Below are 55,619 nucleotides of genomic sequence, written 5' to 3' on the forward strand. Positions count from 1 at the left end.
GCCTGTTCGTCGCCGACGTGCTGGCCGAGGCCGGGCTGCCCGGCGGCGTGCTCAACGTCGTCACCAACGACCCCGCCGACGCCGCGCAGATCGCCGAGACGCTCATCGCCGACCCCCGCGTACGCGCCGTCAACTTCACCGGCTCCACCGAGGTCGGCCGCATCATCGGCACCCACGCCGCCCGGCACCTCAAGCCCGCCATGCTGGAACTCGGCGGCAAGAACGCCATCATCGTGCTCGACGACGCCGACCTCGACTACGCGGTGGACGCGGCGACGTTCGGCGTGTTCATGAACGCCGGGCAGATCTGCATGTCCGGCGACCGGATCCTGGTGCACGAGTCGCTGGCCGAGGAGTTCACGGCCAGGTTCGCCGCCAAGGTCGCCGCGCTGCCCGCCGGCGACCCGGCCGAGCCGACCACGGTCATCGGGCCGCTGGTCTCCGCGGCCGCGGCGCGGCGCGTGGCCGCCCTCGTCAGCGACGCCGTCGCCAAGGGCGCCACCGTCGTGACCGGCGGCGGCGAGCCTTCCGGGGCGGTGCACCCGGCGACCGTCCTGACCGGCGTGCCCGCCGACGCCGACCTGTACTACGGCGAGGGCTTCGGCCCGATCTGCGTCATCGACACCTTCGCCACCGACGAGGAGGCCGTCGCCAAGGCCAACGACACCGACCACGGCCTGACCGCGGGCATCATCACCGAGAACGGCACGCACGGCCTGCGCGTGGCCCGCCGGCTGCAGACCGGCATCGTCCACATCAACGACCAGTCGGTCGCCGACGAGCCGCAGGCCCCGTTCGGCGGCTTCAAGTCCTCCGGCTACGGACGCTTCGGCGGCCGGTGGGGCATCGAGGCGTTCACCAACACCCGCTGGATCACCCTGGCGACCCAGCACGCCCACTACCCCTTCTAGGGTGCGCCCTACTGATTCGCGGCCACGACGTCGGCGAGCGGGGTGGCGGCGTGACCCGTCAGGTGCGTGATGTCGTCGCTCACCCCGTCGAGCTGCCCCGCCGCGATGGCGGTGTAGGTGGACACCCACGCGTCGACCTGCCAGTCCGGGGCGCCGTAGGAGGCGCGCGAGCGATAGGCCTCCTCCACCGTCTCGGGCTGGTAGGTGATCGTACGGCCGCTCGTCCGCGACAGGATCTCGGCGACCTCCGTCAGGGTGAGCGCGTGCGGGCCGGTCAGGTCGTAGGTGCGGCCCGCATGCTCGTCCGGCCGCAGCAGCACGGCGGTGACGGCGTCGGCGATGTCGTCCTGGGCCACGACCGCGGCCCGGCCCTCCCCCGCCGGGCCGCGGATGACGCCGTCCTCGCCCACCAGGGCGGGCATGAAGTCGGCGTACAGGTTGTCGCGCAGGAAGGTGAACGACAGCCCGCTGCCGCGCAGGTGCTGCTCGGTGGCCCAGTGGTCGCGGGCCAGGGTGAAGACGGCGTCCGGCGCCGCGCCGAAGAACGACAGGTAGACCACGTGCCGGACGTTCGCTCGCGCGGCGGCGTCCACGAACGCCCGCTGCCGGTCCAGGCGGTCGGGCGACTCGGAGGCCGAGACCATGAACAGCACCTCGACGCCTTCCAGCGCGGCGACCGCGCCGGGCTCGCCGTAACCGCAGCGCACCGCGGTCGCGCCGGGCAGGTCCGGGGCGCGGCCGGGGTCGCGCACCGCCAGCCGCTGCGGCACCCCGGCCGCGGCGAGCCTGCGGGCGACCCGGCCGCCGACGCGGCCGGTCGCCCCCGTCACGGCGATCGTCGCCTGGCCGGAGCTGGTCACAGTGGACCTCCTTCGATGTGTCGAACCTGGCGCCGATCTCCGGCACGAGCGGTTCGACGGAGTGCTTCAGTCAGTCTCGCAGCCGGGCAGCGGCAGCGGGAAGCCGGCCGACCGGATCACTGGCGGTCCACGCCGCCGAACTCGGCAGGTACGAGTTCGCAGGGTGCGACCGGCCCGCGGATCACCCCGACGCCGCCTCCGTTGCTCTTGGCCGGGTCACCGGCGGCGGAGTGCATGACGACGACGAGCGTCTCGTCCGGCCCGAAGTCCTTCGGGTCGATCCAGAACCCGGGGCCGTCCAGCCGTCTGAGCGGCATCCGCTGCGGCTGGGGCACGGTCTCCCCTCGCGGCTCGCGGCAGGTCTGCCCGTAGGGGACGTAATCGATCACGGCTCGCACGCCCTCTTCCCGCAGCCTCTGCTCCAGCTCCTTGGGCCTGACGAACTCGTTGATCTGCACGGTGACGGTCCCGTCGGGGTTCTTGACGACGGCGAACGCCGGCGTCTCCGACGCCAGCGGCACGGCGACCGCCACCACCGCGGCCACCGCCGCGACCAGCCCCGCCGCAGCCACCAGCCGGCGTGCGGGCCGGCGCGCCGGCCGGGGCTCCCAGGAGACCGCAGCGGCCTCCGCGCGCAGTTCCTGGAGCAGCTTGTCCCTGAACGACACCCTGAACGACACCGCCATCACAGTCCTTCCGTCACGAGGGCCGCCGCCACCCCTGGCACCTTCCGCAGAGCCCGGCGGGCGCGATGCAGCCGCACTCTGGCCGTTCCCACCCTGATGTCCAGGGCCTGGGCCGCCTCCGCCACCGTCAGCTGGTCGATGACCACGAGTTCCAGCAACGCCCGCTCCCCCTCCGGCAGGTCGGCCATGGCCGACAGCGCCCGGCGGGCGGGCTCCTCGGCGTCGATGCGGTCCGTCAGATCGGCGATGTCGTCGCCGTCCAGCAACCGGCGCGCGACGATCCGCTCGACGGCGCGCGCCTCGCGCTCGCTGCGGCGTCGTTGGGCCAGCAGCACGTTGCGCGCCACCCCGTACAGCCATCCGGTCTCGCTTCCTCGTCCTGGCCGGTAGGTGTGCCGGGAGTGCAGCGCCGCGAGGAATATCTCCGCCGTGAGGTCGGCCACCGTATGCGGATCGGCTGTCCGCCGTGCGACGAACCGTGTCATCAGGTCGAAGTGCCGCAGGTAGAAGTCTTCGAAAGCCTGCGTCCGTGTTGACGGATCCGCCGGTTCCTCCTGGTCGGGCCGCACGCGCCGGGCTCCCTTCGGTCAACAGTGTTCACACCTTGTACTTGACCGAAGCCGACAATGCATTACGAGGCGGGCGCACCGCTCGCGGTGCCAGGGCCGCCCAGGTGCCGGGCGAAGAACCAGACCGAACTGTCGATTTCCCGAGGGCATCGTGCGCGCCGCTTCACGCATCTTGGGGAAGGTGCGCAGCTGCTCGGCCTTGCCCGCCCGCTCTGCCCGGGGCGGCCCTCAGCCGAACGCATCCGCCCAGTTCGGCCTCCTCCGCCGCACGGCCGACTCGGCTCCACGCAGACGGCCACCACGACGACGCCCAACAGCTCGGGCCCTGCGGCCAAGGCCACCACCCCCGACAGGCCACGTCGCGACGATGCCGCCGCTCTCGGACCGGTAGTGGACAAGCTGCGCTGGCTGTAAGCCGACTCCTCCGTGCGGATGCCTCCCGGCAACCGGCTGGAACAGGAGGACACTCATCGGCGAGTTGGGCGGCGACCGGGCCGAACAGGCCGCCCCTCGTAGCCATGGTGGTGCCAGGCTTGGCCCGCCTTTCAGCTCATCCACGCATGATCACACAGCCGCCCGTCCTGCGAGTCATCGGATCTCAAGTCGTCTTTGACCAGGTTGACGAGGCTATATCCCCTCAAAACCCGACGATACATCCGATGTCAACTCTTGTTAATTGGGTGTTTCGCTGCTATCTCCTTGGATCAACTGCCGTGTGATCGGAGGAATCCGTGCCCCACCCCCCACGACGACGACGGATCGGCCCCGCCTTGATAGCCGCTTTACTGCTCGCCAGCGGACTGTCCGCGCCCGCTGCGGCAGCCGCCGCAGTGGATCAGACACCCGATGACTTGACCCTCTGGTACGACAAGCCCGCCACCGACTGGGAGAGCCAGGCCCTCCCCATCGGCAACGGCCCCCTGGGCGCCACGGTGTTCGGCGGCGTCGCGACCGAGCAACTCCAGTTCAACGAGAAGACCTTGTGGACCGGCGGCCCCGGCGTCTCCGGCTACGACTTCGGCAACTGGAGAACGCCCCGGCCGGGCGCCATCGCCGAGGTCCAGCAGCAGATCGACCGCGACGGCAAGATGGCACCCAATGCCGTGGCGGCCAAGCTGGGCCAGTCCAAGACCGGCTTCGGCGCGTACCAGACGTTCGGCGACCTGTTCCTCGACTTCGCCGGCGCCCCTGCGAACCCCGCGGAGTACCGCCGCGAGCTGAGCCTGCGCGAGGCCGTGGCCCGTGTCGGCTACACCGCCGACGGCGTACGTCACCAGCGCGAGTACTTCGCCAGCAACCCCGGCAACGTCATCGTCGGCCGGATCTCGGCCGACCAGGGCGGCAAGGTGTCCTTCACGTTACGGCACACCTCGCCGCGCAACGACAAGACCGTCGCGGCCTCCGGCGGCAGGCTCACCATCCGGGGCCGGCTCGCCGACAACAAGATGACGTTCGAGGCCCAGATCCAGGTGATCGCGCAGGGCGGCACCCGTACGGACGCGGGGGACAAGATCACCGTCACCGGTGCCGACAGCGCCGTCTTCGTGCTGTCGGCCGGCACCGACTACGCCGACACCTACCCGGCCTACCGGGGCGAGGACCCGCACACCAAGGTCACCGCCGCGGTGGACGCCGCCGCCGCCAAGAGCTACGACCAGCTCAAAGCCGCGCACGTCGCCGACTACCGCAAGCTGTTCGACCGGGTGAAACTGGACCTCGGCGGCTCGACCCCCGCCATCCCCACCGACCGGCTGCGCAGGAACTACACCGGCGGCGCCTCGGCCGACGACCGGGCGCTGGAGACGCTGTTCTTCGCCTACGGCCGCTACCTGCTGATCTCCTCCTCCCGGGAGAACGACGTGCTCCCCGCCAACCTGCAGGGCGTGTGGAACAACTCCACCAGCCCGCCCTGGTCGGCCGACTACCACGTCAACATCAACCTCCAGATGAACTACTGGCTCGCCGAGCAGACCAACCTCCACGAGACGACCAAGCCGTACGACCGCTACATCTCGGCCATGGTGGCGCCCGGCCGGGTGACCGCGCGGGACATGTACGGCGCGCGCGGCTGGGTGGTCAACAACGAGACCAACCCGTTCGGTTTCACCGGCGTGCACGACTACGCCAGTTCCTTCTGGTTCCCCGAGGCCGCGGCCTGGACCACCCAGCACCTGTACGACAGCTACCGCTTCACCGGCGACACGGCGTACCTGCGCGACACCGCCTACCCCGTGATCAAGGGCGCCGCCGAGTTCTGGCTGGACTTCCTGCACACCGACCCGCGCGACGGCAAGCTCGTGGTCTCACCGAGCTACTCGCCCGAGCACGGCGACTTCTCGGCCGGCGCGTCGATGTCGCAGCAGATCGTCCGGGAAGTGTTCACCAACGCCCTCGCCGCGGCCAGGAAACTGGGGGTGGACGAGGACTTCCAGGCCGAGGTGAGCGGCGCACTGGCCAAGCTGGACCCGGGCCTGCGCGTCGGCTCCTGGGGCCAGCTCCAGGAGTGGAAGAGCGACTGGGACGATCGGAGCGACACCCACCGGCACGTCTCCCACCTGTACGCCCTGCACCCCGGCAACCAGATCACCCCCGGCAGCCCCGAGGCCGAGGCGGCGAAGGTCTCGCTGAGCGCGCGCGGCGACGGCGGGACCGGCTGGTCCAAGGCCTGGAAGATCAACTTCTGGGCTCGGCTGCTGGACGGCGACCACGCCCACAAGATGCTCGGCGAGCAGTTGAAGGCGTCCACGCTGGACAACCTGTGGGACACCCACCCGCCGTTCCAGATCGACGGCAACTTCGGCGCCACCTCCGGCATGGCCGAGATGCTGGTGCAGAGCCAGCATGACGTGGTGCACGTGCTGCCCGCCCTGCCTTCGGCCTGGAAGAACGGCTCGGTGAGCGGTCTGCGCGCCCGCGGCGACGTCACCGTGGACGCCGCCTGGAAGGACGGCGCGCCCGACACCGTCACCCTCCACCCGGGCAGCTCCGGCCCGATCAAGGTCAAGTCGCCGTTCATCTCGGGGCGCTACCGCGTCTATGACGAGCGGGGTCACGAGATCGGCGCCCACCGCGACGGCGACACCCTGAGCTGGAACGCCGGCGCGGGCAGGACGTACACGATCCAGAACGAGGCCGCCGTCGTCCTGCGCGCGCCCGGCACCGCCACGCCGGGCACGCCGTTCGAGGCCGAGGTCACGGTCACCGCGACCCGCCGCCGTGCGGTGCCGGCCGCCGACGTGGCGCTGACCGTTCCGCGGGGCTGGACCGTCGTACCGGCCACCCGCCACCTGCCCGGCACGGCGCCAGGAAAGACCCGCACCGCCACCTTCACCCTCACCCCGGGACCGGCCGACGGCGCCCGGCAGGCCGTGCTGGCCGCCACCGTCACCGGCGACTCCTGGTCGGGCGCGGCCAGTGCCGTGCTCGCCCTGGACCCCTGCGCCCCGGCCGCGGCCGGCTCGGTCCTGGTCGCCTGGGATCCGAAGGAGGGCGGCACGGTCACCGACTCCTCCGGCAACGGCCGCGACGCCGCCGTCACCGGCGGCGCCCCGGCCTACGACCCGACAGCGCCCAGCGGCAGCGGGCTGGTGCTGGACGGGAACACGTACCTGACGACCGGCGCGACCTCGCTCGGGCTGGTCCGGGAGGCGACGTTCGCGGCGGAGGTGAAGATCGGCGGCAGCGGTTACCGCCGGCTGTTCGACTCCCAGCGGTCCGGCGACCCCGGCACCGACGGCGTGCTCATCGACGTCACCCCGGGCAACACGCTGCGCTTCATCGGCGCGGGCGCGAACGTCGGCCTCAACACCACCCTGCCGACCGGCCGCTGGATCGACCTGGTGGTCACCCTGGAGCGCACCGGCGCCATCACCGTGTACGTGGACGGCGAGCGCAAGGCGACCGGCCAGGCCACCTCCGACGGCATCACCGGCTGCACCGCCCGTCCGCTCCGCTTCGGCGCCGACCAGGGCGGCGGGCAGCGGCTGACCGGCGGCGTCGACCGGGCCGCCGTACTCGCCCGCGCGCTGACCCCCGAGGAGGTGAAGACCTGGCGGGACGTGGCCGCCAAGTAGGCTGTGCGATCTGTTGCGGGCGTGTCCTACGGCTTTGCCGCACGCGCCCGCAGCGTTCGTGCCCAGGACGCGACAACTCCGGCACCTCGGCCCGGACCTTGCGGGCAGCCGCGACAGCGCGGGGCCCAGCCACCGCCACCCCTCCGCCGACCTCGACTGCGACCGCGGCTACGAGTGGTGGCTGATGAGCAGCAAGGCCCGCAACCCTGGCATCAAGCTGGTGGGCCTTGCCCGGGGAGCGCCCGGCTGGCTCGGCGACGGCACTTCTGGTCCCAGGACACCATCAACGCGAGCCTCCGTCCGCCGCCAGGCGGGTGAGCCACTCGCGCAGCAGGTGCTGCTCGGCCTCGCTCAGGACGTCGGCCTCGTCGGGCAGAGCGGCGCGCAGCGCGCGGGCCGCCGCGGCGGGGCCGGTCTCCTCGGCGGAAACCATCGGTTCGGCGCGACGGCTGCCTCGACGATGCGGCGACGGGGGCTGTCGGTGGTGTCGGTGGTGTCGCGCGTAACCATGAACCAACGCCCAGGACCTCGCCGACCGCGGCGTCCGCGTCCGGCAGGGCAGCTTCGACGACCCCGCCTCCTCGTGCACGCCTTCGAAGGCGCCGAGCAGGTGCTCCTCGTCTCCCTCGACCGCGTCGGCGAGGAGTGCGTCACCGGCCACCGCAACGCCATCGACGCCGCCGTCAAGGCCGGCGTCGGCCGCATCCTCTACACCAGCCAGATGGGCGCCGCCCACGACTCCCGCTTCCAGGCGTGCCGCGACCACGCCCTCACCGAGGACCTGCTGCACGCCACCGGCCTGCCCTGGACCGCGCTGCGCAACGGCTTCTACGCGGCCAGCGCCCTGCACTTCCTGGAGCCCGCCCGCCACACCGGCGACATCGCCCTCCCCGCCGACGGCCCCGTCACCTGGACCGGCCACGACGACCTCGCCGAAGCCACCGCCGCGATCCTCGCCGAGGAGGGCCGTTTCGAGGGGCCCACCCCGCCGCTCACCGGCCCGGCGGCGCTCGACTTCGCCACCGTCGCCGCGATCGCGTCCCAGGCGACCGGACGGCCCTTCACCCGTACCGTCGTCTCCGACGACGCCTTCCACGAGCAGTTCCTGGCGCACGGCGCCCCGGCCCCGATCGCCGACCTGATGCTGAGCATCTTCGCGGCGGCACGGAACGGCGAGTTCACCGCCGTCGACCCGACACTCGCCGAGCTGATCGGACGGGAGCCCGCCACGTTCGGCACCTTGCTGGAGCGTGCCTGGGCCGAATAGACCCAGCGCCACCGCCGATGAACGGATGCCGAATGATCCACCGGCTTCTTCCCCGGACGTTCTAGTACGGCACTCGTGGGGCAGCTTCAGAAGCGCCAGCGGGTCGCGGTCAGACCGTCGGAGCCGTAGCCATAGGCCCGAAGCGGCGTCATCCTGTAGAAACCGTACTCCGGGGAGCCGGGCAGGCCGTCGTCGTGGACGCGGCCGCCGCGCAGCGACAAGGGCCACCCGTACTTGGTCAGGAAGGCGTCGGCCACCTCCTGCTGCCGCGCAGGGTCCAGGACGGGGACGGCCGTGCCTTCGAGGACGAGGTCGAGATCCGGGCCGGCGACGGTGAGGACGCAGTGGCCGCTGTGGGCGAGGTTCCTGCCTTTGCGAGAGCCGGGCCGGGTGGTGAAGCACACGCTCTCATCGGCCCAGACGGGCATCAGCGGCATGGCGTGCGGGCGTCCGTCGGGCCGTACGGTGGACAGCCAGGCTTTCGGTGCCCCCTGCAGACAGGCCCGGGCCTGCGCCCAGGGTTTCACGGTCGTCGCGTCGGTGCTCATCGGGGTCGCGTCGGCGTCGCTGAACAACAGTTCGGCGACGGGCGTCGGTGCGGGCATGGCGGAGGTCTCCCCCTTTGGGTCGGTTGTGGGACGGGTTCAGGAGCCGTACTCGTCGTGCAGGCGCCACCACTGGTAGGGGGCGCTCTGCGGCCGGCCTTCAGGGGAGTCCTCCCAGTGCTCCTGACGCCCGTACGGGGTCAGGTCGAGGAGGGTCCAGTTGCTGCCGAGCCGTTCCACGCCCCGGCCGGTGGTGGTGTAGGTGCGGTAGACGTCCTCGCCGTCGCGCAGGAAGACGTTCAGGGCGAAGCCGTCACCCGCCCCCATGTCGTGGTTGAAGGCGCCGTCCGGGGCGGCGTACCAGGGGATGTCCCAGCCCATGCGCCGCCGGTACGGCAGGATCTCAGTCAGCGGGCCGGTGGAGACCAGCGCCAGCGACACGTCGCGGGCGTGCAGGTGGGCAGGATGGCCGAGGTTGTCGACGAACATCGAGCAACCTGAGCAGAAGTCCCCGGCTTCGTGCCACATGAAGGAGTACACGATGAGCTGGCTGCGTCCTTCGAAGAGGTCCGGCAGGTTCGCGGTGCCGTCCGGGCCGTCGAAGCGGTAGGTCCTGCTCACATGGACCATCGGCAGGCGGCGGCGTTCGGCGGCCAGGGCGTCAAGGGCCCGCGTGAGCCGCTTCTCCTTGTCCAGCAGCGCATCCCGCGCGCTGCGCCACTCCTGGTCCGAGACGATCGGGGGTCGGGTCATCCGGCACTCCTCACGAGGCTTTCTTAGGGGAAGTGACCTTCGCACCCTAACCTACTGACTTCCTTGAGGGAAGTCAGTCGGCTACGCTGACCGCATGCAGCGCACCCGGTTCGACGAAATGGCCTGCTCCATCGCCCGCACCCTGGACGTCATCGGCGAGCCCTGGTCCCCGCTGATCCTGCGGGACGTCTACGTCGGCATCGCCCGCTTCGACGAGCTCCAGCGCGACCTCGGCATCTCGAGCAAGGTGCTCAGCGAACGGCTGAAGTGGCTCATCGGCCACGACGTCCTGGAACGCCGCGAGTACTCCCGACGCCCGCCGCGCCACGAGTACGTCCTCACCCAGAAAGGCCGCGAGCTGTGCGACCTGCTGCTGGTGATGGCCCGCTGGGGCGACCGCTGGACGGCCGGCACGTCGGGGCCGCCCGTCCTGTACCGGCACCACGCCTGTGGCCAGATCGGCCACGTGGAACTGCACTGCTCGGTCTGCGGGCAGCCGATGCGCGCCACGGACGTCGACGTCCTGCCCGGCCCCGGTGCCGAAGAGAACGTACGTGCCGGTGCCGCGGGGTCAGGATGAGGCGCGCGCAAGGGCGCCCGCAGTGAGCGTGGCCAGCATGTCACGCAGATGGGCCGCGAAGTCCATCCTGTAGATCGCGAGAGAGGGGTCGGCCTCGTAGGCGGCGAGCATCGCCTCCGACGGCCGCGCGTGCGTCCATACGGCGCCGATCGCCATGATCATCGCTGCGGTCAACTGGGGGGCGTTGTCGCCCAGCTCGGGAAGGTGGTGGCGGGCGAGGGCGGCCATGGCGCCGACGTTGGCCACCGCTGCCCGCTTGTAGCGGGCGGCGACCTCCGCGGAGACGTTGTGTTCGAGGACCCCCGCCTGCGCGCTCAGCAGGTCGCACAGGACCGGGCGTTCGACGAGGGATGCGGTGACGGCGGCGGCGAACCGGTCGCCGCGCCTGCTCACCGGCTCCGCCGGGTCGATGCCGGCATCCAGTTGCGCCGGCAGGTCGGCCGTCCACCGGCGCCAGGCGCGGTCGAGCAGTTCCAGCAGGATCGCCTCGCGGGATTCGAAGTACCGCAGCACGTTGGATTTGGCCAGTCCGGTGCGGCGGCTCAGCTCGTTGAGGCTGATGTCAGCGACGGACATCTCGTTGAGCATGGCGTCAGCGGTGTCGAGGATGGCCTGACGCCTGATCTCCCGCTGCTCCTCACTGCGTGCGCGCTGGAAGGCGGTCATCCCCACATGTTACAGACCGGCGGTCCTTTGACATCAGACCGGCAGTCTCTTATTGTCGTCTCGACATAACAGACCGGCGGTCTAAAAACGAGGAGTGCTGTTCGCGCCCGCCATCCCGCCGAGGCCACCCGAATCCCGTCACCGAAACGCACCAGTAAGGGAGCGTGGCAGCAATGAACCACTGGACGCCCGACGACATCCCCGAGCAGACCGGCCGCACCGCGCTGATCACCGGCGGGAACAGCGGCATCGGGCTGGAGACCTCTCGCGTGCTCGCGACGCACGGCGCCCGCGTCATCCTGGCCGGACGCAGCCGGGCCAGACTCGACCAGGCCGCTGACGCCGTCCGCGCCGCCGCGCCGAAGGCGCAGGTCGGCACGCTCGTGCTCGACCTGTCCGACCTGGCCTCCGTCCGCGACGCCGCCACCAGGATCGCCGAGACCGAGACCATCGATCTGCTGATCAACAACGCCGGCGTGATGAACCTGCCCCGGCGGCAGTCCACCCGCGACGGTTTCGAGATGACCGTCGGCACCAACCACCTCGGCCACTTCGCCTTCAATGCCCTCCTGTGGCCCGCGGTGCGGCGCGCAGCAGCACCCCGCGTGGTCACCGTCAGCGCCGTCGCCGCGCGGTGGCCGATGGGCAGGCTCGACGACCTGATGAGCGAGAAGAACTACCGGGGCATGACCGCCTACGCCAAGTCCAAGCGCGCCAACGTCGTCTACACGCTCGAACTAGCCCGCCGTACCGCGAACAGCGCCCTCCAGGCTCTGGTCGTCCACCCCGGGGCGGCGATGACCAACCTCCAGCAGCACGGCTCCGGACTGCTGACCCGCATCATCACCCCCATCTCCGAACGACTGCTCATGGGATCGGCCGAAGGGGCGGCCTGGCCCTCGCTGTACGCGGCCACCAGCCCCCACGTGCGGTCGGGCCAGTTCATCGGCCCAGCCGGACGCGACCAGACCTCCGGCACCCCCGAAGCCACCAGACTCCCCAAGGGCGCCGACGACCCCGACCAGGGCAGAAGGCTCTGGGCGGCGAGCGAACAGCTCACCGGCATCACCTTCGACCCCGACGCCGGCAGGGTGCAGCGGGTCCTGCGGCGGCGCGGGTAGGCGCGGGGTCCTACGGGGAGGCGGGACCGGCAGTCGGCGATCCGCCCGTGGGGTGCGGACTCGTACGCAGACCGTCGAGCAGGATGCGGATCAGGGCGCCGGGGAAGTCCGGGTCGTTGTCGACGCCGGCGAGCGCGACGAGGCCGTCGAGGATCTGTCCGAGGGAGACGTCGTCGCGTACTTCTCCGCTGCGTTGCGCGGCACGGAAGAGGGGTTCGCCGGCCGCGATCGTGCGGGAGCGGCTGGCGCGGAGGATGGGGGTGCCATCGGCGGATTCGGAGAGGAGGACGGAGGCGAGAGGTCCTTTGCGGGCGCCGAGGGCGTGGAAGCGCATGAGCCAGGCGAAGAAGGCCTCGCCGGGCGTGTCGCCGCTGACGGATTCGGCGACTTGGCAGATGTCGTCGACGGTGTGACGGAAGAGTTCCTCGACCAGATCGAGTCTGCCGGGGAAGTTGCGGTAGAGCGTGGCCATGCCGACGCCGGCACGTCGGGCGATCTCGGCCATCGACGGTGCGGCACCGGGGTCGGCGAAGGCCTCGCGGGCGACCGCGATGATCTTCGACCGGTTGCGCTCGGCGTCGGCACGTCGGGCGGGGGCGGGCTCAGCGCTCACGACGCATGCTTCCTTCCTTCGGCGTCCAGAACCTCAGCGTACCGGATACCCTTCTCACTTCTGCTTGCAAAACGGATAGCCTGTCCGTTACGTTAATCGGACAGGCAATCCGGTTAAGCCGGATCTGCTGATCAGGACACCAGGAGAGGAACCACCATGACCGCACCTGTGAGCGTCCCGCCCGTCGCCGACGCCGCCCGCCGTGACATCCCCGCGTTCGTACGGCCCGGGGAGCGGATGATGTGGATCGGAGGCCGGCAGGTCGCCGCGGTCTCCGGACGCACGCTGCCCAACACCGACCCGGCCACCGAGGAGGCGCTGGCCAGCGTGCCGCGCGGCGAGGCGGCCGACGTCGACGCCGCGGTGAACGCCGCGCGCGCGGCGTTCACCGACCCCGCCTGGGCGGACATGAGCCCCGACCGGCGCGGCCGCATCCTGAACCAGATCGCCGACGTCATCGAGGAGCACGCCGACGAACTGGCCACCATCGACTCGGTCAACATGGGCGCACCCCGCATGCTGACCGCGCACATGCTGGCCGAGGCGAGTGAAATCTTCCGCTACTACGCGGGCTGGCCCACCAAGCTGTCCGGCGTGAGCGTTCCCGCGGGCAAGGACCGCATGGCCTACACCCGCAAGGAGCCCCTCGGTGTCGTCGGCATCATCTGGGGCTGGAACGGCCCGATGGGCCAGCTGCCCGGCAAGCTCGCCCCCGCCCTGGCCGCCGGCAACACCGTCGTGCTCAAGCCGGCCGAGACCGCCTCGCTGAGCACGCTGCGCCTGGCCGAGCTGCTGGCCGGCACCGACCTGCCGGCCGGTGTCGTGAACGTCGTCACCGGCCTGGGCGCCGAGGCGGGCCAGGCGCTGGTCGCGCATCCCGGGGTCGCGAAGATCGCCTTCACCGGGTCGACCGCGACCGGCAAGCTGGTCCAGCGCCAGGCCACCGACACCCTCAAGCGCGTGACGCTCGAACTGGGCGGCAAGTCGCCGTCGGTCGTCTTCGCCGACGCCGACCTCGACGTCGCGGTCCGCGGCGTGGCGGCCGGCTTCCTCGGTAACGCGGGACAGGCCTGCGTCGCCGGATCACGGGTGTTCGTCGAGGAGAGCATCCGCGAGGAGTTCGTCGAGAAGTTGCTGAAGACGATGGAGGCGTTCACCCCGGGCGACCCGCTGGCCCAGGGCACGCTGGTGGGACCGCTCTCCACCAAGGCGCAGTTCGACCGCGTCAGCTCCTACCTCGACATCGCCCGCGAGGAGGGCGCGAACGTGGTGACCGGCGGCGGGCGCTTCGGTGACCACGGATACTTCTTCGCCCCCACGCTCCTCGACGACGTCCACCCTGGCATGCGCGTGGTCCGCGAGGAGATCTTCGGCCCCGTCGGCGTGATCACCACCTTCACCGGCATCGACGACGCCATCGCCCAGGCCAACGACACGGACTACGGACTGGCCGCCTCCGTGTGGACCACCGACCTCACCACCGCGCACCGCATGGCCGCAGCCATCGAGGCCGGCACCGTCTGGATCAACACCTGGGCCGAGATGAGCACCGGCAACCTCCCCTTCGGCGGTTACAAGCAGTCCGGCCTGGGCCGCGAAGGCGGCTTGGAAGGACTCGACACCTACACCCAGGTGAAGACCGTCCGCATCGCGCTGTGACCACGCCACCTCACGCCTGAGCGGCCCGGCCGTCCTCGATCGCGACAGGCGGATGTCGCCGCCGCTGCCGGCACGCCACCCGAGACACAAGCTAGTTGCGGGACTATGGTTATTGCGAGTTATATGCAAGTACGAGATTTCGAGGAGAGATAGCTCATGGGGCAGTACACCCTCCCGGACATGCCGTACGACTACGCGGCCCTGGAGCCGGCGATCACCGGCGAGATCCTTGAGCTGCACCACGCCAAGCACCACGCCGCCTACGTCAAGGGCGCCAACGACACCCTGGAGCGGCTGGCCGAGGCGCGCGACAAGGGCGAGTTCGGCGGGCTGGTGGGGCTGGAGAAGACGTACGCGTTCAACCTGTCCGGGCACGTCCTGCACACGATCTTCTGGCAGAACCTGTCCCCCGACGGCGGCGACCGCCCCGACGGCGAGCTCGGCGACGCCATCACCGAGCACTTCGGCTCCTTCGACGCCTTCAAGAAGCAGCTCACCACCGCCACCGCCACCGTGCAGGGCTCCGGCTGGGGCGTGCTGGCGTGGGAGCCGCTGGGCCGCCGTCTGGTCGTCGAGCAGGTCTACGACCACCACGGCAACGTCGGCATGAACACCACCCCGCTGCTCGTCTTCGACGCCTGGGAGCACGCCTACTACCTGCAGTACCGCAACGTCCGCCCGGACTACGTGGAAAAGCTGTGGGGCCTGATCAACTGGAACGACGTCATCGCCCGTTACGACGCCGTCCGCGGCGTCTGACGCACCCCCATGCCGGCGACGCCCGCCTGGCCACAGCTTGGTCCGCGGGGCCAGGCGGGCGCCGCCCCCTTCGAGATCCGGCTCATCCCGGCGAGCGACGTGAGCGGCCTGCTGGACGCCGTGACAGAGGAGCACAGCGCCATGGCGCCGCGCTGCAGACCATAGGACATGGAGCGAGTGCCTACCTCAACGGCAGCATTATGGGAGGATCTGCCGGGATGAGTCCATTTTCGGTGGTGCGGTGGTTGCGCGCGGCGAGCTTCGCCGCCGCGTGCGCCGGCCTGGCCACCCTTGGACACCTGGCCGGCGGCGGTGCATTCGATCCGGCGGCGGCGCTGGCCGGACTGCTGCTGCTCCTGCCGCCCGCGCTGGCGCTGACCAGACGCGAGCGCTCGTTGGGCCACATCCTGCCCGCGACGGCGTTGGCGCAGGTCCTCCTGCATGTCCTGCTCAGCCGGAGTGACGTCGTCCACGAGGCGATGGGGCACCAGGTCGTGGATCATCACACCGCCTCGCCGAGCCTGGGCATGGTGCCCATGCACGCGCTCGGCGTGTTGCTGACCTCCGTGTGGCTGCGGTGGGTCGAGGAGGGCCTGTGCGCCCTGGTCCGGCAGCTTGCCGGGTGGGCGCTGCAACCGCTGCTGGTCCTGCTGTTCGTGGTCGCCGACTGGAGTTCGGCCCGGCCGCGCGCGAACGCGCCCAGAGGCGAGGACGAGACCTGCCGGGCCGCGCTCGTCCTGCGCTACGCCGTGGTACGGCGGGGACCGCCCGCCGGGGCCGGTCCCGCGGTGTCCGCGTGATCCGATGATCGTGTGCCGGCCGGCATCGCCCGTGCTGACGGGCCTGCCGTCGGCCTGCTCGCGTACGCGCTGATCACCTTCATCTGCGGGACGTCGACGACCTGCCGGACCCGCGCAGGCCACCTCGTGGCCGGGCGCCGTTTCCGGCTACCTCCAGACTCCTTCCGACAGGAAGCACCTATCGATGCGCCTTCGTCGTTCCCGCCGACCCCTGGCCGCCGCGCTGTGCGCGCTCGCGGCCCTGACCGCCGCCGGCTGCGCCGGCTCCACCAGCGGCGCCTCCAGCCGGACCGCCGCCCCCGCCGCTTCGGCGGCCGTGTCCGCCGGCCGTACCGGCTATCCCCTGACCTTCGACAACTGCGGCATGAGGCTCACCTTCGCCAAGCCCCCCGAGCGGGTGCTGATCCTCAACGGCACCAGCGTCGGCGAGGTGGAGAGCTTCATCATGCTCGGCCTGGAGAAGAACATCCTGGCCAACGTGCAGAGCTACGGCGTCTCCGACGATGAACAAGAACTTCGACGTCCCCGCCGAGCAGGTGCTCAAGCTCAAGCCCGACCTGGTGGTGTCCACCTGGTCCGGCGGGTTCGACGCCACGCAGGGATTCGCCACCCGCGGGCAGCTCGCTGCCGCCGGCATCTCCTCGCTGGTCAACCCGACCAACTGCGCCATGGGCAAGCCCGAGGCGACCGAAGAGGAGAAGCGCGCCTACCGCAACCAGTCGATCAACTCCTCGCTGGAGTTCATCAGCCTGCTCGGCCGCGTCTTCGACGTGCAGCAGCGCGCCCTCGACCTGATCGGCGAGCTGCGGACCCGCGTCGAGACGGTGCGCCGGCGCGTCGCGAGCCTGCCCGCCAGGAAGGTGCTCATCGCCTATCCCGGCATGTCCATGATGAACGCGAACGGGCTGCCCGCCGTGATGACCGGCGGCATCTACGACGACGTCATCAAGGCCGCCGGGGGCGTCAACGCCTTCGCCGGGCTGACGGCGGACGCCACCACGACCCTCAACAGGGAGCAGCTCGCCACCGCCCAGGTCGACGTCCTGGTGGTCGGCCTGTTCACGCCGGACGAGAAGGGAGACGAGGAGGCGGCCAGGATCTTCGCCGCCTACCCGCAGTGGGCCGCGTCGAAGTCCAAGACCTACACGGTGGTCTCCGACGGCGTCTACCTCGGCCCGCTCAACGCCCACGCGGTGGAGAAGATCTCCAAGGTGGTCCACCCCGGTGGCTGACACCGTGACCTCCGTGCGCGGCAGGACGCACCCCATCTCCGGGCCGGCGACCGGGCTGCTGCTGACGGCCCTGGTCGCCGCCCTGGTCGCGGCGCTGGTGACCGGCATCTCCATCGGCTCGGTCAGCCTGCCTCTCGGCCAGGTCTGGGGCGTGGTCCTGGCCTACCTGACCGGCCACGGCGCGCAGGCCGACCCGCTGCTCGGCCAGGTGGTGTGGGAGATCCGCACGCCTCGGGCGCTGCTGGCCACGCTCGCCGGGGCCGGCCTCTCCGTGGCAGGGGTGGCGTTGCAGGCCCTGGTGCGCAATCCGCTCGCCGACCCGTACGTGCTCGGCGTGTCCTCGGCCGCCTCGCTCGGCGCGGTGCTGGTCCCCGCCCTGGGCAGCACCGTCGTGGCGGGCGCGTTCGGCGTCACCGGCGCGACCTGGGCCGACCTGGGCGTGCCCGCGCTGCTCGTCGTCTGCTGCCTGGCCTGGCTGGTGCTGCAGGCCCGGGCACTCAACGCGCTGACGGCCGGGGAGGACGCCGCGATCGCCATGGGCGTGCCGGTGGCGGCGCTGCGGATCGGGCTGCTGGTGGCCGGATCCCTGCTGACGGCCACCGTGGTCAGCGTCGTGGGCGGCATCGGGTTCATCGGGCTGATGATCCCGCACATGGTGCGGTTCGTCGTCGGCGCCGACCATCGCCGGGTGCTGCCCGTCTCGCTGCTGACGGGGGCGCTGTTCGTGGTGCTGGTGGACCTGGCCGCGCGGACCGCCGACCGGCCCAACGAACTGCCGGTCGGCATCTTCACCACCGGGCTCGGCGTGCCGTTCTTCCTGTGGCTGCTGCGCCGCCGCGCGAAAGGAGGCACCGATGCGGCTTGACCTCGCGGGGGTGAGCGCGTCCATCGACGCGCGCCCCATCGTGACCGACGTGCCCCTGACGGCCGGGCCGGGCGAGTTCGTCGCGCTCATCGGCCCCAACGGCAGCGGCAAGTCGACGCTGCTGCGCACCGTGTACCGCTCGTTGCGGCCCTCGGCGGGCGCGGTCCGGCTGGACGGTCAGGACCTGTGGCGGATGCGGCCCCGCCACGCCGCCCGGCACCGCGCCGTGCTGCCGCAGCACGGCCAGGGCGGCGACGGCTTCTCCGTCGCCGAGATCGTCGCCACCGGCCGCCACGCGCACAAACGGCCGCTCGAACGCGACGGCGCCGCCGACCGCGCCGCGGTCGCCACGGCGCTGGAACGGGTGGTCGTGCTCCGCGACGGCCGCGTCGCCGGGCACGGGCCGCCCCTGGAGGTGCTGACCCCCGGCTTCATCGAGGAGGTCTTCGGCGTACGCGCGTACGCCGGCCCGCATCCGATCACCGGCCGCCCGCACATCGCCGTGGCCTCTCGGAAGGAGTGAGAACATGCGAGCTTCCAAGGTGCTGCCGTGGGTGACGACCGTCGCCCGGCTGGTGCTGGGCGGGGTGCTGATCGCGGCGGGCGCGCTGAAGATCGGCAACCCGGTGGACTCCGTCCTGGCGGTCAAGGCGTACCAGTTGCTGCCCGAGCCGGTCGCCGTACCGGTGGGCTACACGCTGCCGATCCTGGAGATCGTGGTCGGCGTGCTGCTGGTCGCCGGTCTGCTGACCAGGGTGGCCGCGGTGGTCGCCGGGCTGCTGATGCTCGCGTTCGTGTTCGGCATCGGCTGGGCGTGGGCGAACGGGCTGCGGATCGACTGCGGTTGCTTCGGCGGCGGCGGCCAGCTGGGAGCAGGGCAGGAGCCGGCCTACCTGCTCGACATCGTGCGGGATTTCGGCCTCGTGCTGCTCGGCGGCTGGATCGTCCGGTTTCCCCCTGGCCGGTTCTCGCTGGATGGCGCCCTTCACCTGACCAGTGACGTTGATGATGAGGAGAACGAGCAATGACGGAGAACGAGCGGGCCAAGGCTCCCTCCCGGCGCGAGAAGATCAAGGAACAGCAGGCGGCCGCCCGCGCCCGGGACAAGCGCCGGCGTCTGGTCACGTACCTCACGGCGGGCACCGTCGCCGTGGCGGCGGTCGTCGTCGGCGTGTGGTACGCCGCCGGCACGTCCCGTTCCGAGGAGGCGGGAGACGGGCTCGCGCCGATCACCGTCCAGCCGGACGGGAGCGTCGTCATGGCCAAGGCGGGCGTCACCGCTCCGGTCGTCGACGTGTACGAGGACTTCCAGTGCCCGGCCTGCAAGGAGGCCGAGCGGGTCAGCGGGCAGACGTTCAAGAACCTCGCCGCCGAGGGCAGGGCGAAGGTCGTCTACCACCCGATCACGATCTTCTCCCAGGAGCCGACCAGGTCCAACTCCGTACACGCGGGCAACGCCTCACGCTGCGTGGCCGACGGCAGCCAGTGGATGGCCTTCCACGACCTGCTCTTCGCCGGCCAGCCCGCCGAGACCGTCGAGGGCTTCACCAACGACCAGCTCCTGAGCTGGGGCAAGGAGGCGGGGGTGAGCGCGCCGGGCTTCGAGCGGTGCGTCACCGGGCAGCAGCACGCCCAAGCTCACCTGACGTACAGCCAGAAGATCGGCGACGAGCAGAAGCTGTCCCACACGCCGACCGTGAAGCTGAACGGCACGGAGCTCGACAACGCGGTGGTGTTCAGTCCCGCGCAACTACGGGACGAGGTGACACGGGCCGCCCGCTGAGGCCGATCCGACGGTGATGTTCAAGGCGGCGCCTTCGTCCCCTCAGCTCGCTCGCGTGGCGGCGTCCCGGTCGGCGATGTACGTGCAGCCGCTGGCAGGGCTCTCGGTCGAGGCGATGACGGCGTCGAGGCGGTCACGGGTGCGGGTCAGCCCGGCGATCTGGGCGTCGATGCGATCGCGTTCGGCGAACAGCCGGGCCCGGGACTCAGGAGTGCTGACCTTGGCCTCGACGCAGGGCAGCAGCTCGGCGATGGTCCGGCTGGACAGGCCGGCCGCGTAGAGCATCTGGATCAGGTGGACCCGCTCGACCACCGATTCGGGATAGCGGCGCTGCCCGGAGGCGCTGCGGTGCGCCTCCAGCAGGCCCTGCTCCTCGTAGTAGCGCAGGGCCCGCACGCTGACGCCCGATCGCGCCGCCACCTCGCCGATCCTCATGCGTGACCTCCATCACAACACTTGCCTCTGACGTCAACGTCAGGTTTTAGCGTAGCGGCATGCAGATCAACGGAGCACATGTGCTGGTCACCGGCGCCAACCGCGGCCTGGGACGGCAGTTCGTCCTGTCTCTTCTCGAACGCGGCGCCGGCAAGGTGTACGCCACCGCCCGCCGCCCTGACCTCATCGACGTACCGGGGGTCGTCCCGCTGCGCCTCGACATCACCGACCCGGCGTCGGTGGCCGCCGCCGCGGCGGCGGCGCCCGACGTCAAGATCGTCATCAACAACGCGGGCATCTCCACCGGCGCGAACCTGATCGCCGGAGACCTGGACACGATCCGCCGCGAGCTGGACACCCACTTCTACGGCACGCTCAACGTGATCCGCGCCTTCGCGCCCCAACTGGCCGACGGCGCGATCATGAACGTGCTGTCGGCGATCTCGTGGCTCGCCGTCGACGGCGCGGGCGCCTACCACGCGGCCAAGGCCGCCGAGTGGGCGCTCACCAACAGCGTCCGCCTGGAGCTGGCCCATCAGCGCACCCTGGTGACGGGGCTGCACCTGGGCGCCGCGGACACGGACATGATGGCCTGGTACGACGGCGACAAGGGCGACCCCGAGGTGATCGTCGCGGCGGCCCTGGACGGCATCGAGGCGCATCAGCCCGAAGTGCTCGCCGACGCCTGGAGCCGCCAGGTGAAGGCGTGGCTGCCGGAGGACCCGAGCGTCGTCTACCGGGAGGCGGCGGCCGCCCTCACGGCCTGACCGGCGGGGCCGCGCGCCGGCGTTCGAGCAGGTCCCGAGCCTCCAGGAAGGGCGCGCGCAGGAAGGCCAGATGGTCCTCCCGTCCGTGCCGATGGCAGACCCGCCCCGGCCACAGCCGCCGGCTCCGCTCGTCGATGTAGGCGAGCGACCCTTCGACGAGGTTCAGCATGTGCTCGACCGTACGGGCGTCGAAGCGTTCGTAGACCGCGCCGGTGCGCACGTAGACGGGCGAGGTGTGCGCCATGATCGGCCGCGCCCAGACGTCATGGTGCCGGGCGACGCCGGCGCCGGGCCCGTAGCAGCGGGCGGCGATCCAGGAGTCCTCGCCGACCGGCACGGCGGCGGTCAGTTCGAGTGTGCGCTCCGGCCGTGGGGTGCGGTGCTCGGCGACGACCTGGCCGTTGACGACGATCTCGACGCGGTCGACGGGGAAGATCGACTCGGCGCGTACGGTGACGTCGAGGGACGCCCCGGCCGGCGCCTGGAGCTCCTGGCCCGGCCGGTGGCCGGCGATGTCGAGGCTCAGCAGCGGCCCGCTGGTCACGAAGGTGGCCCCCTCGCGCACGGCCCGGCACCACGTCCAGTAGTCCAGCTCCTCCTCCGGCGGCACGTGGGCGTAGGTGCGGAGGAGCCCGATCGGCACCTCGCTGCTCATCTTGTCCGTGCCGCCGACCAGCGTCACCCGGTAGCCGGCGTTGAGGTAGCGGTAGTACTCCTGGATGTTGTACGGGTCATAGGCGATCATCTCGACGGCGTCCAGCCGCCCGGTGGCGAGCAGGGCGGCGGCCTCCCCGTTCGGCACCGGGAAGTGCGCGAGGACGACCGTGCCGCCCTGCTCGTGGCATTCGTCGGCCCAGTGGGACAGCGTGGTCTCCAGGCCGCCGCCCAGCTCGGACTCCTCGGCGCCGCCGGTGCACCACGGCATGACCGGCCGGCGCAGGCCGAGCAGGTTGATGTGGCCCAGCATGCCGCTGCGGTTCTCCTGGCCGGCGAAGACGTGGGTGTGGCCGTCGGCGGAGGTGTGCGGGTGGCCGGTGAACTCCTCGGTGTTGGTGAACAGGTGCCCCCACTGGCTGAGCAGCAGGTTGGTGACGCGGACGTCCTCGCCGCGCGCTTCGAGCTCGGCGCCGAGCGTCGAGACGAAGTGCACGTGGGTGTCGCCGCTGTACCAGCCAGAGGCGGCCAGGTCGGTCAGCCGGGTCAGCGTCAGCTCCAGCTCGGCCTGGCCGGGCCGGATGGTGACGGTCGTGCGGAGCGGCTCGTACTCGAAGCCGCGCGCCGCCTCCACCGTGACCTCGCCCAGCGGCAGCCAGCCCTCGCAGGTGCCGTCGATGTAGGAGTAGGTGGTGGCGCCGAGCCGTACGTCGCCGCCGATGTCGAGGTTCCAGGTGTTGCCGTCGGAGTTGATGTGCCCGTGGTGGCCGTGCGGCGGGTACGGCACCCCGTCCGCCGACCGGAAGTGCACGCGGCACGGGACCGGCTCGCCGGTGGCCGCGTCGCGGACCACCGTCCGCACCCAGGCCCGCCCGGCGTCGGGCACCCGCCAGGTGACCGGGCCGTCCTCCAGGCGTCCGGCGGCGAGCAGCGCGCCCCAGTCGCAGGCGGCGAGCTCGGACGGGCCGCGCCTGAGGGTGAGGCGGGCCGAGGGGGTCGCGGCGACGCGTACGTACGCGCGGCCGTCCTCCTGCGGCGGCGCCCCCCAGCCGTCGCCGGCCTCGCCCAGCCGGCGGTAGAGGTACGTCGCCGAGCCGCGGTCGACGCTCACCGAAAGGTCCTCGGTGACCGGGCCGGCCTGCGGGGCGAGGTCGACGAGCACGTCACGCCACACGGTGCGGCCGAAGGGGTCCTCGTCCAGCTCGCTGGTGGTCACGGCGCCGACGAGGACGGCGGGCCCGAGCGAGTCGAACCGCAGGGCGCGTACGGGCACGCCGGGGCGCGGGTTGCGGCAGGGCCACAGGTAGAACCGGTAGGGCAGCACGTACGGCGAGCGGGCCTGCGGGTCGTCGATGTCGACGAACCGCGCCCCGGCCGCGTCGTAACGGCCGTGGGTGCGCGGCATGAGCTGGTGCTGGGCGTCGGGAACCGCCAGGAACGGCGTCTGCCCCCAGTCCAGCGGGATCGCCCGGTCGCTCCACAGCCGCGGGGTGGGCCCGATCTCGAACCGCTGGCGGATCGGCAGCCGCTCGGTGTGCCCGTCCTCGTAGACCAGCGTGTACTGGGCGCAGACGTCGCCCACGCTCTGGCCGTCGAACAGGTCAGGCGACTCCAGGGCGTGGGCGACCACCATCCACTCGAAGGAGCGTTCCACGGGGACGGTGACCGGCGCGGACTCCACGCGCAGCAGCGCCTGGTCGCCTCGCTCGTCGCCGAACAGGAACGGGATGCCGTACAGCGTGCGTGACCCCAGCGGGTAGGACGCGCCGTCGTCGAGCACGGAGCGCGGCGCGTTGAACACCCCCGACAGGTCGACCGGCTGGTAGCCGCGGCCGTCACGCATGCTCGCCCGCCAGGGCCGCCGGCTCGTCCACGGAGGTCTGGGCCAGCTCGGCGTACAGGTGCGGGGCGTGCGAGCGCAGGTGCAGCGCGCGGGCCACCCCCGCCGTGACCGCCACCACGGCGATCGCGATGATCACGACGTTGGTGAAGGTCCCCGCGCCGGTCAGCAGCGGCAGGTTGGCCAGGACGAGGACGAGCACCACGGTCAGCGCCACGAAGGCGAGCCCGGGGGCGATCGTGGTGCGGAAGATCCCGGCGTCGGCGCCCTGGCGGCGCAGGAACCGGATGACGGCCAGGCTGCACAGCGCCCACAGGGCGATGATGCCGAGGAACCCGAGGGCGCTCCCCCACAGCAGCAGGCCCAGGTAGGGGTCGCTTCCCGTGACGGCGAAGGTGATGACGGCGACCGCCGCGATGCCGGTCTGCAGCAGCCCGGCGGGCCAGGGCGCCTTGGTCCGCGGGTGCGTACGCCCCAGCGCCTTCGGCAGCAGCCCTTCGCGGCCGAGGGCGAAGAAGTAGCGGTTGGCGGCGTTGTGCAGCGCCAGCAGGGCGGCGAACGCGCTGGTCAGCAGCAGAACGTTCATCACCTCGACGATCGGCGCGGGGACGTAGCGGGTGAAGACGGTGACCACGAGGTTGACCGGGTCGGCCTCGGCCGCGGCGGCGATCTTGTCCGATCCGTACGCGATGACGACGATCCAGGTGATGAAGGCGTAGAAGACGGCGATGAAGCCGACGGCGATGTAGGTCGCCCGCCGGACCGTCCTGATGCCGCCCCGCGCCTCCTCGCTGAAGATCGCGGTGGCCTCGAAGCCCATGAAGGCTCCGGCGACGAGGGCGAACATGGCGGCGTTGTCCGGGGCGAGCACGGTCGCCGGGGAGAAGGACGTGGCGGCCCAGTCGCCGCTGCCCCCCTTGATCAGGACGTACACCGCCAGCACCACCAGGACGGCGGTCTCCAGGACGAGCAGGACGCCGAGGATGCGGGCGCTGGTGTGGATGCCGCGGTAGCCGAGCCAGGCGACGAAGACCAGGCCGGCCAGGGCGAAGACGTACCAGGGCACGTCCAGCCCGAAGTAGTGCGCGAAGGTGGTGTTGGCGTAGACGCCGAGGGCGCCGTACGTGCTGATCTGCAGGGCGTTGTACGCGGCCACCGCCAGCATCGCCGCGCCCGAGCCCACCGGCTTGCCGAGCCCGCGCGAGATGGTCGCGTAGAACGCTCCAGCATTACGGACATATCGGCTCATGGTCATGAACCCGACGGCGAACAGCGCCATGACCACCCCGGCGACCAGGTATCCGCCGGGGACGGCCGCGCCGCCCTTGAGGAAGTGCAGCGGGGCGACGGCGACGATGAGCGTCAGGGGCGCGAGCGCCGCCAGGACGGTGAACACCAGGTCCTTGGTCCCCATGGCGTTGCCCGCGAGGGCGTGCGCGCGTTGACCGGTGGCCTGAGCTGGCATGATGGCGCTCCTTACGTCGGGGCGGCTGCGGGGGGTCGGCCGATTAAGGGGGGAGCCTACGGTCGGCCCCGGCGGCTGGACGAGGGACGATCCGTCCAGGCGGGCGCGAGGCCGCTGTGCGTTCCGTACAACCTGGTCAGAGCTCCTCGATGGCCCGCAGCGCGAGATAGAGCTCCATGCGCGTGTCCGCGTCGGCCAGCCGGCAGCCGAGAGCGGCCTCGATCTGGCCGACGCGGTGGCGCACGGTGTTGCGGTGCACGCCGAGTTCCTCGGCGGCCCGGTCCCAGTGACCGTTGTGCCGCAGCCAGACCCGCAACGTCGCGAGCAGGTCGCCGGCGTCCTGCTGACGGCGTTCGCGCAGGGGGCGGAAGCGGCGGTCGGCGTAGTCGCGCAGGCGGCTCATGTCCAGCGCGGCGGCGAGCCCGTCGACCTCGGCGCCGCTCACCACGGACGAGCCCTGGAACAGGGCGGTGCGCAGGAGCCGCGCGGCCTCGTCGTGGGCCTCGCCCAGCCGCCCGGCCGGGTAGGCGGAGCTGATCCCGGCCGTCCAGCCCGCCCGCGAGAGATCATCAGTGAGCTTGGCCAGCGGCTCGGACTCCGGCACCAGGGCCACGTACACCTCGCCGTCCCGGTCCACGAACGGGGAGCCCAGCAGCGACGCCAGCTCGCCGAGCCCGGCCCGGCCGCCGCCGGTGGCGCGGGCGCGGACGATCCGCCAGCGGGTGTCCTCGACCCCGAAGACCTCGGCCGCGTGCCGGTCCCAGCGGGAGGAGCCGGGGGCGAGCGCCTGGGCCAGCGCCACCCGGCCGATCCGATGGGCGGGCCAGCGGTCCACCGGATCGGGCAGCAGCAGGCCCAGCAGGGACGCCGCCGTGGTGATGACGGCGTGGTCGGTGATCCCGGCCATGACCGGAGCGCCGACCGCCAGCGCGTAGCCGGTCGGCAGCGGGCCCGCCACCGACTGGATCATGACCCGCTGGTCGGCCGAGCTCATGGTGGCGCTCGCGGGGCTCGTGCTGGCGCAGACGCGGCCCAGGGCGGCCCGCACGTCGTCGCCGAACCGGGGCCGGCCCCCGGTCCACTCCCTGCCCCTGACCTGATCGGCGAGCAGCGCCCATCCCCCGACGTGCGCGGCCAGCAGCTCCAGCGTCCTGACGAGCGGCGACGGGCCCGCGGCGGTCCTGATCAGGGCGCGCTGCGCCTCGGTGAGCCGCCTGATCTCCGACAGCTCGGCGGACAGCAGCTCGCCGTAGAGCACCTCGGCGCAGGACTCGAACGTCACCGCGGGCGCGACCTCCAGCAGGGGGAGGTCGTTCGCCCGGCAGGCCGCCACGAGTTCGGGCGGCACCTGGTCGAAGACCGGCGTCACGCCGAAGCCCAGGGCTGCGACGCCGGCCGCCTTGACCCGCGCCACGTAGCCGGCGCAGGCGTCGGGCCGCAGGCTGGTGCCCGCCAGCAGCAGCAGCTCGCCGCCCTGGAGGAACCGGGACGGGTCGGGCAGCTCGCTCACGTGAACCCAGCGGATGGGGACGTCGAGACGGTCCGCGCCCGCGAGCACCCGCAGCCCCAGCCGGGCGACGAACATGTTCAGCGGCACCATGGCGCCACGCTAGCCGTCCGCCCGAGCTGCTCCGACCAGGGCGGACTCACCTGGTGACGGCGAGGAAGACCTTCTCGCTGGGCTCCAGGGTGATCCAGTCACCCTGGAAACCCTGCGGGACGTAGAACGCCTCGCCCGCGCCGAACTCCCTGCTGCGCCCCTCCGCGTCCCGCACCGCGACCCGGCCCTTGAGGATCACGCAGATCTCGTCGTAGGGCCAGGAGTCGAAGCGCACCGCGCCCGGCTCGCCCGTCCAGTAGCCGCCGGTGTAGGAGGTCGCCTCCCCGCCGAAGACCCGGAACTCCTCCTCGGTCCACGCCTCCGACAGCAGGTGGTAGTCGGCGAGCGGGGGCACGAACCGGGTGCCGGCTCCGGCGTGGATCGCGCGTACCTGGTCGATGCTCATTTCGCGGCTCCAAAACGGCGTAGCACGTTGTGCGTGATGCGTTCCACGAACGGGTCGCCCAGGCTGAGCACGTGCGCCCACTCGGTGCTGCCCCCGTTGAACACCTCTCCGTCGCCGCGGGTGAAGGCCGCGATCATGCCGGCGCCGCGCATCTCGCCTTCGTGCACGTACGCGGGCAGGTCGTCGCCCAGGTCGGCGTTGTAGGCGTAGACCTCCTCCTCGGGGCCGCCGATCGGCACGCGCCCGCCGAAGCGGTCCTCCTCGCCCCGCACCGCCGGCGCGAGCGCGAGGATCTCCAGCGTCTCGGGCGCGCCGTCCTCGAACGTCGGGTACGGCAGCCCGCGCCGGAAGGTGTACTCCACCGAGTCGAGCTCGAAGGCGGCCAGGAACGACGGCGGGCCGCCGAGCAGGTCGCCGTAGTAGAGGTCGGTGCCCTCCATGGCCCAGTGGTGCGGCCGGTAGACGGTGAAACCGCCCGACGAACGGGGGGCGGCCACGCCGTAGCGGTTGTAGATGCCGCCCAGGCCGTTGAGCCCCATGGTGGTCGCGCCCGGCCGGCCGACCGACTTGGCCTCCCACACGGTCGTGGCCAGGTGGGGCGTCCGCGCGGCCTCCGGGTCGGCGGAGGGCAGCCGGTAACAGTACTGCGTGGCGCCGTCGTCGCTGAGCCGGACCTGCCACTGGTAGTTGCCGCCGAACCTGGCCAGCCTGCCGCCCGCGTCCACGAAGGCGTCCACGGTGTCGCGCATCCGCCACGACCAGTACTCGTCGTGGCCGACCACGATCGCGCAGGCGTACCCGTCCAGCGCCTGCGGGTCGAAGTGCAGGTCGTGCTGGGTCAGGTAGTCCAGCTCGTAGCCGTTGCGCTCGGCCCACACCACGAAGTGCCGCTCGTAGGTGGCCCAGAACGCGTCGGCGTGGTGGCGGCTGTAGCCGAACAGCCGCGCCCACTCGTAGGAGGGGTAGCGCGGCGCGCCGTACATCGGCAGCGTGCCCGTGTTGGCCTCCCTCGGCGCGCCGGCCGGCTTGCGGATCATGCCGCGGGCGACGGGACGCTGCGTCGAGGCCAGCGGCGAGCCGGCGTCGGCGCGGGGGTCGTCGCCGAGCCCCCGGTAGTGGTTGGCGCCGCCCCAGTCGTTGTAGGCCAGCATCGTGCTGGTGGTCAGCACCAGCGCGGCGCGTGCCCGCCGCTCGGCGGGCGCCTTGACCACGAAGAAATGCTCGCGTTCCCACAGCTCGCCACCGGGGGTGGTCGCGCGTACGGTCACGATGTAGAAGCCGCTGCGCCAGTCGGCCGGGATCTCCAGCTCCAGCCCCGCGGGCCAGCCGCAGCCGGTGGCGTGCGCGTCGGACGGCGCCTCGAAACGCCCGGCGGACAGGCCCTCGCGCGCCCACACGACCTGCGGCTCCAGCCCGTCGCGCAGCACCTCCAGGTCGAAGGACGGGACGCTCGCGCTGAGGTGGAACCGTACGGTCTCTCCAGGGAAATAGGAGAACTTGTCGGTGTAGCACCAGACCTCGGCGGCATCCGGCGCCGCGAACGCGCGTTCGGACGGCCACCCCTTCGGGGACCATGCGAAAGCGGCCGGCAGCCCGGCCTGCTCGATCGTGTCGTCCACGACCCTCCTTCATTCGTACGGGTCTCCGAGCTTATGAACCAGGGTTTCTGCCGAAATGAACGACTCGCACAACCCCGGTGGACACTTCGGCCAAAGAGAGGCCGGATCGGCCGCCCGTAGTGTTCGGCGTGCCTACGGAAGGACTGATCGAAGATGACCGAGCCTCGGGGGCCCGTCGACTCCTCCCGCGTCCCGCGCTTCGCCGGACCGGCGACCTTCGCCAGGCTGCCCCGCCTGGACGAGGTCGGGCACGCCGACGTCGCGGTCGTGGGCGTGCCGTTCGACAGCGGCGTCTCCTACCGGCCCGGGGCGCGCTTCGGCCCCTCGGCCGTGCGTGAGGCCAGCCGGCTGCTCCGGCCGTACCATCCTGGCCTGGACATCTCGCCGTTCGCGACCCAGCAGGTCGCCGACGGCGGCGACGTGGCGTGCAACCCGTTCGCCATCGACGAGGCCGTGACCACCATCGAGGAGGCCGCCTCCCGCCTGGGCGCGGACGGGACCCGGCTGGTCACGATCGGCGGCGACCACACGATCGCGCTGCCGCTGCTGCGCGCCGCCGCCCGCCGGCACGGGCCGGTCGCGCTGCTGCACTTCGACGCGCACCTCGACACGTGGGACACCTACTTCGGCGCCGAGTACACCCACGGGACGCCCTTCAGGCGGGCCGTCGAGGAGGGCCTGCTCGACACCCAGGCGGTCAGCCACGTGGGCACGCGCGGCCCGCTGTACGGCAAGAGCGACCTCGACGAGGACAAGCGCCTCGGCTTCGGCATCGTCACCAGCGCGGACGTCATGCGCCGGGGCGTGGACGAAATCGTGGACGCCCTGCGGCAGCGCATCGGCGACCGGCCGCTGTACGTCTCCATCGACATCGACGTGCTCGACCCGGCGCACGCGCCCGGCACCGGCACCCCCGAGGCCGGCGGCCTGACCAGCCGCGAGCTGCTGGAGATCCTGCGCGGCCTGGCCGGCGCGAACCTGATCGGCGCGGACGTCGTCGAGGTGGCGCCGGCCTACGACCACGCCGAGATCACCGCGGTCGCCGCCTCCCACGTCGCCTACGACCTGGTCACCCTCATGGCGGCCCGCCCCTGCGAAGGAGCCTGACATGCCGGACATCACCTACGCCGTGGTCGACCCGGCCACCGGCGAGACGGTCGCCAGCTACCCGACCGCCACCGACGCCGTCATCGACGACGCGCTCACCGCCGCCCACCGGGCGGGAGCTCGCACCGGCACCGTCGCCGACCGCGCCGCCCTGCTGCGCAAGGTCGCGGACCTGCACCGCGAGCGCCGCGCCGACCTCGCCGCGACCATCGTGCGGGAGATGGGCAAGCCCCTGGAGGAAGCCGAAGGCGAGATCGACTTCTGCGTCGACATCTACACCTACTACGCCGACCACGCCGCCGCCTTCCTCGCCGACGAGCCGATCGACATCGGCGCCGGGCAGGGCGGCGCGGTCGTGCGGCGCAGCCCGTTCGGCGTGCTGCTGGGGATCATGCCGTGGAACTTCCCCGCCTACCAGGTGGCCCGCTTCGCCGCCCCCAACCTCGCCGCAGGCAACACCATCCTGCTCAAGCACGCGCCGCAGTGCCCCGCCTCCGCCGCCGCGCTGGAGCAGATCTTCCTGGACGCGGGCTTCCCCGAAGGCGCCTACGTCAACATCTACGCCACCCACGAGCAGATCGCCCGCCTCATCGCCGACCCGCGGGTGCGCGGCGTCTCCCTCACCGGCTCGGAACGGGCCGGCGCCGCCGTGGCCGAGATCGCCGGACGCCACCTCAAGAAGGTCGTCCTCGAACTCGGGGGCTCCGACCCCTTCATCGTCCTGTCCACCGACGACCTCGACGCCACCGTGGACCAGGCCGTCGCCGCCCGCCTGGACAACACCGGCCAGGCGTGCAACGCCGCCAAGCGGTTCATCGTCGCCGAACCCCTCCACGCGGACTTCGTCGCGAAGTTCACCGACCGGCTGCTCGCCCGCTCGCCCGCCGCCCCGCTGTCCTCCCAGGCCGCCGCCGACCACCTCGCCCGCCAGGTCGACGCCGCGGTGGCCCAGGGCGCCACCCTGGCAAGTGCGGGCCAGCGGCAGGGGGCGTACTTCCCAGCCGGCGTCCTGACCGGCGTCACCGCCGAGCACGACGTCGCCCACCAGGAGCTCTTCGGCCCGGTCGCCATGATCTTCGCGGCCACGGACGAGGAGGACGCCGTCCGGATCGCCAACGACACCCCGTACGGCCTCGGCTCCTATGTCTTCACCACCGACCCCGAGCAGGCCGAACGCGTCGCCGACCGCATCGAGGCGGGCATGGTCTTCGTCAACGGCGTCCTGGCCGAGAGCGCGGAGCTGCCGTTCGGCGGGGTGAAGCGCTCCGGCTTCGGCCGCGAGCTCGGCCGCCCCGGCATCGAGGAGTTCGTCAACAAGAAGCTGATCCGCACCCTCGTACGAGGGTGAGCTGCCGCAGGCACCGGAGCAGGACGGCGGCCCGGTCAAGAGGCGGCTTCGAGCAGCTTCTTGACCGTCGCCACCCGGTCCGGCAGCCCGCCTGGAGCGATCGGCACGCACTCGTAGCCGAGTGAGCTGTAGGTGTCCTGGTGGATCTGCTCGAACCGCAGCGACTCCTCGAAGGTGATCAGACGCGCGTCGGTCGGTGTGACGAACCCGAGGCTCTGCACGAAGAACACCTTCTTGGCGTAAATCCGCTGTGCCTGGATGCGTTCCAATTCGCGGGACAGAGCCGGCGAGACGGGATGGCCGAGATAAGTGGCCAGGGCATACGTGCAGACGGGCGACCGGTCGTAGACCTGCACATCACCGGGAAGGGCCGCGGCCTGTTCCTGCCGTCGGCGCTGCAAGGCGGCGACCGCCCCCACGAAGGACGGCTTCGTCCACGGCTCGGGTTCACCCCGAGCCTGCTCCAGGGCGATGACGTCTGTCGCCGCCTCTTCGACGACGGTGTAGCCGTCACACTCCAGCCACCGCAGGATCGCCGTCTTCCCGGCTCCAGGGGTGCCGGTCAAGATGTAGCGCTTCATCAATCGCCTCCATACGTCTTGGGTCGTCAGATGGTGTGATCGGCGGTCATCTGGAGGAACAGATCCCGAGCTCCGGCCCGCGACAGGAGAGCCGCGGCCGTCCTTGAGACCCGAACCTCGTCGCGCCCATGCCGGAACAGCTGACTCTGCGGCCCGGCCATCAAACCATGAAGCTTCTGGCACCCGACCACAGGAGTACAGCCGCGACTACCCCTGCAGCACCAGCGGCTACCCGGAGCTCCCGCCGGGAAGGGCCCACGCCCCGGGGGTCGAAGCCGATGAGGTCGTAGCGCTCGTTGAGCTTGGCGATCTCCTCGTTCCTGAGCCTGATCCGCAGGACGGGATCGAGGTACCCGCTGTTACCGGGCCCGCCAGTCCGACGTACGGGTGCCGCGAGAAAGGTCATGGCAGTCATCACTACAGCAGCGCTTGTTTCCTCACGGTTTGCGGCGCCAAGCCGATCGGGGGTGGAAACAGGGAGGAAACCCCGCCTGGTCTAGGCATGAGCCCGAACGCCGCGGCCGGCGCCACCGCTGGACCGCGAGACTCCGACGGAAGGAACTTCTCGTGAATCGTGCGACAGCGGCCGGCCTCGCCGGGCTGGCCTGCGCCATGCTGACGCTGAGCACCCTGCCCGCCGCGGCGGACCCCGCCGCGAACCGGGGTCGACTCGGCGACGTGCAGCGGGCGCTGGCGGCCCTGGCCAAGTCTCCGCAGGTGGTGGGCGCCATCGGCGAGGTCTACGTCGACGGCAGGCGCGTCGGCAAGGGCTCGGCCGGCACCCGCCTGCTGAACGGCAAGGGCGGCAGGATCCCGGCCGGGTCACGCTTCCGGGTCGGCTCCCAGACCAAGCAGATGACCGGCGTCGTGGTGCTGCAACTGGTCGAAGAGGGCAAGCTCAAGCTCGACGACAAGCTCAGCGACCTGCTCCCGGAGGTCGCCGGGAAGGACCTGGTGGAACGGGCCGGCGAGATCACCCTGCAGCAGCTCATCCAGCACACCTCCGGCATCCCCAACTTCTTCGACGACAAGCTGGTCGACACCTTCGACTTCACCACCCACTACCCGCCCATGGAGCTGGTGAAGAAGTCGCGCACCCTGCCCCGGACCCAGGAACCGGGAGAGAAGTTCTCCTACTCCAACACCAACTACATGCTGCTCGGCCTGATCATCGAGAAGTACACCGGGCACACCCTGGCGGCCGAGTTCGAGCGGCGCGTCTTCGACCCCGTCGGCATGGACGACTCCTACCTGCCCACCAGGTTCCCCGGCGGCATCAAGGGCCCGCACGGCCACGGCTACTTCCCCGACAGCACGGGCGAGCCGCGCGATGTGGACCGGCTCAACATGAGCTACGGCTACGCGGCCGGCGGCGTCATCTCGACCGCGCACGACATCAGCGCCTTCCAGCGGGCCTTCGCCCAGAACCGGCTGCTGCCCGAAGAGCTGAAGAAGGTGCTCATGGGACCGCGCAGAAGCGCGCCACAGCCGTCGGGGCAACCGTCCGAGGGTGGGGGCGGCCAGCAGCAGCCCACGGTGCCGTGCGGGGGCGAGCCGGTGATCATGTCGCTCAAGGGCAGCGCCCCCGGCTTCAACGCGGTCACCTTCACCTCGCCCGACGGCCGGATGCAGTTCGCCCTGTCGGCCACCCTGGCCGTCTCCAACATCGACGAATCGGTGGATCCGCTCCTGGTCAAGGCCGCCGAAGCGGTCTTCTGCCCACAGAAGTGACGACAGGCCTGGCCGGAGGTGAGCGTCGGCGTGCCGCAGGCCGTCCTCATGACGCCGCTGCACCGCGACCGGCTGGCCCGTCCGGACCCTCGACCGGCTCATCGACGTCGTCGCCACCGGCCTCACCCGTCCTGAGCAGTAACGAGGTGGCCAGAGGAGGCGCGCCGGCGGCGGCAGCCGGTGGTGCGACAGGATGTGCCTTTCCTGGTGCGCTTGAACCCGTGTGACTTCCGTTTCACCAGGCAACCTGGACAGCGAGTACGCATGGAAGAGATATGCGATTCGCGAGTCAACGAGCGGTGGAGGAACCGGCGCCACCGCCGCAAGGAGTGCCGCCTTCTGAGGCTGTGCTGGCCGAACTGTTCCTGACCCAGCGGCTGGGCCTGGTCCGGTTGGCGTACCTCCTGACGGGAGACCAGGAAACGGCCGAGGACGTCGTCCAGGACGCCTTCACCGCACTGCACCGCCGGTGGGACCGGCTGTCCGACCACGATCGAGTCCTGCCCTACCTGCGGACGAGCGTGGTGAACGGATGCCGCATGATCCACCGCCGCCGCTCCATCATGAGCCGGTTCACCGGCGACCGGCAGACGCCGTCCCGGTCAGTCTCCGCGGAAGCGGCCACGCTGCTCGGGGAGACGCGCCGGGAGGTGTCGGCGGCCGTACGCGCCTTGCCCCGCCGCCAGCGAGAGGCCGTGGTGCTGCGCTACTACCTCGGCCTGTCGGAGGCGGAGATCGCCGAGACGATGGGAGTCAGCCGCGGCACCGTGAAATCGACCGTCTTTCGAGCCCTGAAGGCACTCACCGTCAAACTGGAGGGAAAGCGATGACGTCATGGCTCGAAGACCAGCTCCGCGAGGCCCTGACGGCCGACGCCGAGCAGATCCGCCAGGAAACCCTGCGTCCCGCCGAGCAGGCGGCGCCGCGAACCAGGACCGTCGTTCCCCGACGCCGATTCGCCCTGGCGGTCCCGTTCGCGGCCGCGCTCGTCGTCGCGGTCATCGGCACGGTCGCCGCCATCGTGGCCGCGACAGCAGGCACAACTCCGACCGTGCCCGCGACGAGCCCTCTCGCCGGTCCCCGCTTCCTGCTGACCGCCGCCAACGACGGCGTGACGGTCCACGACGCCCGCACCGGAAAGATCACCAGCCGGCTCGCCCTGCCCCCGACCCCGCAGGGCAGCTTCCGCGAGCCCGGCGGCTATCTGCTCGCCGGCGCCGGCGACGGCGCGACCTTCTACGTCGCCCAGAGCGTGCAGTCCCGCGAGACGCAGGTGAGCAGCACGAAGTTCTACCGAGCCCGGGTCGATGACCAAGGGAGGGTGGCCGAGCTGGTCCGCGACGTGATCCCCGAAGCGACCGGTACGACGGCGAGCTCCCTCGCCGTCACCCATGACGGCACTCGCCTCGCCTACAGCCTCGACGGCAGGGTGTGCGGCCAAGGGAAAACACTGCGCTTCTGCCCCGGAGCCCAGCTCACCGTCGTAGACCTGCCCACGGGAACGACCCGGACCTGGACGACGAACGCCGCAGAACAGATCGAAAGCCTCTCCTGGACCGCCGACCGCCGCACACTCGGTCTCGTGGTCAAAACCGAGTCCCGGATTCTGGACACCACCGCCCCCGGCACCACACTCGCGTCCAGCCAGGTCATAGCTCCAGGCACGCAGGCCACCACGGCGACGATCAGCCCGGACGGCCGCAGCATGCTGATCGGCCACAGCCGACCGCCCCGCTACACCGTGGACGAGTACTCCGTCCCGGACGGCCGCAAGATCCGCACTCTGGTGAGCAGGAGCCACGACGGCGACAACATGGCGCGCTGGAACCTGATCCGCTACGACGCCACCGGGCACCATCTGCTGCTCGCGGGGAACTTCGAACCCCTGAGCAGAGTCGACGACGGCTGGATCACACCCCTGCTCCGCCCCGGAACTCCCCAGCCCCTGGGATCCCGACCAGAGATCGCGGCGGCCTGGTAACCGGCGGCAGCCTTCACCTCGGCGCACCGAGTGCGCGCGTCCACCTCGGCCTGGTTGCGTTCGGCCCGCGCCAGGTCGCGGTGGCCGGATGTTCGCCTCCGCCGTCTCCCCCTCGAAGCCCGGAGTCGGCATACTCATCTCACGCGCGTGGACGGGGCTGGGGGCAGGCATCAGGGTCAACCGTGACTACGTGAGGGAGCTTCGATGACGGCGTTCATCGGATTCTTCGGGGCGATCCTCGGCGCTCTTGTCGGAGCGATCGCCACTTACCTTACGGCGCGCTCCAACATGAGGCTCACACTTGAACACTCGTACGATCAAACACTTCAAGGGAAAAGGCTGGAACGCTATCAAGCATTGTTCCATGCTTCCAAGTGCCTGCCTCGGTATTGGCGTCCGATGGAAGAAGAGCCGAAACGAGAAGATTTACAGCAGTACATGCGGAACTTCCATGATTGGTACTTCGGCGAGGACGCCGGAGGAATGTTCCTCACCGCGGCCGCGAAAGACGTCTACACTCGCCTGCTCAACCTGCTCGCGGAAGCGGCGTTCAAGGGCGGAGACGGGCCCGACGGCGACTCTCGTCTCACCGAGACGGAATCAGAGGCGCTACGCCAACTGGCCGGCGAACTTCGACGTCAACTTGCTGTGGATGTCGGAGCCGCGCACCCACCACGCCTGCACTGGACCCGGCCAGGCCCGCAGGCGCCACCACCGAGTTTCGACTCCTGACAGCCGCCAGGCCACGTGCACTGCCAGGAGCGTCCGTCGTATTCGACGGCGAACGGGACCGCGTGCGGAAGCGGTACGCCCCACACCTGCTGACCCAATCCACCGCTTCTTCAAGGTTCCCGTCCACGATCCACGAGCGGAGAACGGCCGCCGTGCGTGCGCGGATCGCAGGATCAATGACGCCTTCCGAACGGCCGACGCCGACCTCGACAAGATCTGGAAGAGGTACGACATCGGCCTTGAGCGTTCGTGTCATGATCTCAGCGGTTTGGCGCGCCCGAACCGCAGTGCTGGTGTATATCCGCGATATTCCCTCCTTCATCAAACGTGCCGCTGCCTCACCAGCTTGCAGACGTCCTTTTGCGGTGAGGCTCGCGAGGGGAAGCGCGCCGGCGGCGCCGGCTATGACGCTCTCGGATTCCGCGTGGCGCAGGCACAGCAGCCGGACATGATCACTCATGGCTCGACCCTATGACCGAGCCTCCGTCATGTCTTCTACGTGATCGCCGCGCAGAACTCCCGCAGGGCGGCCGGTTGTCCTCGAGGACCACGAGGTCGGTGAACTTCCACCGACCTCCGTGCCGACGAAGAACCGCACGGCGGTGTCCGTCGTTGTTCCCACACTGGGCTCCCTACAGATTCGGCGCAGCGACAGCGAAGATGTGTCGTGCATGGAGCCGCTGAGTGACGGCTGTTTTGCGTTGCGCCCACTCTGTAGTGACTGGAACGTCCCGACAATGGAGCAATCCGCACAGCGGACCGGGGCCGAAGAGGTCCGGCGTCACCGCACGCTGGGACCCTGACCGCCCTCCCTCTCCCGATCGCCCATCGCCTGCCGAGCCGATCAAAAGGTGGACAAGGTACCAACCGGTCGGTATTTTCGCCGGCATGAGGCTGGAACGCCGCACTTGGCGGACGCTGGAGCCGTTGCACGGCATGATCTACTTCTCCCCGGAGGCGGATGCCGCCTACAAGCGGCTCGGACTGACCGGCCGGATGGGGTACTTCGCATCCAGGGCGGCCGCATTCGGCCCGGTTCCCGCGGAGGCGGTCGTAGCCACTTTCTACAACTTCAATCCGCAGGTGGTCCATCAGGCGATACCGGCCGCCTGGCACCTCGCTTCCCCGGCCGACATCCTGGACGCCCGGCTGAACGCAGTCGACACGACCTTGCGCCAGGTGCTCGGCGACGTGGTCGATTCGCCGGAGATGTCTCATGCCGCCGCGCTGGCCCGGGAGGCGGCCCAAGCCATCTCGGGCGAGCTGAGCGGGCGGCCTCTGTACGCCGCGCACGCCGCACTGCCCTGGCCCACCGCCCCGCACCTGGTTCTCTGGCACGCCGCGACCTTGCTGCGCGAGTTCCGCGGTGACGGCCATCTGGCCGCCCTGCTGGCCGCCGGGCTCAGCGGGATCGAAGCCCTCGTCACCCACGCCGCCACCGGCGCCGTCCCGGCCGAGACGCTCCGGGTCACCCGCGGCTGGACCGAGACCGACTGGGCGGCCGCTGAGCGCAGGCTGGAGGATCGTGGCTGGCTCCGCGACGGCTCCCTGACCGAGCGGGGCCGCAGGGAACGTGAGGGGATCGAAGAGGCGACCGACCGTATGAGCACGGCCCCCTACGCCGCGCTCGGCGACGATCGCTGTCAAGAACTGTGCGTCCTGGCGCGCCCCTGGAGCAAACAACTGGCGGCCGAGCTGATGTCCTGGGCCGCGGCCCGCAACTCCCGGGATCTCTGAACGCCGCAAACGGACTGATCATCGTCCCACCGAACCGGGGGACGTCACTCCCGCGAGGCCGCCGTGACGCTCTCCGCCTGGCTGTCCGTGAAGCGCCCTTGATCCAGACCTAGCACACCAGCCCAGCAGCGTTACTGAAAGCGTCAGGCCATAGCGCTCAGCAACCGACCCACGTTCGAGCTCGCACCGCCTGCGGTACTGCTGCGGCCCTCACCGTCCATGAACAGGGCACCGGAACTGTGCCGACAGATGCCGGCGCGCTCGCCGAGAGGGAGGATTTGGCTCTTCAGCGTCGCGAGCCTGGACGCGGCAGGGTGTCGACGGCCTCGGCGAGGGCATGGATGAGCGGGTTGGTGTCAGTGCCGCGCCAGGCGAAAGCCCATCGAACGGGCGGGGACTCGCCTTTACATTGTAGATTCGTTTTGCCCCGGGGACACATGCAGTGGCGGGGCTGACTCAGCGGTAACACCCCCAGCGCGATGTCGGGAGGCCTGAAGAGACTCCCTCGAAACCGTCGGTGTAACCGCATACGCTGCCGGCAGTGGCCGACGCGCTGGCCCGCTTCCGAGCTTCCCGCCCCCACGCGGCGGACGGCGACGAGGACAAGGTCTCTCGGATCGCGCTGGATGAGACTCCCGCTCCGCTGCTGGTCGTGACGACTCTGGCGGGGTGGCGTGGGCACCCTCGCCGAGAGGAACCAGGCCACGACCAAGAACAGCGCCCGCAAGGAGATCCGCGCCCGCCAGGCCGCGACCGGCGAGGCAAGGCCTGGCAGTACGCCAAGGTCCCGTGCCCGCAGGTGTCCGGGCCGCACCTGAGGACGCGCCTATGGGCTGCGGAGAAGGCCCTCAGCACGGCGTTGCAGGTGGACGGCGCGGTCGGGGTGGACGCCCGGTTGGCCCCGCGCGAGCGGAAGGAGGCGGAGGTGCGGTTCGGCGAGCGGCTGGCCGCCGTGCTCGGCGCTCCCGTCTGATCGGCGTCCTCATCCCCCACCAACGGGCCTCCTGCACCGCCCACCCGGGCGCGGAGGCCCTTCGCATGTGACTCGGGCGGGGTCGCATTCCTGTGGGCGTCCTTCTCCCGAAGCTGTCCCCAGCCGTCAGGTAGCGCTGATTGGAGAGACGCCTATTCTGTCCGGTTCCGGAATGGCTGAGTCGCAGGTCAGCGCATCCGAGACGCTCTCCATGCGGATTTCGGGCGCATCCCAGCGCTAACGTCCGGTGCCGAAAACTCGGTCTCGGCTGTCCGGCGCGGACCCCGCGCGACCTGTAACGATCGGTCTACTTGACGGGTGGGGCCACGCTCGGGAGGAGGACGCCTTCCTCTAGTGGACAACGCGCACTGTAGGCGCTTCACACGGGCGGGCCTGCCTTGACGCGCCGCACCAGTCGTTCCATCGACCCCCGGTAGCTGTGGAGGTGTTCGAGCCACCACGTGGCGCCCGCATCGGCGTAGGCCCGGACCGACGAGCCTGGCTCGCTCACCCCGATGACCGCCACGTCGAGGTCGCCCGCGTTTGCCCGGTGCCGGCGCAGCTCGCTGACCTGGGCAGCCAGGGAGTCGGGTGAAAGCGTCATGCGGCCCTCGCGGTCGTCGCCGGCGACGATCCAGCCGTCCCATCGGACGGCCCGCTTAAGGGCACCCGGAGCCGAGCCGCCGACCCACACCGGCACCCGGGGCCGCTGGAGGGGCAGCGGCGCGAGCCGCACCCCGTCGACGGCGTAATGAGCGCCCCGGTGGTGCACCTCCTCGCCGGACCAGAGCGAGGCCATCACGTCGAGTGCCTCGTCGAGCACGACCCCGCCGGGCCGCGTTGAGCCGAAGGCGGTGAACTCCTGCCTCACGCCGCCCAGCCCGGCGCCCAGGATCGCGCGGCCGCCGCTCAGCCTGTCAAGCGTCGCCACCGTCTGGGCCAGCCTTTCCGGGCGGTGCCGGGCCACGGCCGTCACGGCCGTGCCCAGCCTGAGGTGCGAGGTCGCCTGCGCCGCCGCGGCCAGCGTCACCCACGGGTCGGCCGATGGCATGCCCCAGGCGAAGGCCAAGTGGTCCCACACCAGCACGGCGTCCCACCCGGCGGCCTCGGCCTCCCGGGCGAGGGTGACCAGGTGTGCCGGTTCCCCGAGGTCACCGAGGATCGCGACGTCGATGCCGTAACGCATGCCCCCCACTCAAGCATTCGGCACCGACAGTTCTGGGGGTGCCGCGATCACGCAGCGCGGCGCCGACGAGTGGGGTGAGCGCAGCACAGAGCCGATGGAACAGTGAACCTCAGTGTCGTCAACCTGTCCGGCGGACAAATGCCTCTGTGCCACAAGCCCTCACACTGAGCGCATCATAGATCACTAACAGTCAGTACATCCGAATTCGAGCCGGGCTCGCTCGACGCCCTCCCGCCATGATCCCGACGCCCTCCATGGCTCGCATGCCAGGCGCTCAGAGGCTAAGCGGGAATTCCCGGCGAATATGTCCAGGGCCTCCAAGGGCGCCCTGTCGAGCCCTCTCGCGCCACCCTGAATGGTTCAGCTTTATGCCGTGCTCGTTGCAATGGTGTGTGCCGCACAGTATCGTGTGGCATGTGCACGATGACGATGAGCTGCTTGCCACCCATCTCCAGGAGCTGCGGCGGGGCACCGTCGTCCTGGCCTGCCTGCTCATGCTCGACCGCCCCGACTACGGCTACGCCCTGCTCGACCGCCTCACCCGGGCGGGCCTCGCCGTCGACGCCAACACCCTCTACCCCCTCCTGCGCCGCCTGGAGAAACAGGGTCTGGTGACCAGCGACTGGAACACCGAGGAATCCCGGCCGCGCAAGTTCTACCGCACCAGCGACAGGGGTGCCGCGCTCGCCGCCGCGCTCAGTCGCGACTGGGACGAGCTCGACACCGTACTCCGCTCCCTGAAAGGCGCGTCATGACCACTACTGCCACCACCAACACGCTCACCGACCGCTATGTCGCGGCGGTCCTGCGCCACCTGCCCGGAAGCCGGCGAAGCAGGAGCCGGCGATCCGAGGACCAGCGGTCCGACATCGACATCGAACGCGAGCTGCGGGCCTCCATCGCCGACGCCGTCGACGATCGGGTGGAGGCCGGCGCCGACCGGGCCGAGGCCGAGTTCGCGGTGCTCACCGAGCTCGGCGACCCGGCGCGGCTGGCGGCCGGTTACGCGGACCGTCCGCTCCAGCTCATCGGCCCCGCGCTCTACCTCGACTACACGCGGTTACTGACCGCCCTGCTCGTGACCATCGTGCCCGCCGTGGCCGTGGCGGTGGGGCTCGTGCAGGGACTGCACGGGGCGGGCGCGCTCGACCTGATCGGCGACACCCTCGGTGCGACGCTCACCACCGCCGCGCACCTGGTCTGCTGGACCACGCTGCTGTTCGCGGCCATCGAACGCGCCGCGGGACGCCGCACGCCCGCCAGGCGCTGGACGCCCGACGCGCTCCCCGAGCCGCCCACCCGCCGCGCCCGCTACGGCGAGCTGATCACCTACACCGTGGCGATGGTGCTGTTCACCACCCTCATCCTGCTCTCCCCGATGATCAGCACCGAGACCGACGCGCACGGCGCCCCCATCGGCGTGTTCGCGCCGTGGCTGTGGCAGACCGGCTTCGTGTACGCGTTCATCGCCCTGGTGACCCTGAACCTCGCCGTCGCCTACGCCAAGCACTACGCCCGGTGGAGCGTTCCGCTCGCCGTGGCCGGGACACTGGTCGAGATCGCCTGCCCGATCGCGCTGCTCTGGCTCGCCGCCAGTGACCGGGTGCTCAACCCCGGCTTCACCCAGGCCGCCGCCTGGCCGCAGAGCGCGACCACCTGGGTCAACACCGCGCTCATCGTCGTGTCCGCCCTCACGATCGTCTTCGCCGTCATCGACGGCATCGCCCGAGCCACACGTCGCTGAACCCACACGAATCAGGAGACCGGCATGAAAGCAATCGTCTATCAGGAGTACGGCTCGCCCGACGTCGTGCGTCACGCCGACGTCGACCGTCCCGCCCCGGCCGCGGGTGAGGTGCTGGTCCGGGTGCGCGCCGCGGCGCTCAACCACGCCGACCTGCTCACCCTGCGCGGCACGCCGCTCCTGCTGCGCCTGGTGTTCGGGGTGCGGCGGCCGAAGGCCACCGTCCTGGGACGCGCTGTCGCGGGCACGGTGGCGGAGATCGGCCCGGACGTCAAGGACCTCCAGGTCGGCGACGAGGTCTTCGGCGAGACGGACCAGCGCGGCTTCGCCGAATACGTCGCGATCCCGGCGGAACGCCTGGCCAGGAAGCCGGAGCAGGTGACGTTCGAGCAGGCGGCCACCTTACCCGTGGCCGGGATCACAGCCTTGCAGGCGCTGCGGCTCGGCGCCGCGCGCCCCGGCACGACGGTGCTGGTCAACGGCGCCTCCGGCGGCGTCGGCACATTCACCGTGCAGCTCGCCAAGGCGCTCGGCGCCGAGGTCACCGGCGTGTGCAGCACCCGCAACGCCGAGATGGTGCGCTCGCTCGGCGCCGACCACGTGATCGACTACACCCGCGAGGATTTCACCCGGGATACACGCCGCTTCGACGTCCTGATCGACATGGTCGGCAACCACCCGATCTCGGCGCTGCGCCGGATCCTCGCCCCCGGCGGCATCTACATCGCCTCCAACAGCGCGGGTGGGCCGGTGCTCGGGCCCATTCCCCGGCTGCTGGCCACGGTCGCGCAGACGCCGTTCGTCCGGCAGCGGCTCCGCGTCCTGACCTCCCGGAGCAACGCCGAGGACCTGCGGACGCTCGCCGGCTTCGTCGCCGACGGCAAGGTGACACCGGTGATCGAACGTACGTATCCGCTCAGCGAGACCGCCGACGCCCTCCGGTTCCTGGAGCGGGAGCACGCCCGCGGCAAGATCGTCCTTCTGGCGTAGGACGAGGAGGCCGGGCGCCCAGGGCCCGGGGCCTGGACGAAAGTACGAGATCGCGGTCGGCCGAGGGGCGGGCGCAGGCCGGGCCGGGTCCGGTGACCGCGGCCAGGCGGGTCAGAGTGCATGCATAGCGCCGGCGGGTGGTGGCCACGGCGAGGGAGTCGAGGAAGCGGGCGAGGGCGCCGGCGACGGTGATCCGCTCGCCGGCAGGGCCACCGTGAGGAGAGGCGGGTCCGTGTGGGCCGGGGAAGGCGACGACCGGCATGACCACCTCCACAGGGCCGATGTGACATGGGCCTGAGACCGGCGGACGCTCAAGGTGCATCGCGGGTGACGATCCCGTGTTCGTACGCGTAGATCGCTGCGTGCACGCGGGTCCGGAGGCCGAGTTTGGTGAGAATCCGGTTGACGTGGGTTTTGACCGTACCCTCCTCGATGGTGCACGCGGCGGCGATCTCGCCGTTGCTCAGCCCTCGGGCCAGGAGGCGTAGCACGTGGTGTTCGCGCGGGGTCAGCAGGTCGAGTTCGGGGGTGGCGGGGCTCGGGGACAGCGCGGCGAAGCGGCTGATCAGGCGGCCGGTGACCTGCGGGTCGATCAATCCCCTGCCCTGGTGCAGCTCGCGGACCGCCGCGACGAGCACGTCGGGTTCACTGTCCTTCAGCAGGAAACCGGCGGCTCCTGCACGCAGCGCGCCGAACAAGTACTCGTCGAGGTCGAACGTGGTCAGGGCAAGCATGCGGGGGGCGGATTCCGCGGCGGCGAGGCGGCCGATGGCGGCGATGCCGTCCATGCCCGGCATCCGCAGATCCATCACCACCACGTCCGGCCGGCGCAACAGCGCCTGGCGCACCGCCTCGGCGCCGTCGGCGGCCGTCGCGATCACGTCGATGTCGGGTTCGCCGTCGAGGATGAGCCGCAGCGCCTCCCGCGCCGCCTCCTGATCGTCGGCGACCAGCACCCGGATCGTCACCACACGTTTCCTTCCCTGGGCAGGTCGGCGCGGACCCGCCAGCCGCCCGTCTCGACCGGCCCCACCGACAGGGTGCCGTCGAGCAGGCGCACCCGTTCGCGCATGCCGCGGATGCCCCGCCCCTCGGCCTGGGGCGCAGGGGCCGGGGCGCCGTTGTCGAGGACCTCGAGGCGCAGACCGCGGTCGTCCTGCCGCAGGTGGACGGTGACCTCGGTCGCGTCCGCATGCCGTACGGCGTTCGTCAGCGCCTCCTGGACCACCCGGTAGGCAGTGTGATCGACGGCCGGCGGCAGCGCGTCCCTCCTCCCGGAGCGGCATATGGTGATCGTCCGATCCGCGCAGGTGAGCCGTCCGGCCAGCCGCTCCAGGTCGGCGGTGCCGGGCTGGATGGCGGCCGGGTGCTCGTCGAGCCTCCGCAGCAGGCCACGTACCTCGGTGAGCGCCGACTGCGACAGGTCCGAGATCGTCTGCAAGTGCTGCTTCGCGGGCGCGTCGCCAGGCGCCCGCCGACCCGCCGCGGCCTGCAGCCGGATCGCGGTCAGGTGGTGGCCGACGCTGTCGTGCACGTTCCTGGCCAGCCAGGTACGCTCCTCGGCCAGCACGCGCTCCGCCTCGGCCCGCTGCAGTCGCAGCGACTGGTCGGTCCGATCCCGGTGCAGCCGCAGCGCGTAGCCGGTGGCCACGGGCGCGACGCTCATGATCACTATGCTGGTCGGCTCCGGGACGCCCTCGCCCCCCAGCACCGCGAAGGTGCCGAGAACCCAGCACGAGGAGACCGCCAGCACCAGGCCCGGACGCCGCGGCCGGTGGTAGACGGCCGCGCAGAACACAGCCATCGTGACCAGCATCCCCTCCCACCGGTGCAGCTGCGCCATCCCGACCAGCGCGATCATCGCGGACGTCACCGCGGCAGCCAACGGCAGCACCCGCCGGACGAGCAGAGGGAGGCTGACGCCGACGCTGAAGACGATCAGAAGCAGGACGTCGGCCCGGACCGGCCCTTCCAGTGCCGTCAGCAGCGCCGCGGCGGTCGCGGCGCCGGCGACGAGCAGAACCTCCCTCAACCAGGGCATGTCACGATGATGCCGGATCACAGGTCGTGCCCGCGGGCGGGAGTTGCCCGGTGGTCAGGTAGCGGTGAACGTGATCGCGGACGCAGGGATTGCCTGCCAGGTAGAGCGCATGCCCCCCTTTGGCCCCCAGATAGCGGGCGCCGTCAAGTTGTGCGGTGATCCGGCGGGCGGACGCGGGCGGCGCCACGTCGTCGTACAGGCCGGCGGCGACCAGGATCGGAGGCAGGCCGCGGGGGTGAACCGGATGGGGCGGGAAGGACGCCTTCTGCGGGAGTCCGGTACAGAGGTTGGCCGGCGGCCACGCCACGGTCCAGCCGATGCGCGGCGCGGCGTGCCTCAGCCGCTTTTCCAGAGCCTTGACCTCGCCGTATGCGGTCGGGTACGGGAAATCGGCGCAGTTCGCGATCCTGCTGAAACCTGGATCGGCCGCTCCGGTGAACGGCTTGGCGAACCGGGTGGCGTCGCCCGCGTACGCTTCGGCCAGGGACTTGGCCAGTTCGGGCCAGGTCGCGTCGAACGTGACAGTCGCGCGGGAGGCGATCAGGGTCGCGCTGGCCGCTGCCCCGGCTCCGGCACCGGGTGCGGGGATCGGCTGCTTGGCGGCGCGGTCCATGACCTCGTCCCACACCTTGAGCACGTCGCGGCCGTGGAGCGCGCAGCTCTGATCGGTGGCGCACCACTCGGCGAAGCGGTGCAGGTTGTCTTCCTTGACCTTCGCTCTGGGCAGAAGCCATGCGGTCCACGATCGGTTGGTGTGGTCGATCGGGCTGTCCAGGTACATGCGTCCGACGTGGGAGGGGAACTTCTCAGCGTAGGCCACGCCGAGGACGGTGCCGTAGGAGTTGCCGTAATAGTTGAGCTCTTGTTCGCCCAGCGCCACCCGGACGGCCTCCAGGTCGTGGGCCCCTTGACCGGAATCCAGGTTGCCCGCGAGCGGGCCGGCGGCCGCGGCGCAGCCGAGGCCGAAGCGACGGTTCTGCTCGGTGTACCGGGCATAGGTGGCGCGGTCGGGGAACACCCACTCCGCGTTCATGGCCCACGGCGCCGGGTCCGGACAGCGCACCCCGGTGCTCGCCTCGAATCCGCGCGGATCGAAGACCACCACGTCGAACCATCGAGTCAGGTCGGCGAAGGCCGTCTTCGCCACGCGCAGGACCGAAATCTGCTGCGCGGGGCCACCCATGTTGAGGACAAGCGTCCCCTTCCTGGCGGCCGGGTCCCTGGCGGGCAGCTTGGCGAGCCCCAGCGTGATCTGCTCGCCCTTGGGGGCGGCCCAGTCGGCGGGCACAGTGATCCGGCTACATTGCAGGCCGTCGCCGCAGTCCTGCCAGGACAGCCCGGTATCCGCCACTGCGGGCGTCGCCGATGCTACGGGGAGCAGCATTGCGCCGAGCACGGCAATGATCGTCTTCTTCATGGCCCTCAGCTTTGCCGAGAGGACTGCCGCCGGTCGTCCACCTTTCGATAGATCCTTACGCGTGCGCACCTGCGATCCACCTTGCGAAGGAGAGCTGGGGTGCGGTCCCGGACCCTCTTAGCTTGTCGTGCGGACTCTGAGCTGGACATTTGTGGCGATCGGGTCTGAGATTCGCCTATCCGGCATAGGGGATTGTCACCACTCAGGGATGGCGTGTCGCCGCCGTGCACAAGCTCCCTGCGAGTGGTGAGCCGTCCGGCGTTGAGCGCCAGGACTCCGCCGAGCACTTGGACGACCAGCATCGCCACGGTGTTCAGCGAACGTCCAGAGCCTGTCCAGAGGCCGGAGTTCTCCTTCGCCCAACAGATCCTTTTTACGCAGGGAGAATCCCGTGGTCAGATGGAAAGCGGGGATCGCAAGTGGCGCGCTGATCCTGTTATCCGTGTTCGTCCCCACCTCGTTCGCCCCCACCGCCTCGGCGACGGCGACGGCGGCGGCGGAGCCGGACCAGCCGCCCACCCCGAAGCCCACCCTCACGAAGGAGTGCGGCACCGACCTCACGCAGGAGGCGGCGGCGCTCGCCGGGGACGGCAAGACCGGCAACGCCACCTGCATCCGCAAGCAGACGAGAAAGCCCGGCGACGCCAAGATCTCGAAGTCCTCCAAGGGGGCCGATGCCCAGCTCGCCGCCGACATCTGCGGCGGCCAGGCCACCATCAGCCGGTCGGCCAACTGCGTCATCGAGGACGGCATCCTGCTCATCTTCACGGTGCCCAACGGGGTCGTCATCGGCTCGATCCAGTACACCGTCTCCAGCCTGACGACCCTCGACTACGCCTCGCTGAGGTGGACCCAGTCGTGGCACTACCAGGCCAACACCGTCGCAGGACCGGCGATCCCGCCGGTGCTCGACACGTTGGTCTACGCCGAGCCGCAGTGCCTGGCCAACTGCACCGTGTCCAGCAGCGGACTCGTCGGCGGATCGGCGCTGCCCGGCCGCACCCACTCGGCCACCACGTACTTCCAGACCCCGCTGAGCGGCTCCTCGTGGCAGGCGCACGGCGGCATCAGGTACTGGTTCTACAACGCGGCCTGGGTGAACACGTCGTCGAACGCCTCGATCACCACGCCGGCCGTGCACCGCTGCGACAACGTGCTGACCGGTTACCCCGCGGGCTGCGTCTACAACTCGGTCCTCCCGGTGCACGATGTGCTGAGCTACCGCTATCCGATGTACGCACGCCACCTGAGCCTCGCCATCAACCACTACAAGATGAAGAGCATCCTGACGAGGACCCAGGACGAGAACCTCATGAGCAGGAACTACGAACGATCCTGCCGGGAGAACGTTCCCAACCCCATGCCTGCGGGCTCGTGTGACGAGTATCCGTTCAAGTCCACCCGCGAGGGCGCCTACTCCCAGCCCTACGGCCGCACCATCTTCATACTCAACATCAACGGGAACTCGTTCTCCTGCGGTGCCACCTGGCTGCCCGTCCGCGCTCCCAACGACTCCGGCGGTTACAGCATCTGCATGATCCCCCTGTCGGAGAACCTCCTCGGCGGATCCGACCTGGGCGCCTTCTACTACAAGTCCCGCGTCATCGACGGGGACCAGTTCCAGGTCCGCGTCATCTGATACTCCAGGGACGCTTGGCGATCTTGCAGCGTTCGGGTCACATGGCGACGGCCACCGCGTGATCATTCGGAGTTTGTGAAGACAACCGAAGATCGTGCGGTGGCCGTGAGCCACAGCGTAGAACCTGACGGCTGCGCGATCTGCATCGGTCGGTGGGAATGCGCGGAAAATACCCCGATGGTTCTCGGGGCGGTTATGGGCGGCACTTATAGCCCGCCGTTGATCGAGAAATAGCGAAATAATGTCATTAATCTTGTCAAGGTCCCGTCGTGCGCAGAAAGTGAGGGGTGACCAGGAGGAACCACGACCGATGGAGGAACGGTGGACCGACCCGTGAACGGGCTCCGGCGCGTCCGGCCGACGATCCGGCGCGCGTTATCCGTGGCTCTGGGAATTCTCACCGTGGCATTTGTCGCCGCGCCGCCTGCCGCTGCGCTGACGCTGCCCACGCCGAAGGATTTCGTGTCGTACCTCGACCTCGAATGCTTCAAGACCGACCCGTACCAGCCGCCGGCCGTCGGGCTGGCGCTGCGGCACCTCAACCCGGTGCTCGAGGGCCTGCCGGTCGAGCAGGTCAGCCTCGGCGCGCGTGAGCAGTTGTGCGTGCCGGTCGCCAAGAACAACGTGATCCCGCCGCCCGGGGTGCTGGACTTCGTCAGGTTCGTCGACCTGGCCTGCTACCGGGTCGTCACCCCGGCGCCCGGCAAGGGGCTGGTGCTCAGCCACCTCAACCCCGTGCTGCAGGACCTGCCTCGTACGGAGGTCGTGCTGGGCAGGGCGGAGCAGCTGTGCGTGCCGGTGGCGAAGAACGGCGTCGTGCCGCCCGCGGAGGTGCTGCGGCTGGTGCAGCACATCGACCTGCTGTGCTACGGAATCACCCCGAACCAGCCGATGAACCGGGCTCTCAACCTCACCCAGCTGAACCCGGTGCTGACCGGCCAGATTCCCCCGGCGACGGCGCGGGTGACCTACGCCCGTCAGCTGTGCGTGCCGATGCAGAAGGGCGGAGACGTCATTCCGCCGGAGGTGCTGCAGGTGGTGCGCTGGGTGGATCTGGAGAAGTTCGACATCGCCGCTCCGGCGATCGCGCCGGTGACGCTGAGCCTGCGGCATCTGAACCCGGTGCTGGGGTCGTTGCCGCCGGAGCGGGCGACGCTCGCCGGCGCCGCCCAGCTGGGTGTGCCGGTGGCGAAGAACGGCCAGTTCCCGCCGGGGTGAGCGCGCCGCCGGTGGCGTAGGTCCCAGCCGGGCCTCCAGGCGGGGTCCGGCCGGGCATGCGGGGCCGGTCAGCCGACGATCGGAGTCCTCGGATCGGACTGCGAAGATCAGCCGAGCGTGAACGTCCTGGCGCGGGTACGGCGCCGGCTGGGAGGGTGGACCTCATGATGGAGGACTTGCGGGACGCCGAGCGCCGGCTCCAGGCCGCGCAGCTCGCTGGAGATGTCGAGGCACTGGATCGGCTGCTGGATGATCGGCTGATCTTCACCTTCGGTGCGAACGTTGCGACCAAGGCGGACGACCTGGAACTGCACCGCACTCGGACGCAGGTGATGACGAAGGTCGCCGAGGAGGAGTTGACCGTGCTCACCGATGGGCGCACCGGGGTGACGTGGTTTCTCGGCACCGTCGAGGGGACCGTCTCCGGTGCGCCGTTCGCGGCCAGGATGCGCTACACCCGTACTTGGCTGTACGACGAGACGCACGGCTGGCGAATCATCGCCGTGCACGCCGGCACGGCCGATTGACCTAGCCGACACGTTGTCCGACGACCGGACGGCCGGATGGTCGCCGGCGAGGTTCGACCGCCCCCGAAGGGCGGGCCGACGCTGGACGCCAGGCTGTCCCGGCAAGATCAAGGACTGAATCCTGGTATCCAGCTCCAGCCCATGCACGAAAGGATCAAAGCCAGAGGGCTCAGAGACACCCTCTCAGCGACGTTCAATGCACTGAACCCACGAGGTGAACAGGCCTTGAAATGCCGAACCCACGTGAGTTCCCGCTGAAGAACCTTCAGTTCGCTGGAACTCTGAGCCTTCTGGGCCCTCCACCCGGGTCAGCACGAGGAGCCCCGCAGTAGCGCTGGGTGAGGTTTCAGATCCCGCGCCGCACCGCGGTCATGGTGGTCTCCGGTACGGGGCCCGAGATGATCCCCTGCGTTTCAGCGGCTGAAAGCGGGACGCCGCTCCCGCCAGGACGCGAACCTATCGCCTCGACGGATCACTCGGCATCTGCCCACGGTCGGACATACGCATCTGTCCGGGGTCGTACCACCTGCTCGTGCCCGCCCACCAAGATGCGACCCGAGCCAGACGCGCGCCCACCGCACCGCCCCTCACCATTGCGGTGTGCCCCGACATACCGGTCCGGGCGCACCGACACGGACAGGACGGGCGGCAATCCATGAAGCTTGAGCTGGGCGGGCGCATCACACGATGGCGACAGGCCGGCGCGGACCGACGGGCCGCCAACGCCGCCGCCAACCTGGACCGCCAGCCCCCGTTTCCCGGCCGATGGGTGAGCGCCATCTCGCTGATCGGCGGCCCCAGCCTGATCATGGCCGGGACCCTCCTGCGCTCCCCGTTCTACTACTTCGTCCCTTACCAGCTCACCGCCTACACCCAGCACCCCGCCCTCATCACCGCCGCCTACGCCTGCTTCGCCAGCGGGTTCGTGCTGCTGTGGCCGGCGGTCATGACGCTGGCGCAGCGGATCGCCGCCACCAGCCCGCTGTGGGGAATCTGGGGCGGCTGCCTGGTGATCGTCGGCCTGTTCACCCGTACCTTCCAGTTCGGCACCGATCACCTGGCCTTCCACCTGACCGACGCGCTCGGCCTGCAGACCATGCTCACCGGCATCGACGGCTACTACGTGGCATGGCGGGGCACGGTCTGGCACCCGTTCAGGTCCATGTCCGGGCCGGCCTTCTTCGGCTGGGTCGTGCTGGCCGTCGGCGCCTACCGCTCCGGCGCCCTGGGGCTGGGCCGCTCGATCGCACTCGGCCTGATGTCGGCGCTCGCGCTCGGGACGCTCAAGGGCACCGAACCGCAGTCGTTCATCGCCGTGGGCGGCCTTTGCCTCGCCTTCATCCCCCTGGGCATCTCGCTGCTGCGCGGCGGCCCCGCGCCGACCAGGCGCGCCTGGATCTGGGGCGCCGTCCTCATCGGCGTGCACGTCCTCATGACGGGCTTCGGCCCGAGAGGATGACGACCCGGACCGGTCACCGGTGGCCGGCCGGGTTGACGATGAGCCCGCCCTCGTAGGCGGCGATGACGAGCTGAGCCCGGTCCCGGGCCTGCAGTTTGGCCAGGAGGCGGCCGATGTGGGTCTTGACCGTGCCGACGGTGAGGTGCAGGTGCTCGGCGATCTCGGCGTTGGACATCCCCTTGCCGATGAGGGTGAGCACCTCGCGTTCACGGGGAGTGACCTCCTCGAGGCCCCGTACGCCCTGGGTGGGTTGAGGGCCGCGCAGGAACTCGGTGATGAGCCGGCGGGTGACGGTGGGCGCGAGGAGCGCCTCGCCGGAGGCGACGACCCGGATGGCGGCCAGCAGCTCGGTCGCCGTGGCACTCTTGAGCAGGAAGCCGCTCGCGCCCGCCCGCAGCGACGCGTACACGTATTCGTCCAGGTCGAACGTGGTGAGGATCAGTACGCGCACCCCGGCGCAGGCGGGGTCGGCGTGGATGCGCCGGGTCGCTTCGATGCCGTCCATGTCCGGCATCCGCACATCCATCAGGACGACGTCGGGCCGGTGCCGGCGGGCCAGGAGCACGGCCTCGGCGCCGGTGCCCGCCTCGCCCACGGCGGCCAGCCCCGGTGTGGCGTCGATGAGGACCTTGAGGCTGTCGCGGATCAGGACCTGGTCCTCGACGAGCAGGACCCGGACGGGTGGGGACGAGTCGCGCGGTGCGGCGCCGATGCTCGTGTCGTCGGTGCTCATGCCGCGGCGCCGTCCTGATCGTAGGGCAGTCGAGCCGACACGTGGAAACCTCCTGCCGGACGGGGCCCCGCCTTGAACGTGCCTCCGTACATCTTTGTCCGTTCGCGCATGCCGACCAGGCCGTGTCCGCCGTGGCCCGCGCGCGGCGGCCGGCCGTGGCGGGGGCCGTCGTCGACGACCTCGATCACCGCCTCCCGCCTGTCGACGTCCACCGTGACCGCGCAGCGAGTCGGCCCCGCGTGGGTGACGACATTGGTCAGGGCCTGCTGCACGATCCGGTAGACCGACATCGCGACCGCGGCAGGCAAGGCGGCCTCCTCACGGACGGTCAGCTCCACCTCGACCCCGGCCGCGCGGGCGTGGGCGGCCAGCTCGGGCAGGTCGGCCATGCCGGGCGCGGGCACAGGGTCCTGCCGGGGATCGCCGTCGGAGCGCAGCAGGTCGAGCACCCGGTGGATCTCGGCGAGCGTGCTGCGGCTGGTCTGCTCGATGACGGCCAGCGCGGCGCGCACCTCCTGCGGGCGGGCGTCGGCGACGTGGTTGGCGACGGTGGCCTTGACGGCGATCAGGCTCATGCTGTGGCCGATGACGTCGTGCAGTTCCCGGGCGATGCGCCTGCGCTCGTCGGTCACCGCGGCGTCGGCGAGGTGGCGGACGAGCCGGGCGGTCGTGTCCCGCTTCCAGCGCACGGCCGTTCCGAGGGCCCACGCGACGGTCAGGAGCACACCGGTCGTACCGATCTCGATCGGCCAGGCCATCGGCAGCTCACTGGGCGCCGCCGCGAGCGCGAGACCGGGAAACACCTGGGCGTAGAAGATCAGGATCGCGGTCACCGCGGCGGCCAGGCAGACCGCCAGGCCCGCCACCGACCAGGCGATCGAGGCGTTGGTGGCCACCAGGTACAGCACGAGCACGGTCGGCACGAAGGTCAGCCAGATCGCGCCCGCCGCGCCGGCGCCGGCCACCGTCACCGCCGCGCCCGCGGCGCACGCGACGGCGAGCACGACCCGCGGCCGGCGCCGCCGGACGGCGATGGGAAAGCTCAGGACCGCCGCCACCAGCCAGGCCGACCACGCGGGCCAGGGTGACGACGGCCCCGGCGGATCGACGATGGCGTATCTGATGAGCAGCGCCACGGCGACCGCCACCGCCGCGTCGGTGACGCCCCTTCGACCGCGCCGCCATCCAGCCCATTTCATGAGGGGAAGGTATCGCCTCACCGGATCACGCGGCATCCGCCCACGGTCGGACATCCGCGTCCGCCCGCGCATCCGTCCCAGGTCGTACCACCGGCTCGCACGAGATGCCCGGCAGCGGGCGACCTCTGTGTCGCTCACCCGCCCTCGCTTCGACGGGCGTCCGCGCTCGGCCGGTACGGCAAGCAGGGCTACATCAAGGACACCGGCCCCCGCGCGGCCCGCCTCATCCAGCGCATCCGCGTGGGTATCTGCCGGTCACCCCCGACAACCTGCGACACAAAGCCGAACGGATTTTTGCGACTGCACCGCTGAGGCTCACCGCCGCCCTGCGCGCACAGCGCCCTTGAATGGTCCTGCGCATGCGTATACGCCGTCGGCGCGGCTCACTAACATTTGGCCATGTCTGTCGATCTTGGTATCTGCATTGCCGTGTTCGCGGGCCTTTTCTTCATGGCCGTGGCGGCGGGCATTTCTGGCACATCAATCTCCGCCTCGCACGGTCGCCGCGAGCTCACGAACCGAAGAATTGTCGTCCTGGGACTGTTCACCTCGTTCTCCGGAATCTGCTTGATGGCGCTCGGCGCGTGGCTGGCGCAGAAGGATTCACGGTACGACGTCTGGGAGATCCTCGGCATTCTGCTGCTCACCCTCGCCGGCGCGGGTCTGCTCGCCGCCGGTCTCGCACCGCTGCCTCCGTGGCTGGTGGAGATCATCGGCCCGTACGCGGAACGGCTGCCGCCGCCCGTTCGCCTGGCGGTCCGCGATCTGGGCCGTCGCCGGGCCGGCGCGGCGCTCGCGGTCCCGACGGCGATGACGGCGACGGCCTTCGGCCTCGCGCTGACGGTCGTCGCCGTCGGGCTGGCGGCGCAGAGCAAGGCCGAATACCATCCCTCGGCACGACCGGGCACTTTATTGGTCCGGGCAGGTTCGGCCGCGGAAGCGGCCACCGTGCGAGCGACGATCGCGCGGGAACTGCCCGGCGTGCCGATCGCCCAGCGGGAGACCGTCGCGGACTCATCCCGGCTTTTCGGTGTCGAGGCGGCCGATGTCGAGGCATCGGAAAATGCATTCTACGGCGAGGCCATCGGTGACGAGAATCTGCTGCGCTACCTCACGGGCGACCGGTCGACGCCGTACGACGAGGGCACCGCCGTCGTCGTCACATCGGCCGACGTGAAAGTCGACTCGGTGACCCTCACCTACGAAATCGACAAGGACGACGAGAACACCAAGACCATCCCAGCAATCGTCGCCAAACCCTCCGACCCTCACATGGAGACGATTTTCCTCCCCTCGACAATCGTCCGGGAGCTCGGCTATCAGCTCCAGCCGAGCGAGCTGATCGTCGACCCCACCCTCTACCGGGTCACGGCCGAGGATCAGCGGCGCCTCGACGACCGGCTGGACGACGCGGTCGCGGAGATCTACGTGGAACGGGGCTTCGAGGCTCCCCTCGGGTGGCTGCCCGTCGCCGCGGCGGCATTCCTCATCGCCGTCTTCTGCGCGTTGACGTCCGGCTTCGGCCCGGACGCGAACACGCGCCAGGCCCGCGTCATGAGACGGGCCGGCGACAACTTCCGGTGGTTCTGCGCCTCCCGCGCCAGCCTGAGCGCCCTGTGCGCGACAGTCCTCGGCGCGGTCGTCGGATGTCCCGCCGGGATGTTCCTGCTGTGGCCTCTGACGATCAGTGGCTCGTGGGAAGAGCCGGTACGGCCGCCGTTCGAGACCCCCTGGCCGGCGATCACGGCGGTCGTGGTCGGTCTGCCTCTGCTCGCTGCGGCTGTCGCCGCGATCTTCGCCCGCGAGCATCCGCACGTACTCGGGCCCCGGCCCCTCACGACGGCCGGGCGGTGATCGCGCCGCCCAGGTCCGCCGCCTGGAGGGTCCGGGCGAGCAGGACGGTCAAGGTGTCGGTGACCCGCTGCCTGTCGGTCGTCCGGCAGGTCCGCGGCCCGGCACGCGCGCCGGTCGGCGGCGTCGCGCACGCGGCGCTCCGCCCGGTGGCCTTTTCTTTCGCCTTTCGACGATTTCACGGTGGAGCACCCTGGGCTGATGGTGAAAAGGCCTGGGCAGCGTCAGATCGGCGCGGCGAGGGCGCCGTGCGTGCGGCCGAGCACGCCGGGCACCTCCGTCTGCCGGCCGGCCTGCTCAAGCCGGGCGATCTTCCGCGACGCCTCGACCATCAGCCCGGCGCGGTTGTACCTCCGTTTGCCGAAGGACTGCAGGGCCTCCAGGGTGTCCGGGGCCCGGGCGAGTTCCTCGGCGAGCACCACGGCGTCCTCGATGGTGAGCGCCGCGCCGCTGACGAGCTGCGGTGACGGGGTGTGGGCGGCATCCCCGCCACCCTGCACCCGGACCTCACCGTGACGGGCTGGGCGGCGACAACGTGGCCTACGCCCACCTGTACAACAACTACCTGCAGAACATCGCCGGCTACGGCAACTACGCGCGCGGCGTCACCAAGATGGTCCTGGAGAACAGCTACTTCCAGAACGTGAAGGACCCCTACTACCGCGACGACGCCGCCCAGCTGCGGCAGTCGGGCAGCATCTGCTCCGGCTGCACCGGCCAGCAGGAGACGGGCGGTTCGGCGTTCACGCCGAGCTCGTTCTACTCCTACAGCCTGGACGCGGCCTCGCAGGTGCCGGCCCTGGTCCAGGCGGGCGCGGGCCCGCAGTCGAACATCGGCACCTGACCGGCCCGGCGGCCGGGTGGTGGCGGGATCGGTCGCCACCACCCGGCCTGCTT

At 70.7% G+C, this 55,619-nt stretch carries 53 protein-coding genes and 2 pseudogenes (1 of these 55 only partly in view); 32 read left to right on the plus strand and 23 right to left on the minus strand.

The window, feature by feature from the left end:
• On the plus strand, positions 1 to 911 hold the 3' portion of the coding sequence (locus tag AC27IY_RS34810; RefSeq protein ID WP_423476137.1) for an aldehyde dehydrogenase family protein. Its footprint begins 550 nt before the window's first position; 911 of the gene's 1,461 nt are visible here — the last part of the coding sequence; the start codon falls outside the window, past its left edge; it ends in the stop codon at positions 909 to 911.
• An 8-nt stretch (positions 912 to 919) separates the two neighbouring features.
• Here the strand turns inward: AC27IY_RS34810 and AC27IY_RS34815 are convergent, their stop codons facing one another.
• From AC27IY_RS34815 to AC27IY_RS34825, 3 genes are all read right to left on the minus strand, one after another.
• On the minus strand, positions 920 to 1,741 hold the full coding sequence (locus tag AC27IY_RS34815) for an SDR family oxidoreductase (RefSeq protein ID WP_487180791.1): 822 nt from the start codon (positions 1,739 to 1,741) through the stop codon (positions 920 to 922).
• A gap of 146 nt (positions 1,742 to 1,887) precedes the next feature.
• Entirely contained in the window at positions 1,888 to 2,451 is a 564-nt protein-coding gene (locus AC27IY_RS34820) for a hypothetical protein (RefSeq protein ID WP_487180577.1), read from the minus strand.
• Positions 2,452 to 2,456: 5 nt separating this feature from the next.
• Entirely contained in the window at positions 2,457 to 3,026 is a 570-nt protein-coding gene (locus AC27IY_RS34825; RefSeq protein ID WP_487180578.1) for an RNA polymerase sigma factor, read from the minus strand.
• A gap of 851 nt (positions 3,027 to 3,877) precedes the next feature.
• Here AC27IY_RS34825 and AC27IY_RS34830 point away from each other — a divergent pair.
• Positions 3,878 to 7,099, plus strand: coding sequence for a glycosyl hydrolase family 95 catalytic domain-containing protein (locus AC27IY_RS34830; RefSeq protein ID WP_487180579.1), 3,222 nt, complete (start codon positions 3,878 to 3,880; stop codon positions 7,097 to 7,099).
• Positions 7,100 to 7,157: 58 nt separating this feature from the next.
• Positions 7,158 to 7,355 (plus strand): annotated as a pseudogene (locus AC27IY_RS34835) (hypothetical protein); the annotation flags it as partial.
• Between the two features lie 27 nt (positions 7,356 to 7,382).
• Here the strand turns inward: AC27IY_RS34835 and AC27IY_RS34840 are convergent.
• Positions 7,383 to 7,532, minus strand: a complete 150-nt coding sequence (locus tag AC27IY_RS34840) for a hypothetical protein (protein WP_423449198.1) — start codon at positions 7,530 to 7,532, stop codon at positions 7,383 to 7,385.
• 150 nt (positions 7,533 to 7,682) lie between these two features.
• Between AC27IY_RS34840 and AC27IY_RS34845 the strand changes: the two genes are divergently transcribed.
• On the plus strand, positions 7,683 to 8,366 hold the full coding sequence (locus AC27IY_RS34845) for an NmrA family NAD(P)-binding protein (protein WP_487180792.1): 684 nt from the start codon (positions 7,683 to 7,685) through the stop codon (positions 8,364 to 8,366).
• 86 nt (positions 8,367 to 8,452) lie between these two features.
• On the opposite strand, the gene AC27IY_RS34850 is transcribed toward AC27IY_RS34845, so the two are convergent.
• Both AC27IY_RS34850 and AC27IY_RS34855 read right to left on the minus strand, forming a co-directional pair.
• Positions 8,453 to 8,971 (minus strand): pyridoxamine 5'-phosphate oxidase family protein, encoded by a 519-nt coding sequence (locus AC27IY_RS34850; RefSeq protein ID WP_423449523.1) that lies wholly within the window; start codon positions 8,969 to 8,971, stop codon positions 8,453 to 8,455.
• 39 nt (positions 8,972 to 9,010) lie between these two features.
• On the minus strand, positions 9,011 to 9,664 hold the full coding sequence (locus AC27IY_RS34855) for a DUF899 domain-containing protein (RefSeq protein ID WP_423449525.1): 654 nt from the start codon (positions 9,662 to 9,664) through the stop codon (positions 9,011 to 9,013).
• Positions 9,665 to 9,758: 94 nt separating this feature from the next.
• Between AC27IY_RS34855 and AC27IY_RS34860 the strand changes: the two genes are divergently transcribed.
• The gene (locus tag AC27IY_RS34860) at positions 9,759 to 10,244 is read left to right on the plus strand and encodes a winged helix-turn-helix transcriptional regulator (RefSeq protein WP_423449526.1); all 486 of its coding nucleotides are present in this window, start codon (positions 9,759 to 9,761) and stop codon (positions 10,242 to 10,244) included.
• Here AC27IY_RS34860 and AC27IY_RS34865 read toward each other — a convergent pair.
• Entirely contained in the window at positions 10,236 to 10,910 is a 675-nt protein-coding gene (locus tag AC27IY_RS34865; protein WP_449955384.1) for a TetR/AcrR family transcriptional regulator, read from the minus strand. The two genes, AC27IY_RS34860 and AC27IY_RS34865, sit on opposite strands and share 9 nt — an antisense overlap.
• 173 nt (positions 10,911 to 11,083) lie before the next feature.
• Between AC27IY_RS34865 and AC27IY_RS34870 the strand changes: the two genes are divergently transcribed.
• Positions 11,084 to 12,031 carry an oxidoreductase gene (locus AC27IY_RS34870; protein WP_487180580.1) on the plus strand — a complete coding sequence of 316 codons (948 nt, stop codon included), beginning with the start codon at positions 11,084 to 11,086 and terminating at the stop codon, positions 12,029 to 12,031.
• Positions 12,032 to 12,041: 10 nt separating this feature from the next.
• Here AC27IY_RS34870 and AC27IY_RS34875 read toward each other — a convergent pair whose 3' ends face one another.
• Positions 12,042 to 12,644 (minus strand): TetR/AcrR family transcriptional regulator, encoded by a 603-nt coding sequence (locus AC27IY_RS34875; protein WP_487180581.1) that lies wholly within the window; start codon positions 12,642 to 12,644, stop codon positions 12,042 to 12,044.
• A gap of 156 nt (positions 12,645 to 12,800) precedes the next feature.
• Here AC27IY_RS34875 and AC27IY_RS34880 point away from each other — a divergent pair, with 156 nt between their 5' ends.
• The 8 genes from AC27IY_RS34880 to AC27IY_RS34915 all read left to right on the plus strand — a co-directional run bounded on the left by AC27IY_RS34880 (position 12,801) and on the right by AC27IY_RS34915 (position 19,742).
• Positions 12,801 to 14,303 (plus strand): aldehyde dehydrogenase family protein, encoded by a 1,503-nt coding sequence (locus AC27IY_RS34880; RefSeq protein WP_487180582.1) that lies wholly within the window; start codon positions 12,801 to 12,803, stop codon positions 14,301 to 14,303.
• A gap of 156 nt (positions 14,304 to 14,459) precedes the next feature.
• On the plus strand, positions 14,460 to 15,062 hold the full coding sequence (locus tag AC27IY_RS34885; protein WP_371248024.1) for a superoxide dismutase: 603 nt from the start codon (positions 14,460 to 14,462) through the stop codon (positions 15,060 to 15,062).
• A 218-nt stretch (positions 15,063 to 15,280) separates the two neighbouring features.
• Positions 15,281 to 15,862, plus strand: coding sequence for a hypothetical protein (locus tag AC27IY_RS34890; RefSeq protein WP_364447787.1), 582 nt, complete (start codon positions 15,281 to 15,283; stop codon positions 15,860 to 15,862).
• Between the two features lie 503 nt (positions 15,863 to 16,365).
• The gene (locus AC27IY_RS34895; protein ID WP_487180583.1) at positions 16,366 to 17,094 is read left to right on the plus strand and encodes an ABC transporter substrate-binding protein; all 729 of its coding nucleotides are present in this window, start codon (positions 16,366 to 16,368) and stop codon (positions 17,092 to 17,094) included.
• A complete protein-coding gene (locus AC27IY_RS34900) occupies positions 17,087 to 17,959 on the plus strand; it encodes a FecCD family ABC transporter permease (RefSeq protein WP_487180584.1) in 873 nt (290 codons plus the stop codon). Before AC27IY_RS34895 ends, AC27IY_RS34900 begins: the two co-directional genes overlap by 8 nt.
• The gene (locus tag AC27IY_RS34905; protein ID WP_487180585.1) at positions 17,949 to 18,482 is read left to right on the plus strand and encodes an ABC transporter ATP-binding protein; all 534 of its coding nucleotides are present in this window, start codon (positions 17,949 to 17,951) and stop codon (positions 18,480 to 18,482) included. Before AC27IY_RS34900 ends, AC27IY_RS34905 begins: the two co-directional genes overlap by 11 nt.
• A gap of 4 nt (positions 18,483 to 18,486) precedes the next feature.
• On the plus strand, positions 18,487 to 18,987 hold the full coding sequence (locus AC27IY_RS34910; RefSeq protein ID WP_364447799.1) for a DoxX family protein: 501 nt from the start codon (positions 18,487 to 18,489) through the stop codon (positions 18,985 to 18,987).
• Positions 18,984 to 19,742, plus strand: a complete 759-nt coding sequence (locus AC27IY_RS34915; protein WP_487180586.1) for a DsbA family protein — start codon at positions 18,984 to 18,986, stop codon at positions 19,740 to 19,742. Before AC27IY_RS34910 ends, AC27IY_RS34915 begins: the two co-directional genes overlap by 4 nt.
• Positions 19,743 to 19,784: 42 nt before the next feature.
• Here the strand turns inward: AC27IY_RS34915 and AC27IY_RS34920 are convergent, their stop codons facing one another.
• Positions 19,785 to 20,177 (minus strand): MerR family transcriptional regulator, encoded by a 393-nt coding sequence (locus tag AC27IY_RS34920; protein ID WP_364447804.1) that lies wholly within the window; start codon positions 20,175 to 20,177, stop codon positions 19,785 to 19,787.
• 59 nt (positions 20,178 to 20,236) lie between these two features.
• Between AC27IY_RS34920 and AC27IY_RS34925 the strand changes: the two genes are divergently transcribed.
• Complete coding sequence (locus AC27IY_RS34925; RefSeq protein ID WP_423449541.1) at positions 20,237 to 20,944, plus strand: SDR family oxidoreductase; 708 nt, start codon at positions 20,237 to 20,239, stop codon at positions 20,942 to 20,944.
• Here the strand turns inward: AC27IY_RS34925 and AC27IY_RS34930 are convergent.
• The 5 genes from AC27IY_RS34930 to AC27IY_RS34950 form a co-directional block, all read right to left on the minus strand.
• The gene (locus AC27IY_RS34930) at positions 20,934 to 23,441 is read right to left on the minus strand and encodes a CehA/McbA family metallohydrolase (protein ID WP_487180587.1); all 2,508 of its coding nucleotides are present in this window, start codon (positions 23,439 to 23,441) and stop codon (positions 20,934 to 20,936) included. The genes AC27IY_RS34925 and AC27IY_RS34930 overlap by 11 nt on opposite strands.
• Positions 23,434 to 24,903 carry an APC family permease gene (locus tag AC27IY_RS34935; RefSeq protein WP_487180588.1) on the minus strand — a complete coding sequence of 490 codons (1,470 nt, stop codon included), beginning with the start codon at positions 24,901 to 24,903 and terminating at the stop codon, positions 23,434 to 23,436. The genes AC27IY_RS34930 and AC27IY_RS34935 overlap by 8 nt, the downstream gene beginning before the upstream one ends.
• A gap of 136 nt (positions 24,904 to 25,039) precedes the next feature.
• Entirely contained in the window at positions 25,040 to 26,503 is a 1,464-nt protein-coding gene (locus AC27IY_RS34940; protein WP_487180589.1) for a PucR family transcriptional regulator, read from the minus strand.
• Between the two features lie 46 nt (positions 26,504 to 26,549).
• Positions 26,550 to 26,909 (minus strand): cupin domain-containing protein, encoded by a 360-nt coding sequence (locus AC27IY_RS34945; protein ID WP_364447816.1) that lies wholly within the window; start codon positions 26,907 to 26,909, stop codon positions 26,550 to 26,552.
• Positions 26,906 to 28,528, minus strand: coding sequence for a N,N-dimethylformamidase beta subunit family domain-containing protein (locus tag AC27IY_RS34950; protein WP_487180590.1), 1,623 nt, complete (start codon positions 28,526 to 28,528; stop codon positions 26,906 to 26,908). Before AC27IY_RS34950 ends, AC27IY_RS34945 begins: the two co-directional genes overlap by 4 nt.
• A 153-nt stretch (positions 28,529 to 28,681) precedes the next feature.
• On the opposite strand from AC27IY_RS34950, the gene speB reads away from it, so the two are divergent.
• Together speB and AC27IY_RS34960 are read left to right on the plus strand one after the other, a co-directional pair.
• Complete coding sequence (speB, locus tag AC27IY_RS34955) at positions 28,682 to 29,635, plus strand: agmatinase (RefSeq protein ID WP_487180591.1); 954 nt, start codon at positions 28,682 to 28,684, stop codon at positions 29,633 to 29,635.
• A gap of 1 nt (position 29,636) precedes the next feature.
• Positions 29,637 to 30,983 (plus strand): NAD-dependent succinate-semialdehyde dehydrogenase, encoded by a 1,347-nt coding sequence (locus tag AC27IY_RS34960; RefSeq protein WP_487180592.1) that lies wholly within the window; start codon positions 29,637 to 29,639, stop codon positions 30,981 to 30,983.
• A gap of 35 nt (positions 30,984 to 31,018) precedes the next feature.
• Here AC27IY_RS34960 and AC27IY_RS34965 read toward each other — a convergent pair whose 3' ends face one another.
• On the minus strand, positions 31,019 to 31,564 hold the full coding sequence (locus AC27IY_RS34965) for an AAA family ATPase (RefSeq protein WP_487180593.1): 546 nt from the start codon (positions 31,562 to 31,564) through the stop codon (positions 31,019 to 31,021).
• A gap of 567 nt (positions 31,565 to 32,131) precedes the next feature.
• Here AC27IY_RS34965 and AC27IY_RS34970 point away from each other — a divergent pair.
• The 4 genes from AC27IY_RS34970 to AC27IY_RS34985 all read left to right on the plus strand — a co-directional run bounded on the left by AC27IY_RS34970 (position 32,132) and on the right by AC27IY_RS34985 (position 36,008).
• The gene (locus AC27IY_RS34970) at positions 32,132 to 33,295 is read left to right on the plus strand and encodes a serine hydrolase domain-containing protein (RefSeq protein ID WP_487180594.1); all 1,164 of its coding nucleotides are present in this window, start codon (positions 32,132 to 32,134) and stop codon (positions 33,293 to 33,295) included.
• A 347-nt stretch (positions 33,296 to 33,642) separates the two neighbouring features.
• Positions 33,643 to 34,125: an RNA polymerase sigma factor gene (locus tag AC27IY_RS34975; protein WP_423476115.1), complete on the plus strand. Its 483-nt coding sequence runs from the start codon at positions 33,643 to 33,645 to the stop codon at positions 34,123 to 34,125.
• The gene (locus tag AC27IY_RS34980) at positions 34,122 to 35,276 is read left to right on the plus strand and encodes a hypothetical protein (protein WP_487180595.1); all 1,155 of its coding nucleotides are present in this window, start codon (positions 34,122 to 34,124) and stop codon (positions 35,274 to 35,276) included. Before AC27IY_RS34975 ends, AC27IY_RS34980 begins: the two co-directional genes overlap by 4 nt.
• 204 nt (positions 35,277 to 35,480) lie before the next feature.
• Entirely contained in the window at positions 35,481 to 36,008 is a 528-nt protein-coding gene (locus AC27IY_RS34985; protein ID WP_487180803.1) for a hypothetical protein, read from the plus strand.
• Between the two features lie 94 nt (positions 36,009 to 36,102).
• On the opposite strand, the pseudogene AC27IY_RS34990 reads toward AC27IY_RS34985, so the two are convergent.
• Positions 36,103 to 36,468 (minus strand): annotated as a pseudogene (locus AC27IY_RS34990) (histidine phosphatase family protein); the annotation flags it as partial.
• A gap of 428 nt (positions 36,469 to 36,896) precedes the next feature.
• Between AC27IY_RS34990 and AC27IY_RS34995 the strand changes: the two are divergent.
• The gene (locus AC27IY_RS34995; protein ID WP_423449567.1) at positions 36,897 to 37,745 is read left to right on the plus strand and encodes an SCO6745 family protein; all 849 of its coding nucleotides are present in this window, start codon (positions 36,897 to 36,899) and stop codon (positions 37,743 to 37,745) included.
• A 541-nt stretch (positions 37,746 to 38,286) separates the two neighbouring features.
• Positions 38,287 to 38,718 carry a hypothetical protein gene (locus AC27IY_RS35000; protein ID WP_487180596.1) on the plus strand — a complete coding sequence of 144 codons (432 nt, stop codon included), beginning with the start codon at positions 38,287 to 38,289 and terminating at the stop codon, positions 38,716 to 38,718.
• A 379-nt stretch (positions 38,719 to 39,097) separates the two neighbouring features.
• On the opposite strand, the gene AC27IY_RS35005 is transcribed toward AC27IY_RS35000, so the two are convergent.
• A complete protein-coding gene (locus AC27IY_RS35005) occupies positions 39,098 to 39,904 on the minus strand; it encodes an LLM class flavin-dependent oxidoreductase (RefSeq protein WP_487180597.1) in 807 nt (268 codons plus the stop codon).
• A gap of 416 nt (positions 39,905 to 40,320) precedes the next feature.
• Here AC27IY_RS35005 and AC27IY_RS35010 point away from each other — a divergent pair, with 416 nt between their 5' ends.
• Genes AC27IY_RS35010 through AC27IY_RS35020 form a run of 3 tightly spaced genes read left to right on the plus strand, consistent with a single transcriptional unit; the run spans position 40,321 to position 42,638 of the window.
• Positions 40,321 to 40,659 carry a PadR family transcriptional regulator gene (locus tag AC27IY_RS35010; RefSeq protein WP_218156036.1) on the plus strand — a complete coding sequence of 113 codons (339 nt, stop codon included), beginning with the start codon at positions 40,321 to 40,323 and terminating at the stop codon, positions 40,657 to 40,659.
• Positions 40,656 to 41,648, plus strand: coding sequence for a permease prefix domain 1-containing protein (locus AC27IY_RS35015; RefSeq protein ID WP_487180598.1), 993 nt, complete (start codon positions 40,656 to 40,658; stop codon positions 41,646 to 41,648). Before AC27IY_RS35010 ends, AC27IY_RS35015 begins: the two co-directional genes overlap by 4 nt.
• A gap of 24 nt (positions 41,649 to 41,672) precedes the next feature.
• Entirely contained in the window at positions 41,673 to 42,638 is a 966-nt protein-coding gene (locus AC27IY_RS35020) for an NAD(P)-dependent alcohol dehydrogenase (RefSeq protein WP_487180599.1), read from the plus strand.
• 311 nt (positions 42,639 to 42,949) lie between these two features.
• Here AC27IY_RS35020 and AC27IY_RS35025 read toward each other — a convergent pair whose 3' ends face one another.
• The 3 genes from AC27IY_RS35025 to AC27IY_RS35035 are packed head-to-tail and all read right to left on the minus strand — an operon-like array spanning position 42,950 to position 46,096.
• Entirely contained in the window at positions 42,950 to 43,606 is a 657-nt protein-coding gene (locus AC27IY_RS35025) for a response regulator (RefSeq protein ID WP_423449575.1), read from the minus strand.
• Complete coding sequence (locus AC27IY_RS35030; RefSeq protein WP_487180600.1) at positions 43,603 to 44,679, minus strand: sensor histidine kinase; 1,077 nt, start codon at positions 44,677 to 44,679, stop codon at positions 43,603 to 43,605. Before AC27IY_RS35030 ends, AC27IY_RS35025 begins: the two co-directional genes overlap by 4 nt.
• Position 44,680: 1 nt before the next feature.
• Positions 44,681 to 46,096: an alpha/beta fold hydrolase gene (locus tag AC27IY_RS35035; protein ID WP_487180601.1), complete on the minus strand. Its 1,416-nt coding sequence runs from the start codon at positions 46,094 to 46,096 to the stop codon at positions 44,681 to 44,683.
• A gap of 442 nt (positions 46,097 to 46,538) precedes the next feature.
• On the opposite strand from AC27IY_RS35035, the gene AC27IY_RS35040 reads away from it, so the two are divergent.
• From AC27IY_RS35040 to AC27IY_RS35055, 4 genes are all read left to right on the plus strand, one after another.
• The gene (locus tag AC27IY_RS35040; RefSeq protein WP_487180602.1) at positions 46,539 to 47,735 is read left to right on the plus strand and encodes a NucA/NucB deoxyribonuclease domain-containing protein; all 1,197 of its coding nucleotides are present in this window, start codon (positions 46,539 to 46,541) and stop codon (positions 47,733 to 47,735) included.
• 402 nt (positions 47,736 to 48,137) lie between these two features.
• Entirely contained in the window at positions 48,138 to 48,953 is an 816-nt protein-coding gene (locus AC27IY_RS35045) for a hypothetical protein (protein ID WP_371247995.1), read from the plus strand.
• 167 nt (positions 48,954 to 49,120) lie between these two features.
• The gene (locus tag AC27IY_RS35050) at positions 49,121 to 49,480 is read left to right on the plus strand and encodes a nuclear transport factor 2 family protein (protein WP_423450317.1); all 360 of its coding nucleotides are present in this window, start codon (positions 49,121 to 49,123) and stop codon (positions 49,478 to 49,480) included.
• 655 nt (positions 49,481 to 50,135) lie between these two features.
• A complete protein-coding gene (locus tag AC27IY_RS35055; protein WP_487180604.1) occupies positions 50,136 to 50,939 on the plus strand; it encodes a hypothetical protein in 804 nt (267 codons plus the stop codon).
• 13 nt (positions 50,940 to 50,952) lie between these two features.
• Here AC27IY_RS35055 and AC27IY_RS35060 read toward each other — a convergent pair whose 3' ends face one another.
• Together AC27IY_RS35060 and AC27IY_RS35065 are read right to left on the minus strand one after the other, a co-directional pair.
• A complete protein-coding gene (locus tag AC27IY_RS35060; protein ID WP_487180605.1) occupies positions 50,953 to 51,672 on the minus strand; it encodes a response regulator in 720 nt (239 codons plus the stop codon).
• Entirely contained in the window at positions 51,669 to 52,871 is a 1,203-nt protein-coding gene (locus AC27IY_RS35065) for a sensor histidine kinase (RefSeq protein WP_487180606.1), read from the minus strand. The genes AC27IY_RS35060 and AC27IY_RS35065 overlap by 4 nt, the downstream gene beginning before the upstream one ends.
• A 399-nt stretch (positions 52,872 to 53,270) precedes the next feature.
• On the opposite strand from AC27IY_RS35065, the gene AC27IY_RS35070 reads away from it, so the two are divergent.
• Positions 53,271 to 54,725, plus strand: coding sequence for an FtsX-like permease family protein (locus AC27IY_RS35070; RefSeq protein ID WP_487180607.1), 1,455 nt, complete (start codon positions 53,271 to 53,273; stop codon positions 54,723 to 54,725).
• Between the two features lie 221 nt (positions 54,726 to 54,946).
• On the opposite strand, the gene AC27IY_RS35075 is transcribed toward AC27IY_RS35070, so the two are convergent.
• Entirely contained in the window at positions 54,947 to 55,222 is a 276-nt protein-coding gene (locus AC27IY_RS35075) for a hypothetical protein (protein WP_487180609.1), read from the minus strand.
• Between the two features lie 35 nt (positions 55,223 to 55,257).
• Here AC27IY_RS35075 and AC27IY_RS35080 point away from each other — a divergent pair, with 35 nt between their 5' ends.
• On the plus strand, positions 55,258 to 55,566 hold the full coding sequence (locus AC27IY_RS35080) for a hypothetical protein (RefSeq protein WP_487180610.1): 309 nt from the start codon (positions 55,258 to 55,260) through the stop codon (positions 55,564 to 55,566).
• Positions 55,567 to 55,619 lie beyond the last annotated feature (53 nt).

This window comes from Nonomuraea sp. B208 (genome assembly GCF_057536035.1).

What these genes read in the sequence shown, in the direction of transcription:
- AC27IY_RS34920 (WP_364447804.1), bottom strand. Translation starts at nt 20,177, where the DNA reads ATGAGGATCGGCGAGGTGGCGGCGCGATCGGGCGTCAGCGTGCGGGCC.
- AC27IY_RS35015 (WP_487180598.1), top strand. Translation starts at nt 40,656, where the DNA reads ATGACCACTACTGCCACCACCAACACGCTCACCGACCGCTATGTCGCG.
- AC27IY_RS34880 (WP_487180582.1), top strand. Translation starts at nt 12,801, where the DNA reads ATGACCGCACCTGTGAGCGTCCCGCCCGTCGCCGACGCCGCCCGCCGT.
- AC27IY_RS35065 (WP_487180606.1), bottom strand. Translation starts at nt 52,871, where the DNA reads ATGAAATGGGCTGGATGGCGGCGCGGTCGAAGGGGCGTCACCGACGCG.
- AC27IY_RS35005 (WP_487180597.1), bottom strand. Translation starts at nt 39,904, where the DNA reads ATGCGTTACGGCATCGACGTCGCGATCCTCGGTGACCTCGGGGAACCG.
- AC27IY_RS34910 (WP_364447799.1), top strand. Translation starts at nt 18,487, where the DNA reads ATGCGAGCTTCCAAGGTGCTGCCGTGGGTGACGACCGTCGCCCGGCTG.
- AC27IY_RS34915 (WP_487180586.1), top strand. Translation starts at nt 18,984, where the DNA reads ATGACGGAGAACGAGCGGGCCAAGGCTCCCTCCCGGCGCGAGAAGATC.
- AC27IY_RS34870 (WP_487180580.1), top strand. Translation starts at nt 11,084, where the DNA reads ATGAACCACTGGACGCCCGACGACATCCCCGAGCAGACCGGCCGCACC.
- AC27IY_RS34925 (WP_423449541.1), top strand. Translation starts at nt 20,237, where the DNA reads ATGCAGATCAACGGAGCACATGTGCTGGTCACCGGCGCCAACCGCGGC.
- AC27IY_RS34930 (WP_487180587.1), bottom strand. Translation starts at nt 23,441, where the DNA reads ATGCGTGACGGCCGCGGCTACCAGCCGGTCGACCTGTCGGGGGTGTTC.
- AC27IY_RS34985 (WP_487180803.1), top strand. Translation starts at nt 35,481, where the DNA reads ATGACGGCGTTCATCGGATTCTTCGGGGCGATCCTCGGCGCTCTTGTC.
- AC27IY_RS34860 (WP_423449526.1), top strand. Translation starts at nt 9,759, where the DNA reads ATGCAGCGCACCCGGTTCGACGAAATGGCCTGCTCCATCGCCCGCACC.
- AC27IY_RS34980 (WP_487180595.1), top strand. Translation starts at nt 34,122, where the DNA reads ATGACGTCATGGCTCGAAGACCAGCTCCGCGAGGCCCTGACGGCCGAC.
- AC27IY_RS34840 (WP_423449198.1), bottom strand. Translation starts at nt 7,532, where the DNA reads ATGGTTTCCGCCGAGGAGACCGGCCCCGCCGCGGCGGCCCGCGCGCTG.
- AC27IY_RS34940 (WP_487180589.1), bottom strand. Translation starts at nt 26,503, where the DNA reads ATGGTGCCGCTGAACATGTTCGTCGCCCGGCTGGGGCTGCGGGTGCTC.
- AC27IY_RS34935 (WP_487180588.1), bottom strand. Translation starts at nt 24,903, where the DNA reads ATGCCAGCTCAGGCCACCGGTCAACGCGCGCACGCCCTCGCGGGCAAC.
- AC27IY_RS34890 (WP_364447787.1), top strand. Translation starts at nt 15,281, where the DNA reads ATGAGTCCATTTTCGGTGGTGCGGTGGTTGCGCGCGGCGAGCTTCGCC.
- AC27IY_RS35020 (WP_487180599.1), top strand. Translation starts at nt 41,673, where the DNA reads ATGAAAGCAATCGTCTATCAGGAGTACGGCTCGCCCGACGTCGTGCGT.
- AC27IY_RS35070 (WP_487180607.1), top strand. Translation starts at nt 53,271, where the DNA reads ATGTCTGTCGATCTTGGTATCTGCATTGCCGTGTTCGCGGGCCTTTTC.
- AC27IY_RS34995 (WP_423449567.1), top strand. Translation starts at nt 36,897, where the DNA reads ATGAGGCTGGAACGCCGCACTTGGCGGACGCTGGAGCCGTTGCACGGC.
- speB (WP_487180591.1), top strand. Translation starts at nt 28,682, where the DNA reads ATGACCGAGCCTCGGGGGCCCGTCGACTCCTCCCGCGTCCCGCGCTTC.
- AC27IY_RS34895 (WP_487180583.1), top strand. Translation starts at nt 16,366, where the DNA reads ATGAACAAGAACTTCGACGTCCCCGCCGAGCAGGTGCTCAAGCTCAAG.
- AC27IY_RS34945 (WP_364447816.1), bottom strand. Translation starts at nt 26,909, where the DNA reads ATGAGCATCGACCAGGTACGCGCGATCCACGCCGGAGCCGGCACCCGG.
- AC27IY_RS35035 (WP_487180601.1), bottom strand. Translation starts at nt 46,096, where the DNA reads ATGAAGAAGACGATCATTGCCGTGCTCGGCGCAATGCTGCTCCCCGTA.
- AC27IY_RS35050 (WP_423450317.1), top strand. Translation starts at nt 49,121, where the DNA reads ATGGAGGACTTGCGGGACGCCGAGCGCCGGCTCCAGGCCGCGCAGCTC.
- AC27IY_RS34905 (WP_487180585.1), top strand. Translation starts at nt 17,949, where the DNA reads ATGCGGCTTGACCTCGCGGGGGTGAGCGCGTCCATCGACGCGCGCCCC.
- AC27IY_RS35030 (WP_487180600.1), bottom strand. Translation starts at nt 44,679, where the DNA reads ATGCCCTGGTTGAGGGAGGTTCTGCTCGTCGCCGGCGCCGCGACCGCC.
- AC27IY_RS34865 (WP_449955384.1), bottom strand. Translation starts at nt 10,910, where the DNA reads ATGACCGCCTTCCAGCGCGCACGCAGTGAGGAGCAGCGGGAGATCAGG.
- AC27IY_RS34855 (WP_423449525.1), bottom strand. Translation starts at nt 9,664, where the DNA reads ATGACCCGACCCCCGATCGTCTCGGACCAGGAGTGGCGCAGCGCGCGG.
- AC27IY_RS34965 (WP_487180593.1), bottom strand. Translation starts at nt 31,564, where the DNA reads ATGAAGCGCTACATCTTGACCGGCACCCCTGGAGCCGGGAAGACGGCG.
- AC27IY_RS35055 (WP_487180604.1), top strand. Translation starts at nt 50,136, where the DNA reads ATGAAGCTTGAGCTGGGCGGGCGCATCACACGATGGCGACAGGCCGGC.
- AC27IY_RS34960 (WP_487180592.1), top strand. Translation starts at nt 29,637, where the DNA reads ATGCCGGACATCACCTACGCCGTGGTCGACCCGGCCACCGGCGAGACG.
- AC27IY_RS35060 (WP_487180605.1), bottom strand. Translation starts at nt 51,672, where the DNA reads ATGAGCACCGACGACACGAGCATCGGCGCCGCACCGCGCGACTCGTCC.
- AC27IY_RS34885 (WP_371248024.1), top strand. Translation starts at nt 14,460, where the DNA reads ATGGGGCAGTACACCCTCCCGGACATGCCGTACGACTACGCGGCCCTG.
- AC27IY_RS34850 (WP_423449523.1), bottom strand. Translation starts at nt 8,971, where the DNA reads ATGCCCGCACCGACGCCCGTCGCCGAACTGTTGTTCAGCGACGCCGAC.